Origin of the sequence: Verrucosispora sp. WMMD703 (genome assembly GCF_049178935.1) — a bacterium.
Classification (GTDB): Bacteria; Actinomycetota; Actinomycetes; order Mycobacteriales; family Micromonosporaceae; genus Micromonospora; species Micromonospora sediminimaris.
In genome coordinates this window covers 965706-1019983 of sequence record NZ_JBMHMM010000004.1, presented here as the reverse complement: position 1 = coordinate 1019983, position 54278 = coordinate 965706, and the positions used below count along the sequence as shown (strand labels likewise).

At 70.2% G+C, this 54278-nt stretch carries 58 protein-coding genes (2 of these 58 cut by a window edge); 26 read left to right on the top strand and 32 right to left on the bottom strand.

Annotation, left to right across the window (positions count from 1 at the left end; all coding sequences use genetic code 11):
- On the top strand, positions 1-156 hold the final stretch of the coding sequence (locus tag ACN26Z_RS05325) for a hypothetical protein (protein ID WP_093408326.1). The gene continues 285 nt to the left of window position 1, outside the view; 156 of the gene's 441 nt are visible here — the last part of the coding sequence; its start codon lies beyond the left edge, outside the window; it ends in the stop codon at positions 154-156.
- Positions 153-1058 carry an MFS transporter permease gene (locus ACN26Z_RS05320; protein ID WP_282240118.1) on the top strand — a complete coding sequence of 302 codons (906 nt, stop codon included), beginning with the start codon at positions 153-155 and terminating at the stop codon, positions 1056-1058. The genes ACN26Z_RS05325 and ACN26Z_RS05320 overlap by 4 nt, the downstream gene beginning before the upstream one ends.
- A 58-nt stretch (positions 1059-1116) precedes the next feature.
- On the opposite strand, the gene ACN26Z_RS05315 is transcribed toward ACN26Z_RS05320, so the two are convergent.
- Positions 1117-1515, bottom strand: coding sequence for a thiol-disulfide oxidoreductase DCC family protein (locus tag ACN26Z_RS05315; protein WP_093408328.1), 399 nt, complete (start codon positions 1513-1515; stop codon positions 1117-1119).
- Positions 1516-1606: 91 nt separating this feature from the next.
- Between ACN26Z_RS05315 and ACN26Z_RS05310 the strand changes: the two genes are divergently transcribed.
- Entirely contained in the window at positions 1607-2665 is a 1059-nt protein-coding gene (locus tag ACN26Z_RS05310) for an Rv2578c family radical SAM protein (RefSeq protein WP_421460108.1), read from the top strand.
- A gap of 85 nt (positions 2666-2750) precedes the next feature.
- Positions 2751-3158, top strand: coding sequence for a CoA-binding protein (locus ACN26Z_RS05305; RefSeq protein ID WP_282240121.1), 408 nt, complete (start codon positions 2751-2753; stop codon positions 3156-3158).
- Between the two features lie 4 nt (positions 3159-3162).
- Here the strand turns inward: ACN26Z_RS05305 and ACN26Z_RS05300 are convergent, their stop codons facing one another.
- Positions 3163-4359 carry an acyl-CoA dehydrogenase family protein gene (locus tag ACN26Z_RS05300; RefSeq protein ID WP_282240122.1) on the bottom strand — a complete coding sequence of 399 codons (1197 nt, stop codon included), beginning with the start codon at positions 4357-4359 and terminating at the stop codon, positions 3163-3165.
- Between the two features lie 207 nt (positions 4360-4566).
- On the opposite strand from ACN26Z_RS05300, the gene ACN26Z_RS05295 reads away from it, so the two are divergent.
- Positions 4567-5040, top strand: coding sequence for a DUF4190 domain-containing protein (locus tag ACN26Z_RS05295; protein ID WP_282240123.1), 474 nt, complete (start codon positions 4567-4569; stop codon positions 5038-5040).
- Positions 5041-5046: 6 nt separating this feature from the next.
- On the opposite strand, the gene ACN26Z_RS05290 is transcribed toward ACN26Z_RS05295, so the two are convergent.
- Positions 5047-5952, bottom strand: coding sequence for an SDR family NAD(P)-dependent oxidoreductase (locus ACN26Z_RS05290; protein WP_374224645.1), 906 nt, complete (start codon positions 5950-5952; stop codon positions 5047-5049).
- A gap of 121 nt (positions 5953-6073) precedes the next feature.
- Between ACN26Z_RS05290 and ACN26Z_RS05285 the strand changes: the two genes are divergently transcribed.
- Entirely contained in the window at positions 6074-6619 is a 546-nt protein-coding gene (locus tag ACN26Z_RS05285) for a DUF4190 domain-containing protein (RefSeq protein WP_421460107.1), read from the top strand.
- 54 nt (positions 6620-6673) lie between these two features.
- On the opposite strand, the gene ACN26Z_RS05280 is transcribed toward ACN26Z_RS05285, so the two are convergent.
- Positions 6674-7630, bottom strand: coding sequence for an HpcH/HpaI aldolase/citrate lyase family protein (locus tag ACN26Z_RS05280; protein WP_421460106.1), 957 nt, complete (start codon positions 7628-7630; stop codon positions 6674-6676).
- A gap of 109 nt (positions 7631-7739) precedes the next feature.
- On the opposite strand from ACN26Z_RS05280, the gene ACN26Z_RS05275 reads away from it, so the two are divergent.
- From ACN26Z_RS05275 to ACN26Z_RS05260, 4 genes are all read left to right on the top strand, one after another.
- A complete protein-coding gene (locus ACN26Z_RS05275; RefSeq protein ID WP_282240616.1) occupies positions 7740-8591 on the top strand; it encodes an SDR family NAD(P)-dependent oxidoreductase in 852 nt (283 codons plus the stop codon).
- Positions 8592-8651: 60 nt separating this feature from the next.
- Entirely contained in the window at positions 8652-9371 is a 720-nt protein-coding gene (locus tag ACN26Z_RS05270; protein ID WP_282240125.1) for a GNAT family N-acetyltransferase, read from the top strand.
- 88 nt (positions 9372-9459) lie between these two features.
- Positions 9460-10053 (top strand): TetR/AcrR family transcriptional regulator, encoded by a 594-nt coding sequence (locus ACN26Z_RS05265; protein WP_421460104.1) that lies wholly within the window; start codon positions 9460-9462, stop codon positions 10051-10053.
- Positions 10054-10126: 73 nt separating this feature from the next.
- Positions 10127-10942, top strand: coding sequence for a TlpA family protein disulfide reductase (locus ACN26Z_RS05260; RefSeq protein ID WP_421460103.1), 816 nt, complete (start codon positions 10127-10129; stop codon positions 10940-10942).
- 66 nt (positions 10943-11008) lie between these two features.
- On the opposite strand, the gene ACN26Z_RS05255 is transcribed toward ACN26Z_RS05260, so the two are convergent.
- Entirely contained in the window at positions 11009-11971 is a 963-nt protein-coding gene (locus ACN26Z_RS05255) for a DMT family transporter (protein ID WP_093408587.1), read from the bottom strand.
- A gap of 107 nt (positions 11972-12078) precedes the next feature.
- On the opposite strand from ACN26Z_RS05255, the gene ACN26Z_RS05250 reads away from it, so the two are divergent.
- Positions 12079-12789: an HAD family hydrolase gene (locus ACN26Z_RS05250; RefSeq protein ID WP_093408353.1), complete on the top strand. Its 711-nt coding sequence runs from the start codon at positions 12079-12081 to the stop codon at positions 12787-12789.
- A gap of 44 nt (positions 12790-12833) precedes the next feature.
- On the opposite strand, the gene ACN26Z_RS05245 is transcribed toward ACN26Z_RS05250, so the two are convergent.
- Positions 12834-13358 carry a hypothetical protein gene (locus ACN26Z_RS05245; protein ID WP_421460102.1) on the bottom strand — a complete coding sequence of 175 codons (525 nt, stop codon included), beginning with the start codon at positions 13356-13358 and terminating at the stop codon, positions 12834-12836.
- A 22-nt stretch (positions 13359-13380) separates the two neighbouring features.
- Positions 13381-14250, bottom strand: a complete 870-nt coding sequence (locus tag ACN26Z_RS05240; RefSeq protein WP_421460100.1) for a PhzF family phenazine biosynthesis protein — start codon at positions 14248-14250, stop codon at positions 13381-13383.
- Between the two features lie 108 nt (positions 14251-14358).
- On the opposite strand from ACN26Z_RS05240, the gene ACN26Z_RS05235 reads away from it, so the two are divergent.
- From ACN26Z_RS05235 to ACN26Z_RS05225, 3 genes are all read left to right on the top strand, one after another.
- A complete protein-coding gene (locus tag ACN26Z_RS05235) occupies positions 14359-15669 on the top strand; it encodes a magnesium transporter MgtE N-terminal domain-containing protein (RefSeq protein ID WP_282240131.1) in 1311 nt (436 codons plus the stop codon).
- A complete protein-coding gene (locus ACN26Z_RS05230) occupies positions 15662-16291 on the top strand; it encodes a DUF1003 domain-containing protein (RefSeq protein WP_093408590.1) in 630 nt (209 codons plus the stop codon). Before ACN26Z_RS05235 ends, ACN26Z_RS05230 begins: the two co-directional genes overlap by 8 nt.
- A 65-nt stretch (positions 16292-16356) precedes the next feature.
- Positions 16357-17505, top strand: coding sequence for an Mrp/NBP35 family ATP-binding protein (locus ACN26Z_RS05225; RefSeq protein WP_093408361.1), 1149 nt, complete (start codon positions 16357-16359; stop codon positions 17503-17505).
- A 125-nt stretch (positions 17506-17630) separates the two neighbouring features.
- Here ACN26Z_RS05225 and ACN26Z_RS05220 read toward each other — a convergent pair whose 3' ends face one another.
- Positions 17631-18050, bottom strand: coding sequence for a preprotein translocase subunit TatB (locus ACN26Z_RS05220; RefSeq protein WP_282240132.1), 420 nt, complete (start codon positions 18048-18050; stop codon positions 17631-17633).
- Between the two features lie 74 nt (positions 18051-18124).
- A complete protein-coding gene (locus ACN26Z_RS05215; RefSeq protein ID WP_282240133.1) occupies positions 18125-19444 on the bottom strand; it encodes a S1C family serine protease in 1320 nt (439 codons plus the stop codon).
- Between the two features lie 185 nt (positions 19445-19629).
- On the opposite strand from ACN26Z_RS05215, the gene ACN26Z_RS05210 reads away from it, so the two are divergent.
- Positions 19630-20304 (top strand): O-methyltransferase, encoded by a 675-nt coding sequence (locus ACN26Z_RS05210; RefSeq protein WP_232511370.1) that lies wholly within the window; start codon positions 19630-19632, stop codon positions 20302-20304.
- A gap of 82 nt (positions 20305-20386) precedes the next feature.
- Here ACN26Z_RS05210 and ACN26Z_RS05205 read toward each other — a convergent pair whose 3' ends face one another.
- Together ACN26Z_RS05205 and ACN26Z_RS05200 are read right to left on the bottom strand one after the other, a co-directional pair.
- Positions 20387-21853 (bottom strand): leucyl aminopeptidase family protein, encoded by a 1467-nt coding sequence (locus ACN26Z_RS05205; protein WP_282240134.1) that lies wholly within the window; start codon positions 21851-21853, stop codon positions 20387-20389.
- 151 nt (positions 21854-22004) lie between these two features.
- On the bottom strand, positions 22005-22172 hold the full coding sequence (locus tag ACN26Z_RS05200) for a DUF3117 domain-containing protein (protein ID WP_013283866.1): 168 nt from the start codon (positions 22170-22172) through the stop codon (positions 22005-22007).
- A gap of 190 nt (positions 22173-22362) precedes the next feature.
- On the opposite strand from ACN26Z_RS05200, the gene ACN26Z_RS05195 reads away from it, so the two are divergent.
- Both ACN26Z_RS05195 and ACN26Z_RS05190 read left to right on the top strand, forming a co-directional pair.
- Positions 22363-23187, top strand: a complete 825-nt coding sequence (locus ACN26Z_RS05195; RefSeq protein ID WP_093408370.1) for a PaaX family transcriptional regulator C-terminal domain-containing protein — start codon at positions 22363-22365, stop codon at positions 23185-23187.
- A complete protein-coding gene (locus tag ACN26Z_RS05190; protein WP_093408372.1) occupies positions 23184-23975 on the top strand; it encodes an enoyl-CoA hydratase-related protein in 792 nt (263 codons plus the stop codon). Before ACN26Z_RS05195 ends, ACN26Z_RS05190 begins: the two co-directional genes overlap by 4 nt.
- Before the next feature lie 15 nt (positions 23976-23990).
- On the opposite strand, the gene ACN26Z_RS05185 is transcribed toward ACN26Z_RS05190, so the two are convergent.
- Genes ACN26Z_RS05185 through ACN26Z_RS05170 form a run of 4 tightly spaced genes read right to left on the bottom strand, consistent with a single transcriptional unit; the run spans position 23991 to position 26435 of the window.
- Positions 23991-24614, bottom strand: a complete 624-nt coding sequence (locus ACN26Z_RS05185) for a hypothetical protein (RefSeq protein WP_282240135.1) — start codon at positions 24612-24614, stop codon at positions 23991-23993.
- A gap of 4 nt (positions 24615-24618) precedes the next feature.
- Positions 24619-25209, bottom strand: coding sequence for a DNA-3-methyladenine glycosylase I (locus tag ACN26Z_RS05180; protein ID WP_093408377.1), 591 nt, complete (start codon positions 25207-25209; stop codon positions 24619-24621).
- A gap of 45 nt (positions 25210-25254) precedes the next feature.
- Positions 25255-25752 carry an SRPBCC family protein gene (locus ACN26Z_RS05175; RefSeq protein WP_282240137.1) on the bottom strand — a complete coding sequence of 166 codons (498 nt, stop codon included), beginning with the start codon at positions 25750-25752 and terminating at the stop codon, positions 25255-25257.
- The gene (locus ACN26Z_RS05170) at positions 25749-26435 is read right to left on the bottom strand and encodes a DivIVA domain-containing protein (protein ID WP_421460097.1); all 687 of its coding nucleotides are present in this window, start codon (positions 26433-26435) and stop codon (positions 25749-25751) included. The genes ACN26Z_RS05175 and ACN26Z_RS05170 overlap by 4 nt, the downstream gene beginning before the upstream one ends.
- A 131-nt stretch (positions 26436-26566) precedes the next feature.
- On the opposite strand from ACN26Z_RS05170, the gene folP reads away from it, so the two are divergent.
- A complete protein-coding gene (folP, locus tag ACN26Z_RS05165; protein WP_421460096.1) occupies positions 26567-27436 on the top strand; it encodes a dihydropteroate synthase in 870 nt (289 codons plus the stop codon).
- 16 nt (positions 27437-27452) lie between these two features.
- Here folP and ACN26Z_RS05160 read toward each other — a convergent pair whose 3' ends face one another.
- The gene (locus tag ACN26Z_RS05160; protein WP_093408387.1) at positions 27453-27830 is read right to left on the bottom strand and encodes an NADH-quinone oxidoreductase subunit A; all 378 of its coding nucleotides are present in this window, start codon (positions 27828-27830) and stop codon (positions 27453-27455) included.
- A 122-nt stretch (positions 27831-27952) separates the two neighbouring features.
- Between ACN26Z_RS05160 and ACN26Z_RS05155 the strand changes: the two genes are divergently transcribed.
- From ACN26Z_RS05155 to ACN26Z_RS05145, 3 genes are all read left to right on the top strand, one after another.
- Positions 27953-29428: a hypothetical protein gene (locus ACN26Z_RS05155; RefSeq protein ID WP_421460094.1), complete on the top strand. Its 1476-nt coding sequence runs from the start codon at positions 27953-27955 to the stop codon at positions 29426-29428.
- Positions 29429-29685: 257 nt separating this feature from the next.
- Entirely contained in the window at positions 29686-31533 is a 1848-nt protein-coding gene (locus ACN26Z_RS05150) for a 2-oxoacid:acceptor oxidoreductase subunit alpha (RefSeq protein ID WP_093408391.1), read from the top strand.
- Positions 31526-32563, top strand: coding sequence for a 2-oxoacid:ferredoxin oxidoreductase subunit beta (locus ACN26Z_RS05145; RefSeq protein ID WP_093408394.1), 1038 nt, complete (start codon positions 31526-31528; stop codon positions 32561-32563). Before ACN26Z_RS05150 ends, ACN26Z_RS05145 begins: the two co-directional genes overlap by 8 nt.
- An 84-nt stretch (positions 32564-32647) precedes the next feature.
- On the opposite strand, the gene ACN26Z_RS05140 is transcribed toward ACN26Z_RS05145, so the two are convergent.
- Positions 32648-33661 (bottom strand): potassium channel family protein, encoded by a 1014-nt coding sequence (locus tag ACN26Z_RS05140; RefSeq protein ID WP_210937760.1) that lies wholly within the window; start codon positions 33659-33661, stop codon positions 32648-32650.
- 159 nt (positions 33662-33820) lie between these two features.
- On the opposite strand from ACN26Z_RS05140, the gene ACN26Z_RS05135 reads away from it, so the two are divergent.
- Positions 33821-34525 (top strand): helix-turn-helix domain-containing protein, encoded by a 705-nt coding sequence (locus ACN26Z_RS05135; RefSeq protein WP_282240142.1) that lies wholly within the window; start codon positions 33821-33823, stop codon positions 34523-34525.
- Between the two features lie 181 nt (positions 34526-34706).
- Positions 34707-35294: a ClpP family protease gene (locus tag ACN26Z_RS05130; protein WP_282240143.1), complete on the top strand. Its 588-nt coding sequence runs from the start codon at positions 34707-34709 to the stop codon at positions 35292-35294.
- Between the two features lie 46 nt (positions 35295-35340).
- Here the strand turns inward: ACN26Z_RS05130 and ACN26Z_RS05125 are convergent, their stop codons facing one another.
- From ACN26Z_RS05125 to ACN26Z_RS05105, 5 genes are all read right to left on the bottom strand, one after another.
- Entirely contained in the window at positions 35341-35910 is a 570-nt protein-coding gene (locus tag ACN26Z_RS05125) for a hypothetical protein (RefSeq protein WP_282240144.1), read from the bottom strand.
- Positions 35911-35915: 5 nt separating this feature from the next.
- Positions 35916-37250, bottom strand: a complete 1335-nt coding sequence (locus tag ACN26Z_RS05120; RefSeq protein ID WP_093408406.1) for a hypothetical protein — start codon at positions 37248-37250, stop codon at positions 35916-35918.
- Entirely contained in the window at positions 37247-38050 is an 804-nt protein-coding gene (locus ACN26Z_RS05115; protein ID WP_396886428.1) for an ABC transporter ATP-binding protein, read from the bottom strand. The genes ACN26Z_RS05120 and ACN26Z_RS05115 overlap by 4 nt, the downstream gene beginning before the upstream one ends.
- A 104-nt stretch (positions 38051-38154) precedes the next feature.
- A complete protein-coding gene (locus ACN26Z_RS05110; RefSeq protein ID WP_421460092.1) occupies positions 38155-38961 on the bottom strand; it encodes a hypothetical protein in 807 nt (268 codons plus the stop codon).
- Entirely contained in the window at positions 38958-39506 is a 549-nt protein-coding gene (locus ACN26Z_RS05105) for an RNA polymerase sigma factor (protein WP_282240146.1), read from the bottom strand. Before ACN26Z_RS05105 ends, ACN26Z_RS05110 begins: the two co-directional genes overlap by 4 nt.
- A 235-nt stretch (positions 39507-39741) precedes the next feature.
- Here ACN26Z_RS05105 and ACN26Z_RS05100 point away from each other — a divergent pair, with 235 nt between their 5' ends.
- Positions 39742-40248 carry a hypothetical protein gene (locus ACN26Z_RS05100; RefSeq protein WP_421460091.1) on the top strand — a complete coding sequence of 169 codons (507 nt, stop codon included), beginning with the start codon at positions 39742-39744 and terminating at the stop codon, positions 40246-40248.
- Positions 40249-40728: 480 nt separating this feature from the next.
- Here the strand turns inward: ACN26Z_RS05100 and ACN26Z_RS05095 are convergent, their stop codons facing one another.
- From ACN26Z_RS05095 to ACN26Z_RS05055, 9 genes are all read right to left on the bottom strand, one after another.
- The gene (locus ACN26Z_RS05095; RefSeq protein ID WP_421460090.1) at positions 40729-42630 is read right to left on the bottom strand and encodes a recombinase family protein; all 1902 of its coding nucleotides are present in this window, start codon (positions 42628-42630) and stop codon (positions 40729-40731) included.
- The gene (locus tag ACN26Z_RS05090) at positions 42627-43124 is read right to left on the bottom strand and encodes a hypothetical protein (RefSeq protein ID WP_421460089.1); all 498 of its coding nucleotides are present in this window, start codon (positions 43122-43124) and stop codon (positions 42627-42629) included. Before ACN26Z_RS05090 ends, ACN26Z_RS05095 begins: the two co-directional genes overlap by 4 nt.
- On the bottom strand, positions 43121-43270 hold the full coding sequence (locus tag ACN26Z_RS05085; protein ID WP_421460087.1) for a hypothetical protein: 150 nt from the start codon (positions 43268-43270) through the stop codon (positions 43121-43123). Before ACN26Z_RS05085 ends, ACN26Z_RS05090 begins: the two co-directional genes overlap by 4 nt.
- A 1493-nt stretch (positions 43271-44763) precedes the next feature.
- The gene (locus ACN26Z_RS05080) at positions 44764-45690 is read right to left on the bottom strand and encodes an LLM class flavin-dependent oxidoreductase (RefSeq protein WP_421460086.1); all 927 of its coding nucleotides are present in this window, start codon (positions 45688-45690) and stop codon (positions 44764-44766) included.
- The gene (locus ACN26Z_RS05075; RefSeq protein WP_421460085.1) at positions 45690-46748 is read right to left on the bottom strand and encodes a phosphotransferase family protein; all 1059 of its coding nucleotides are present in this window, start codon (positions 46746-46748) and stop codon (positions 45690-45692) included. Before ACN26Z_RS05075 ends, ACN26Z_RS05080 begins: the two co-directional genes overlap by 1 nt.
- 12 nt (positions 46749-46760) lie before the next feature.
- Complete coding sequence (trpS, locus tag ACN26Z_RS05070; RefSeq protein ID WP_421460084.1) at positions 46761-47819, bottom strand: tryptophan--tRNA ligase; 1059 nt, start codon at positions 47817-47819, stop codon at positions 46761-46763.
- 30 nt (positions 47820-47849) lie between these two features.
- A complete protein-coding gene (locus ACN26Z_RS05065) occupies positions 47850-49211 on the bottom strand; it encodes an aminotransferase class I/II-fold pyridoxal phosphate-dependent enzyme (RefSeq protein ID WP_421464531.1) in 1362 nt (453 codons plus the stop codon).
- Positions 49212-49828: 617 nt separating this feature from the next.
- Positions 49829-50668 (bottom strand): hypothetical protein, encoded by an 840-nt coding sequence (locus ACN26Z_RS05060; protein WP_421460081.1) that lies wholly within the window; start codon positions 50666-50668, stop codon positions 49829-49831.
- Complete coding sequence (locus ACN26Z_RS05055; protein ID WP_421460080.1) at positions 50665-51258, bottom strand: HAD family hydrolase; 594 nt, start codon at positions 51256-51258, stop codon at positions 50665-50667. Before ACN26Z_RS05055 ends, ACN26Z_RS05060 begins: the two co-directional genes overlap by 4 nt.
- 293 nt (positions 51259-51551) lie before the next feature.
- Between ACN26Z_RS05055 and ACN26Z_RS05050 the strand changes: the two genes are divergently transcribed.
- Complete coding sequence (locus ACN26Z_RS05050; protein WP_421460078.1) at positions 51552-52769, top strand: helix-turn-helix domain-containing protein; 1218 nt, start codon at positions 51552-51554, stop codon at positions 52767-52769.
- Positions 52766-53443 (top strand): HAD family hydrolase, encoded by a 678-nt coding sequence (locus ACN26Z_RS05045; protein WP_028569082.1) that lies wholly within the window; start codon positions 52766-52768, stop codon positions 53441-53443. Before ACN26Z_RS05050 ends, ACN26Z_RS05045 begins: the two co-directional genes overlap by 4 nt.
- A 196-nt stretch (positions 53444-53639) precedes the next feature.
- Here the strand turns inward: ACN26Z_RS05045 and ACN26Z_RS05040 are convergent, their stop codons facing one another.
- Positions 53640-54278 carry the final stretch of a pPIWI_RE module domain-containing protein gene (locus ACN26Z_RS05040; RefSeq protein ID WP_421460077.1) on the bottom strand. Its footprint extends 1962 nt past the window's final position, so 639 of the gene's 2601 nt are visible here — the last part of the coding sequence; its start codon lies beyond the right edge, outside the window — the gene reads right to left on this strand; the stop codon is at positions 53640-53642.

Genomic DNA, 54278 nt, shown 5'->3' with positions numbered 1-54278 from the left:
TTGCGCGAGGTCGCCGAGGCGTACGACCGGCGCCATCCCGACGCACCGGAACTGACCGAGGTCCGGATCGTCATCCGGTGGCACGACATCACCGACCGTCGGCCCACCGGTCGATGGGTCGACGAGACCGTCGTCAGCTGGCAGGTCACCCGATGAGTCGCTGGCTCACCGAAGCGGTGCCGCGCGGTCGGGTTGCCGCGTTCCGCACGCTTGTCTACCTATTCGTCGCCGCCGACCTGGTCGTCTTCACCCCCTGGGTACGCGACCGCGTCGACGTGCCCGGCAACCTCTACCAACCGCTCTTCGTCGGGCGGGTACTGCCGCTGCCCACCCCCACCGCGACGCTGGTGAGCGTGATCTTCTGGGCCCTGCTGCTGCTGGCCCTGCTCGCCGCGACCGGACGGGCCCCCCGACTGCTCGGCTGGACGGTCTTCGCGCTCTACCTGGAGTGGATGATCATCGCGATGAGCTACGGCAAGGTGGACCACGACCGGTTCGCCCTGCTCGTCGCGCTGGCCGTGCTACCCACTGCGGGCTGGGCCCGGCACGGCGACCCGACCAGGACGGAGGCCGGCGGCTGGGCGCTGCGGGTCACCCAGATCTCGGTGGTCTGCACCTACTTCCTGGCCGCCTGGGCGAAGTTCCGCTTCGGCGGCCTGGACTGGGCGACCGGCTCGGTGCTCGCCAAAGCGATCATCCGACGCGGCACCGACCTGGCGGACCTGATCGCGCAGGTGCCCCACCTGCTACTCGTCGCCCAGTTCGGCATCCTCGCCTTCGAACTGCTCAGCCCCCTGGTCTTCGTGCTGCCCGAACGCTGGCGGCTCGCCACGGTCGGCTTCTTCTACTCGTTCCACCTGGTGACCATCGCGACCATCACCATCTCGTTCGCACCACACCTGGTCGCCATGACCAGCTTCCTGCCGCTGGAGAAGGTCCGCCCGCTCGTCGCAGTGCGACGGCTCCTGGCCCGCAGGTTCACGCCCGACCGGCGACGGCTCGGCTCGGATCCGCTGTCGGCCGACACCCAGCCGGTACCGGATCCGGCAACGCCCTGACCGGCCCACGATCCCGTGCGCCGTACGACCCGGAGCGGGCAGGCATTCGTGCGAGGTGTCAGCCGGCGGATGGGCCGTAGAGGCGATCCCGGGTCTCCTGGGGCAGCGAGCAGGCGGCCGTACCGCCCGGCATCCGGTGCCGGTTGCGGGCCACCCAGCGGTACGCGGGCCAGGCGGCGGCGCGTACCGGCGGAATCCGTAGCCCGGCTCCGGCGATCCGCCACCCACGGCCGCTGCTGGCGAGCAGCGCGGCGATGGCGTCCGGACCCGCGGCCCGGCTGCCGTCGGCACCGACCCACTGCACCGCCTCCTCGCATTCCGCCTCGGTCAGGCCGAGCTGGTCGAGGTCGGCGAACTGCCACGGCACCACCCGGGCACCGGTCGGGATCCGGCGCTCGATGAACTCCGCGCAGCTTGTGCAGAAGGCGCAGTCCCCGTCGTAGACGAAGGTCGACATGCCCTCATCCTCCCCCCACGCCGGCCGACACACACGCGGGTGTCCGGTGAGTCACTTGCACGCTACTAGGACATGTGTTCGAATACTGGCCATGCGCTGGGACAACCTGACCGCTCCCCCGGTCGAGGGAGATCCCGGACGGGCAGCGCCAGCGACGCCACCCCTGCCGCTGGCGCTGCCCGAGGCGGTCGTCCGCACCTTCGACACCCCCGATTTCGCCGGCATGACCTTCTACGAGGTGCGCGCCAAGTCGATCCTCAACAAGGTTCCGGGCGCCTCCCGCGTCCCGTTCGAGTGGACCGTCAACCCGTACCGGGGATGCAGTCATGCATGTTTATACTGCTTTGCCCGAAATACTCACACCTACCTTGACTTCGACGCCGGGGCGGACTTCGACAGCCGGGTGGTCGTCAAGGTCAACGCGGGTGAGCTGCTGCGCCGTGAGCTGGCCGCACCGCGCTGGCGCGGCGCGCACGTGGCGATGGGCACGAACGTCGACTGCTACCAGCGGGCCGAAGGGCGCTACCGGCTCATGCCGCCGATCATCGAGGCGCTGCGCGATTTCGCCAATCCGTTCTCCATCCTGACCAAGGGCACCCTGATCCAACGTGATCTTCCGCTGCTGCGGCAGGCAGCCGAGGTCGCTCGGGTGGGCGTCTCCTTCTCGGTCGGGTTCGTCGACGAGCGACTGTGGCGCTCGGTCGAGCCCGGCACGCCGAGCCCACGCCGCCGGCTCGACGCGGTACGCCGGTTCGCCGACGCCGGCTTCGAGGTGGGCGTACTGATGGCGCCGATCCTGCCCGGCCTCTCCGACTCGGACGAGTCCATCGAGGCCACCGTGGCGGCGATCGCCGCCGCGGGCGCGGCCAGCGTGACGCCGCTTGCGCTGCACCTGCGTCCCGGCGCCCGCGAGTGGTACGCGCGGTGGCTCGGGCGGGAGCACCCCCAGCTGGTTCCGCGCTACCGGGAGCTGTTCCGGGCGGGCGCGTACGCGCCGCAGTCCTATCAGCGGGAGCTGACCGCCCGGGTCCGCATCGCCGCCCGCCGTCATGGGCTGATCCGGGCCGAGGCCGGCGAGCACCGTGCCGCGCCGCTGCCAGCACCGGCACCGGCACCGGCACCGGCACCGGAGCAGCTGAGCCTGCTCTGAACGGGGCGCGGCGGGGCGGGGGAGGCTGAGTGTTGCCGAATGGTCGATCGGGGCAGCCTGGCGGCGACGCGGCTACAGTCGTCGGATGCGTTCCGCCAAGCAGATCCTCGCCGACGCCGCTGTGATCGCCGTAGTCGGTGCATCCCGCGATCCGTTCAAGGCTGCTCACCGCGTACCGCTGGAGATGCAGCGGCACGGCTGGCGCATCATTCCGGTCAACCCGACCGCCGACGAACTCTTCGGCGAGGCGGTGTACCGGTCCCTGGCCGACATCCCGCACCCGGTCGATCTGGTCGACGTGTTCCGGCCGGCCGACGACGCCGTGGAGGTGGTGCGGCAGGCGGTGGCGATCGGCGCCCCGGCGGTGTGGTTGCAGCTCGGCATCGTCTCGCCGCAGGCCCGGCGGATCGCCGAGGAGGCCGGGATCGACTACGTGGAGGACCGCTGCCTGATCGTGGAGCGGGCCAAGGCCGGGCTGACCCGCCGGAGCTGAGCGCTCAGAGCTTGTACTCGCGGAGCAGGCCGCGGGAGATGATCGTTTTCTGGATCTCCGAGGTCCCCTCGCCGATGAGCAGGAACGGGGCTTCCCGCATCAGCCGCTCGATCTCGTACTCCTTGGAGTAGCCGTAGCCGCCGTGGATGCGGAACGCCTCCTGGACGACCTCGGCGCAGTACTCCGAGGCGAGCAGCTTCGCCATCCCGGCCTCGACGTCGTTGCGCTGGCCGGCGTCCTTGAGCCTGGCCGCGTTGACCATCAGGGCGTGCGCGGCCTCGATCTTCGTACCCATCTCGGCCAGCTTGAAGGCGATGGCCTGGTGCTTCGCGAGCGGCTCACCGAAGGTCCGGCGCTGCTGGGCGTACCCGACGGCCAGTTCGAAGGCCCGGATGGAGATGCCGCAGGCCCGGGCGGCGACGTTGACCCGGCCGACCTCGATGCCGTCCATCATCTGGTAGAAACCCCGGCCCACCTGGTCGGCACCGCCGAGGACGGCGCTGTCGGGGACGGTGACCCCGTCGAGCACCATCTCGGTGGTCTCGACGCCCTTGTAACCCATCTTCTCGATCTTGCCGGGGATGGTCAGGCCCGGGGCTGTCTCGCCGAAGCCGGGCTCCTTCTCCAACAGGAAGGTGCTCATGTTGCCGTAGACCGAATCGGCGCCGGTCTCGGTCCGGACCAGGGTGGCCACCACCGACGAGTACGCGCCGTTGGTCAGCCACATCTTCTGGCCGTCGATGACGAAGCGGTCGCCGTCGCGGACCGCCTTCGACTTGATCGCCGAGACGTCGGAGCCGCACTCCGGTTCCGACATGGAAAAGGCGCCGCGCACCTCGCCGGTGGCCATCCTCGGCAGCAGCCGGGCCCGCTGTTCGGCGGAGCCGTGCTGAGAGATCAGGTACGCCACGATGAAGTGTGTGTTGACGATGCCGGAGATCGACATCCAGCCCCGGGAGAGTTCCTCCACCACCAGGGCGTAGGTCAGCAGGGACTCGCCGAGACCGCCGTACTCCTCGGCGATGGTGAGCCCGAACAGGCCCATCTCCTTCATGCCGTCGAGAATGTCGGTCGGGTACTCGTCGGCGTGCTCCAGGCGTTGCGCGTGCGGAATGATCTCCTTGTTCGCGAACTCCCGGACGGTCTCCAGGATCGACTGCTGCTCGTCGGTCAGGCCGGGCGTCTGCGCGAGTCGAGCCATCTCAGCCTCCGGAAAGTCAGCGCGCCTACTCACTGGTAACTAAACGCTCGATCAGTATCGTCGCCCGAGCCGGGACGGCCAAGGTGAGCAGTCCACACAACCGCTGTGAAAAGCTTCACCGCTGCGGGTAGCGTCCCGCACAGAGGGCCTTCCCACCAGGGCGGACGGGCCGCGCGGGACCCGTAGGGCGGAACGGAGGAGGAGAGCGTGGGCCAACCACCGGAGCCGGACCAGCCACCGTCGCCCTACGAGCCACCGCCCGGCGGGCAGCAGCCGCAGTACGGCCAACCGTACGGGCAGCAGGGCGAACAACCGGCGTACGGACAGCCGGCGTACGAGCATCCGGGGCAGCCGCCGCACGGCCAACAATGGGGTCAGCAACCCCCGTACGCACCACAGGTGCCCTACGGGCAGTACGGACCGCCGACCGGCCAGGGCGGCGGACGCGGCACCAACGTGCTGGCCGTCCTGTCGCTGGTCTTCGCCTTCGTCTTCGCCCCCGCCGGCATCGCCCTCGGTCACCTGGCCAGGCGGCAACTGCGTACCAGTGGCGAGGACGGCGCGCAGCTGGCCACCTGGGGCCTGATCCTCAGCTACATCTTCACCGGCCTCTTCCTGCTGGCCTGCTGCGGCTGGCTGGCACTGGCGATCTGGGCCGGCTCCGACGGCACCAGCACCTGAGCCCGTTCAGCGGAACTGGGCCTCCCGGACGCTGTTGCCGCCGTCGACCACAAGCATCTGCCCGGTGATGTACGACGCGGCCGGCGAGCAGAGGAACGTGATCGCCGCAGCCACCTCGTCGGGGGTGCCGGGGCGTCCGACCGGCGTACCCAGGCCCTGTTTGATCTCGGCCATGGTCGAGGCCGCGGTGTAGATGGTGCCCGGGGCCACCGCGTTGACCGTCACCCCGTCGGCGATCATCTCCATGGCCAGCGCCCGGGTCAGGCCCACCACGCCCGCCTTGGCCGCCGCGTACGCAGCCTCGGTGGGCAACGCGTTTACCGGACCGGCGGTGGCGGCCAGGTTCACGATCCGACCCCAACCGCGCTCGGCCATACCGACGATGAAGGCCCGGCTGCACAGGAAGGCGGTGGTCAGGTTCCGGTCGATCTCGCCCTGCCACTCGTCGTAGCTGAGCTGCGCGACCGGGCGCAGCACCTCCGGGCTGGCCCGGCTCGCCAGGCCGGCGTTGTTCACCAGCACCTCGACATCACCGAGCTGCTCGGCCACCGCATCGGCCAGCGCGCCCACCTCCGACTCGTCGGTGAGGTCGGCGACGAAACCGGTGACCCCGAGTTCGCCGGCCCGCTCATGGATGCGCCGGGTGGTCGACACGATCGCCACCCGGGCACCGAGGTCGGACAGTCGGCGAGCGGTGGCGTACCCGATGCCGTCCGGGCTGCCCGCTCCCGTCACCAGCGCGACCTTGCCGTCAAGCCGCATGGTCACCGGTTCCGGCAGCGGCGCCGGAGCATCCTGGTCGCCGGGCTCCGGTGCCGCGGCCGGGCGTGGTCGCCGGCTCATGCCCGGTCGGCTGACGTCCCGTCTCGGTCTGTTGCCGGAACGGTCCGCCGCACGCGCGTCAATCCCCATGCCGAGATCCTGCCCTTCCCGCCGCTGTCGGGCAACGCGCCCCCGGTGCCGGGCGCGTCGCGGGGTGCGCGGCGGTGACTACCCTGACTGCGCCACATCATCGCGACGGAAGAGAAGCCCGATGACGCAACCCCCGCCGGCCGGCGGCTGGCCCGACCCCGCATCGACCGGCCAGCCGTCCGGCCCACCCGCCGACCCGACCCTGCCGGTCAGCCCGCAGCCACCGATTCCACCCCAGCCGTCCGGATACGAGCCGTATCAGCCGCCGGCCGACCCGTACGCCGGGATGAAGTCGGACCCGGCCGCGGCGCCGTACCCGCCAGCCGGCTACCCGCCGGCTCAGCCCGCCGGTTACCCGCCGGCCCCGCCCGGCTACGGCTATCCCCCGCCCGGGTACGGCTATCCGCAGCAGAAGACGAACACCATGGCGATCGTCGCCCTGGTCCTCTCCCTGATCGGGATCGGCTCATGCATCACCGCCCCGGTCGGCGCCATCATGGGGCATGTGGCCATGCGCCAGATCCGGGAGACCGGTGAGAGCGGCGAGGGGATGGCCAAGGCCGCCATCATCGTCGGCTGGATCCTCACCGGCCTGCTCGCGCTGGTGATCATCGGCTACGCCATCGCGATCGCCTTCGCCATCGCGAACTCGTCCTCCACCACCTGACCAGCGACGCCCGCCCCGACCGAGGTCGGGGCGGGCGCGGGGTGGATGGTACGGCTACTCGGCCGGCGGCTCGAACGTCGTGGTGCGGGTCATGCCGGCGGCCCGGCCCTTGGCAGCGATCACCAGCGCCATCTTGCGGGAAGCCTCGTCGATCATCTCGTCGCCGAGCATCACCGCGCCCAGTCGGCCACCCGCCTCCGAGGTGTAGTGCTGGTACGCGTCGAGGATCAGTTCGGCGTGGTCGTAGTCGGCCTGAGCCGGCGAGTAGACCTCGTTCGCGGCGTCGATCTGCCCGGGGTGCAGCACCCACTTGCCGTCGAAGCCGAGCGCCGCCGACCGCTTCGCCACCTCGCGGAACGCGTCGGTGTCCCGGATCTGCAGGAACGGGCCGTCGATGGCCTGCTTGTCGTGCATCCGAGCGGCCATCAGGATGCGCATCAGGATGTAGTGGTACGGGTCGCCCGGGTAGTCGGAAATGAGGGCGCCGACCACCAGCGACTTCATGTTGATCGAGGCCATGAAGTCGGCCGGCCCGAAGATGATCGTCTCGACGCGTGGCGACGCGGCGGCGATGGCGTCGACGTTGACCAGGCCGGCCGCGTTCTCGATCTGCGCCTCGATGCCGATCCGGCCCACCTCCAGGCCGAGGGTCTTCTCCAGCTGGGTGAGGGTCATGTCCAGCCACTGCACCTGCGCCGCGTCCTGCACCTTCGGCAGCATGACGCAGTCGAGGTTGGCCCCCGCCCCCTCCACCACGTCGATGACGTCCCGGTAGGTCCACGGGGTGGTGAGGTCGTTGACCCGGACGACCCGGGTCTTGCCGGTCCAGTCGCCTTCGTTGAGCGCGGCCACGATGTTCTTGCGGGCGTCCGGCTTGGCCAGTGGCGCGACCGCGTCCTCCAGGTCGAGGAAGACCTGGTCGGCCGGGAGTCCCTGGGCCTTGCCGAGCATCTTGACGCTCGATCCGGGTACGGCCAGGCAGGATCGGCGGGGACGCCCAACAACGGCCATCGGCGGCGCTCCTTCCGGGTACGGCAGGTCCGCCGTCCCTTACTTAACGATCCCAAAGGTGCTTGTGACGCCACGGTAACCTCGTGCCGTGACCGCGGTGAATGGACCTGTGGAAGATGTCACTGACCCTCGACTGGTCGTCATCACCGGAGCGAGTTCCGGCATCGGACTGGCCGCCGCCATAGGTCTCGCCTGCCGGGGTGACCGGGTCGTCCTGGTGGGCCGGGATCCGGCCCGGCTGCGGGCTGCCGCCGACGAGGTCCGCGAGGCCTCCGGGGAACGGCCCGAGGTGTTCCGCGCCGACTTCGCCGTCCTCGACGACGTGCGGCAGCTGGCCGAGCGGCTGCGCGCCGCGTACGACCGGATCGACGTGCTCGCGAACAACGCCGGCGCGATCGTGCTTCAGCCGATCACCACTGTCGATGGTTTCGAGCTGTCCGTCCAGGCCAATCACCTGGCCCCCTTCCTGCTCACCAACCTGCTGGTCGACCGGGTACGCCGAATCGTGGTGACCGCCTCCGGCGCGCACCGCAGCGGCACGCTCGACCCGAACGACCTCAACGCGTCGCTGCGCCGCTACCGCCCGATATCCGCGTACGGCACCAGCAAGCAGGCGAACATCCTGTTCACCGCCGAGGCCGCCCGGAGATGGCCGCGGGTCGACTCGTACTGCTTCCACCCCGGAGTGGTCCGGACCCGCTTCGGCAACGAGAGCCGGGTGGTCGCCCTGGGCATGCGTCTGCTGCCGTTCCGCAGCCCGGCCAAGGGTGCGCAGACGCTGGTCTGGCTGGCCAACCAGGACCGGTCCCGGCTGCACAACGGCGGCTACTACTTCGACTGCCGGCCACGTCGCCCCTGGCCCAAGGCGGCCGACCCGCGACTCGCGGCGCGGCTCTGGGCGGCCAGCGCCGCCGCGGTGGGCATCCCGGACGGGCCGGGCCACCCGGGGCGCCCGGCCTGAGGTCGCATCGGGCGAGCAACCGGGTCGCCCCGCTCGGCAAACATTGCGATACTCCGCGCCATGACCGTCGCCGAGGGCGTCAACCTGCAAGTGCTGGGCAAGGACGAGGAACTGGCCGCCCGATTGGATGCGGAGCTGACCAGCTTCAACCAGCGAGCCACCGGCGCCACTGACGAGGCCGAGCTGTCCGTACGGGTCACCGCCGCGGACGGCGAGCTGGTCGCCGGGTTGACCGGCTGGAGCTGGGGCACCTGCGCGGGGATCAACATGGTCTGGGTCCGCGCTGATCGCCGTGGCGAAGGCTGGGGCGGCCGGTTGCTGGCGGCGGCCGAGCAGGAGGCCCGACGGCGCGGCTGCGCCGAGATCTCGGTCGCCTCGTTCTCGTTCCAGGCTCCGGGCTTCTACCGCCGGCACGGCTACCTCGACACCGGTCGTCGGGAGGGCATTCCGGGTGGTCACGTCGACCACCAGTTCTGGAAGTCGCTGGTCACCGACCCGGCCGCCGCGGTGCGCCTGGTCGCGCTGGTGGAACTGCCCGACGGCGCGGTCGAGGTCGGGCAGCGGTACGAGGACACCGTGCTCGCCCTGCTGCCACGGCACGGTGGTCGGCTGGAGCGGCGGCTGCGTACCGGGGACGGGCGTACCGAGGTGCACGTCATCCGGTTCGACACCCGGGCCGGCTACGAGGCGTTCCTCGCCGACCCGGAGCGGACCGCGCTGCGGGTGACGCTCGGCGAGGCCGCCCCGCGCACCCGGGTGCTTGAGGTGCACGAGGTGTGACCGGCGGCCGGGACGGCGCCGCCAGACTTGACCGATCAGTCAATGACTGTTTGAATTAGACTGAGCAGTCAAGTCTGGGGAGTGAGTCGTGGCTCGGGACACTCGGGAGCGCATCGTCGCGGTGGCGCGCGACCTCGTTCACGGCGCCTCGCTGGCCGAGGTGAGCACCGAGGAGATCTGCAAGGCGGCAGGTGTCCACAAGGGGAGTCTCTACCACTTCTTTCCCTCCAAGGAGGCGCTCGGCGGGGCCGTGCTGGACCGCAACTGGGAGATGTTGCACGCCGTGCTGGAGGAGGCCTTCGTCGCGGACGTACCGCCGCTGGAGCGCATCGACCGGTTCGTCGACAGCTTCGTGCGGATGCTCTCGCTCATGCGGGAGAGGTTCGGCGCGACTCCCGGGTGCCCACTCGGCGGCCTGGCCGCCGAGGTGGCCGGTCACGGTGACGACGGCCGAGCCCGGGCGGGGCGGGTGCTGTCAGGCTGGACGGGCTATTTCGCCACGGCCATCAGCGAGGCGAAGGGGCGCGGGGACGTGCCGACCGACGTCGACGCCGACAGTGCCGCGACCCGTGCGCTGGCGCTGATGCAGGGGCTGTCGCTGCTGGCCAAGGCGCACGACGACCCGGCCCTGGTGCTGCTCGCCAAGGCCGACATCCGGCTGCTACTGCGGGCGTCTGGCTGACCCTCGCCAGCGACGAGCGCCCGTTCGTCATGCACGTTGACTTGACCGATCGGTCAATTACGGAGGAGATCCCATGTCGCAGTCGACCACCAACGCGGGCGAGGAGTACCGGTTCACCCGCTTCCGCACCGCCCTGCTGCTCGACGATCTGACGTTCGACCGGAATGCTCCCGCACCCGGTGACCGGATGCCGGCTTTCGACCTGCCGACCCTGGGCGGCGGCCGGTTCACCGACGCCGACCTCGGTCGCCTGCCGGTGCTGATGGTCTTCGGTTCACGGACCTGCCCGGTCACCGAGAGCGCCGGGCCGGTGTTGCGCGCCCTGCACCGCGACTTCGGTGACCGGGTGCGGTTCGTTCTGGTGAACACCCGCGAGGCACACCCAGGTGAGCGGTTCGGTCAGCCCCGGACCGCCGAGGACAAGTGGCGGCATGCCGAGGAGTTGCGCAAGCATCACGGGGTCGCGTTCGAAGTGGCCGTCGATGACCTGGATGGCGGGTTGCACCGGGCGATGAGCCCGAAGCCCAACTCGGCGTACCTTCTCGACACCACCGGCGTGATCAGGTACCGGGCCCACTGGGCCAACGATGAGCAGGGCCTGCGAACAGCGCTGGCCGCGATCGCGGCCGGGGTTACTCCGGCGCGCGGACGCAGCCGTGCCATGGTCGGGCCGCTGCTGCGCGCCGTCGGTCACCTGCCCGAGGTGGTGAGCTTCGCCGGCGGTCGGGTCGAACGTGACATCTGGCTGGCGGCCACGCCGCTGGCCGTGCTCGGACGGGTCTCCCGCCTGTTCCGGCGGCTGCCGAAGGACCGCCGAGGTATCGCGGCGGCAGCGTTCACCGGTGCGGTTGTCGTCCTGGCCGCCGCCGTGGTCGCGGTGGCGTCGTGACCGCCGAGACGGGCCGCGGCGATCCGTCCACCGGCAGCGGGGCCGGGTCGGAGGTTGGCCGACAGCTCAGTCGCGGACCGGTGCCGCGTCCGCCGGCACCGCCGTGCTGACCCGTGTCGTACGCCGGGCCGTGCGGGCGCTGGACAACACCACCACGGCCACACCGACCAGCAGCAGCGACAGACCTGGCAGGGTCACCGGGTCGGGCAGCTGCCCCAGCCACGCCCAGCCGATCAGCGCGGCACCGGGCGCCTCCAGCAGGATCAGCACGCTGACCGTGGTGGCCGAGACCCGCCGCAGCGCGTAGCTGAACATCGAGTGGCCGAGCAGTTGCGCCCCGCCGACCAGGGCGAGCACGGCCAGCCAGGTGCCGGTGTCGAAGCCGCTCAGCGGCACCCCGCCGACCAGGCAGACCACCAGCAGGATCAGTCCACACACGCTGTAGCAGATGGTGGTGTAGGTGGCGTTGCTGACGGTGACCCGGGCCCGCTCCCCCAGCGCGGTGTAGACAGCCGCGAACAGCCCACCGGTCAGCGCCAGCAGATCGCCCGCGAAAGCCTGGCCGGAGACCGTGAAGTCGGCACCGGTCGCCAGCACCGCCCCGGCCACCGCCACCCCGATGCCGGCCCAGACACCCACCGGCAGCCGGCGGCCCTGGGCCCGGGCGATCAGCCCCTGCCAGACCGGCTGGGTGGCCACCAGCGCCGTTGCCGCGGCCACCGAGGTGAGCTTCGCGCTCGGCATCCAGGTGGCGAAGTGCGCCGCCAGCGCCACCCCGGACAGGACACAGAACATGCCCTCGCGACGGCCGACGCCGGTGGCCACGAAGCGGAACTCGGACCGTCGCCGGGTCAGCGCGAACGGACTCAGCACGGCGACCGCCAGCACGTTGCGCCAGAACGCGACCGCCAGGGCGGGCGCGGCGGCAAAGGCGATCAACGGCGCGGATGACGAGACGGCGAAGACGGCCACGGCAAGTGCCGCGCCGGTGACCAGGTCGAGCGGCGGACGGTGAGGTTCGGGTGCCACGAGGTGCAATCTTCACACGTCACAGGGGCGCCACTTTCCGTCAACGTTCGGTTACGATCGTGCCCGTCCTCACCAGGGCCCCTCCCCGTCCGCCCGGAGGCGTTCCCATGCCCAGGTTCCGGGCGGTGCTGTTCGACTTCTTCGGCACGTTGACCCGTCCGGTCCAGCGTGGCAAGGGTCACCTCAGCACCGCCGAACTGCTCGGCTGCCCGCCGGCCGCCTTCCTTGAGGTGCTCGACCGCACGTTCTACGACCGCGCCAGCGGGCGCTTCGACACCGTCGAGGCGACCCTGCGCTGGGTGTGCGAGCAGGCCGGCGTACACCCTCCGGCGGAGGCGTTGCGGGCTGCCGCCGCCGCCCGGCACCAGGCCGTACGCGCGGACACCCGGCTACGGGACGAGGCCGTGCCGACCCTACGGGCGCTGCGGCGACGGGGCTTACGGACCGGCGTGATCAGTGACTGCACCCACGAGCTACCGGCTTTCCTGCCTGAGCTGGCGATCGCCCCGCTGCTCGACGTCCGGGTGTTCTCCGTGCAGGTGGGGCGATGCAAGCCGGACGCGAGCCTCTATCTGGCCGCCTGCGCGCGGCTGGGCCTGTCTCCGGCAGACTGCCTCTACGTGGGTGACGGTGGCAGCCAGGAGTTGACCGGCGCGCAGCGCGCCGGTCTGAGCGCGGCCCGGCTCGCCTCGCCCGACCTCGCCGACCATCTGGTGTTCAATCTCGACGCCGCCTGGGCCGGCCGGACACTGGGGTCCCTCCGCGAGGTGGTCGACCTGGTCGACGAGGCTCCCAGCCCGGTCGGCGCACCGTGGTAGCCACGCACGTGCCCCAGGCCGGCGTCGCCTCGGCCGACGGCGGGTCAGCGACGCCGGACACGGTGCAGCCGGAACGGACGGCGAGTGGCCCGGACGGCCGGCGTCGGTCGGGGCGGCTCGGCCAGCGACCCGGCCGGTAGCTCGCCACCGTGCGTCGGCTGGCCGACCGGCGCGAGCCGCACCAGGGCGCAGCCGTCGGCGGCCCAGCGGGCGACGAGTTCGGAGGTCGGTCCAGGCGCGTTCAGCCGTTTGGCCCCCACCAGCGGGGCGAGCGTGTCCCACTGCTCGGTGCCGGGTGTCAGCCGGCTTACCCGCGCCGGCCAGGTCACGATCCGACCCCCGTGGTCACCGCGCATGGTCACCTGGGCCTCGTCGGCCTCGGCCAGCCCGGGCGCGGCCTGCTCGCCAGGGCCGCTCACCACGAACAGCGCCGCTTCCAGGGGTACGCACCACAGGGCGACTGGCGGGCGACCCGCCACCGCGACCCAGGCCACCGAGGCCTTCTTCATCGCCTCGTCGACCAGGGGATGGTTCTCGCGCTCGTCGGTCACCGCGGCATCCTCTCGCATCCGGGCCGGTCCGCGTCGGCCGTCAGCCGACGAACGGCGGGACGAGGATCTCCCCCCGGGCCACCGGCATCACCTGACCTGCGACGCTCGTGCCGACCGCCACACCGCCGGCTGCGGTCACGGCGCAGGCCAGCGAGGACGGTCGGCCCATCTCCACGCCCTGCCGGACGGTGTACGACGATCGTCCCTCGCCGGGCAACAGGCCGCTGGCGACCAGCCACACCCCGAGACCGAGCGCGGCCGACCCGGTAGCCGGATCCTCGGGTACGCCGAGACCTGGGACGAAGACCCGGGCATGCGCGGTTTGGGTCGCCGGGTTCCAGGAGAAGACGCTGACATGCTCGATGCCGTACCGCCCGGCCGCCACCGGGTTCACCTGCGCCCGGGCGAGGGCGTCGGGGTGTACCGGCAGGAACGGGAACTCCAGGCCGCAGCCGGCGACCCGCGGCGCTGGACCGGGATGGTCCTCCGCGCCGAGCCCGACCATCTCCAGCAGCGGCTCCGGCTCCAGCTCGGGCCCGAGGGTGGGGCTGCCGCCGGTCAGGATGGCGGCACCCTCGCTCACCTCGATCGGCAGCACGCCGGCACCGCATTCCTGGTTGACCTGCCCGGTCGGGAACATCCCCCGGCGAGCGGCGGTGACCGCGGCGCCGACGCTGGGGTGGCCGGCAAACGGCAACTCGTCGACCGGCGTGAAGATCCGGGCCCGGTAGGTGGCGCCGACCTGGGTGGCGGGCAGCACGAAGACCGTCTCCGACAGGTTGAACTCGCGGGCCAGAGCCTGCATCTGGTCGGTCGCCAGCCCGTCAGCGCCGAAGACCACCGCGAGCGGGTTCCCGGCGTACGGACGGTCGGTGAAGACGTCCACGATCTCGTAAGCCAAGGTCGACATGTTGATAGACACTAGGCCCTTCGGGCGTACGTCGGGGTCAGTGCCGGGCCGTGCCGGCCCTGGAGCATCGCCGACCGGGTCATCGGCCCACCCCCTAGGCTGGTGCCCGTGAGCACGCCGACCCGGGTGTACATCGCCCGACTTGCCGGAGTCGCCGTCTTCGACCCCAACGGCGACCAGGTCGGCCGGGTACGCGACGCGGTGGCCCGGCTGCGCGCGAGCCAACGGCCGCCCGAGGTCGTGGGTCTGGTCGCCGAGATGCCGATGCGGCGACGGATCTTCCTCTCCATCAACCGGATCACCTCGATCGACGCCGACGCCATCGTGCTGGGCAGCGGCACGTTGAACCTGCGCCGGTTCGAGAAGCGGCCCAACGAGTTGCTCGTCCTCCAGGAACTGCTGGACCGCCGGGTACAGGTCGCCCCGGAGGGCCGGGCGGCGTCGGTGGTCGACGTGGCGATGGAGTGCAGTCGTAGTGGCGAGTGGTCACTGACCCGGGTGGCGGTCCGCGAGCAGACCGGTCGGTTGGCTCGCCGGGGCCACCTGCATCAGGTCGAGTGGAATCAGGTACGCGGGCTCAGCGGGGTGGCGGAGACCCGGGGTACGGCCAACCTGCTCGCCGTACTGGAGGACATGCGTCCGGCGGACCTGGCCAACGCGCTACAGGATCTGCCCGACGCGCGACGCAACGAGGTCGCGGCGGCCCTGGACGACGAGCGGCTCGCCGACGTGCTCAGCGAACTGCCCGAGCACGACCAGGTGGAGATCCTCGCCGCGCTGGACCGCGAGCGGGCCGCCGACATCCTGGAGGAGATGGATCCGGACGACGCCGCCGATCTCCTCGGTGAGCTGCCGCCGCCGGAACAGGACGTGCTGCTCGACCTGATGGAGCCGGACGAGGCCGATTCGGTGCGTCAGTTGCTGAAGTACACGCCGGGCACGGCGGGCAGCGTGATGACGTCCGAACCGGTCATCCTGCCCCCGGACGCGACGGTGGCGGAGGCCCTCGCGCGGATCCGGGAGCCGCAGCTCTCCCCGGCGGTGGCCGCGCAGGTGTTCGTGACCCGGGCGCCGATGGCCACCCCCACCGGCCGCTATCTGGGCATGGTGCACTTCCAGCGGTTGCTCCGGGAGCCCCCGGCGGATCTGCTCGGCGGGGTGGTGGTCAACGACATCGATCCGCTGCGCCCGACCACCCCGCTGCCGGAGATCACCCGCCGCATGGCCACCTACGATCTGGTGGCCATGCCGGTGATCGACCGGAACAACCGGCTGGTGGGCGCCGTCACCGTCGACGACGTGTTGGATCACTCGCTGCCGCGGGACTGGCGGGACCGGGACGCGGCACCGGGCGGCCTACCGAACGGGGCGACGACCTCGACCGTTCCGGAACCGGCGACGGACGGTGGCCATGACTGAGCAACGGCGCGCGGAACGGCTGGACCTGCCACGGGAGCCCCGGGGATTCAAGCTGCCCCGGGTGGACCAGGAGACGTTCGGACGCTGGGCCGAGGGCATCGCCCGTGGGATGGGTACGGCGAACTTCATCGTCTACATGACGCTGGTGATCAGCGCGTGGTTCCTCTGGAACACCCTCGCCCCGGCTGGGATGCGTTTCGACCCGTACACCTTCACCTTCCTCACCCTGGTCCTCTCCATCCAGGCGTCGTACGCGGCGCCGCTGATCCTGCTGGCACAGAACCGCCAGGCCGACCGCGACCGGGTGGCGATGGAGGAGGACCGGCGTCGGGCGACCATGCAGAAGGCCGACACGGAGTACCTGGCCCGGGAGATCGCCGCGCTGCGGATCGCGCTGGGCGAGGTGGCCACCCGGGACTTTGTCCGCTCCGAGCTGACCCGGCTCGCCGAGGAGTTGGACGAGGCGGCGCAGCGGCGTCAGCGGCTGGAACGCCGGCACCGGGACGAGCCGGCCGCCCGGACCGGCGGTGACGGGTTGGACGAACCCCGCGACGAGGTGGACGGCGACCAACCGGGTGACGGTCGTCACGACCGGGCGACCTCCCACCGCCCGGAAAGCTGATCGACTCGCTCACACCACTGTGACCGGCACCGGTGGCGGCCCACTGCCGACGTAGCATTACGGGCATGTCAGCTCCCGTCAGCACCGTCAACGACGCCGTCATGGCCGCCCTGGCCACCGTCAACGACCCGGAGATCCGCCGGCCGATCACCGAACTCGGCATGGTGCGTTCCGCCGAGGTCGGCGAGGACGGCGTGGTCCTGGTCGAGTTGCTGCTGACCGTGGCCGGTTGCCCGCTGAAGGACAAGCTGCGTTCGGACATCACCGCAGCCGTGGGCGCGGTGAGCGGGGTCAGCCGCGTCGAGATCGAGTTCGGTGTGATGAGCACCGAGCAGCGCCAGGGCCTACAGGCGAAGCTGCGCGGCGGCGGCGCGACCGCAGAGCCGGTGATCCCGTTCGCCCAGCCCGGTTCCCGCACCCGGGTGTACGCGGTGGCCAGCGGCAAGGGCGGCGTCGGCAAGTCCAGCGTGACGGTAAACCTGGCCGCCGCGCTGGCCGCCCGGGGCCTGTCCGTCGGCGTGGTGGACGCGGACATCTACGGCCACTCCGTGCCGCGGATGCTCGGTGCGGACGGCCTGCCCACCCGGGTCGAAGACATGATCATGCCGCCGCAGGCGCACGGGGTGAAGGTCATCTCGATCGGCATGTTCACCGCCGGCAACGCCGCCGTGGTCTGGCGTGGCCCGATGCTGCACCGCGCGTTGCAGCAGTTCCTCGCCGACGTCTACTGGGGCGACCTCGACGTGCTCCTGCTCGACCTGCCCCCGGGCACCGGCGACGTGGCGATCTCCCTGGCCCAGCTGCTGCCGAACGCCGAGATCCTGGTGGTCACCACCCCCCAGGCCGCCGCCGCGGAGGTCGCCGAGCGGGCCGGCGCGATCGCCCTGCAGACCCACCAGCGGGTGGTCGGTGTGATCGAGAACATGTCCTGGCTGGAACTGCCGGACGGCTCCCGGATGGAGATCTTCGGGGCCGGTGGTGGTCAGACGGTGGCGGATTCGCTTACCCAGACCATCGGCGCGCAGGTGCCACTGCTGGGCCAGGTGCCGCTGGACACCCGGGTCCGGGAAGCGGGCGACGAGGGTAACCCGATCGTGCTCGCCGAGCCGGATTCCCCGGCGTCGAAGGCGCTGGGTCAGGTGGCCGACCGACTCGCCCTGCGCCGCGAGTCCCTGCTCGGCAAGCCGCTGGGCCTCAAGCCGGCCGGGCGCTGATACCGACGGCCCGCACCGGCCCTTCGTCGAGGATGGCGTTCGCGTCGGCCCCGGCCGACGCCGCCGTTCGCTGAGTCGGCTCGCGACCCGACCGGGTCGTTCGACCCGGGCCCGACCGGTGATTGTCAGGTGACGTCGTCGTAGCTGACCGCGCGGGGGGCCGGGGCGGGGCTGGCGGTGCTCACCGGCGCCGGGCCGGGCCGGCGCGGGTCGGCCGAGTTCGCGACATCCTTGAGCTCGTCATGCACGCCGGTGACGTCCGCTCGCAGGCCGTCGTAGACGCCCTGAAGCGGTTTCCGGATCGCCTGCTCGTCCTCCTCGCTGAGCAGATGCTTACGGATGAACGCCTTGGGGTGCAGGTCCTCCAACTGGATGTCGGTGCCCAGCTCCTTGCTCAGGTCGGTGGTGGCGCTGCGGGCCATGTTGCGGAGGTTGCGCACCATCCGCAGTCCGTCACTGATCACCACCGGCAGCCGGTCGCCGAAGATCAACAGCGCCAGCAGCAGCAGCGCTCCGACCTCCCACACGTTCAGGTTCTCGAACATCCTCGGTCCCCCTTCCCCCGGCTACCGCAGCCAGAGTACGCACGTCGGTGCCGCTGCCAGAAGGGGGTGAGAGGTCACTTCGCGTCCGCGGCGAGGGTGACCGAGGCGTTCTGCCGGGTCGAGCCCCGGCGGTACTCGACCGTCACCACCGATCCGGGCGCGTACTTACGGACCAGGGCGATGAGATCGGTCGGCTCGGTCATCGGGCGACCGTTGAGCTTCAGGATCACGTCACCGGCGCGCAGTCCGGCACCAGCGGCCGGTCCGGACGGCTCGACCGTCGCGAGGCGTACGCCGGTGCCATTGGCGCCCGAGCCCGGCCCGCCGACCTGGGCGCCGATCACCGTACGCCGGGCCTTTCCGGTGCCGATGATGTCCTGGGTGATCCGTTTCGCCTGATTGATCGGGATGGCGAAGGCAAGGCCGATGTTGCCGGCCTCCTGCCCCTCGGCGACCAGGGACTTGATCGTGGAGTTGACGCCGATGACCCGCCCCGCCGCGTCGACAAGCGGGCCGCCCGAGTTTCCGTGGTTGACCGCGGCGTCGGTCTGGATCGCGGCGTAGTAGCGCGTCGGGCCGCCCGGCTCACCGGCGTGCATCGTCCGGTCCAGGGCGCTGACGATGCCTGCGGTGACCGTGTTGGCAAGCGACAGCGGCGAACCCATCGCCAGCACCGGGTCACCGACGGCCAGGGCGTCGGAGTCGCCGAACTCGACCGGACGCAGCCCGGTGCGGGAGACCTTGATCACGGCGATGTCGGACTCCGCGTCCTGGCCCACCACCGTCGCGGAGGCCGAGCTGCCGTCGTTGAAGATGACCGACGCCTTGCCGGTGCCGCCGGCCACCACGTGATCGTTCGTGATCACATGCCCGTCGGCGCTGGCGATGAAGCCCGAGCCCTCGCTGGTCCCACCCAGACCGGCGACCCGGACGGTGACCACGCTGGGCAGTACCCGCTCAGCGACGCCGGCCAGCGACTCCGGCGGACGTTGGGCGAGCGTGGGCGCCGCACCGGGGACCGCCCCCAGGACCGCCCCACCGGCGCCGTTACGGATCGCGAACGCGTAGCCGAGCGCACCACCGAGCGCGCCGGCCAACAGGGCGGTCACCAGCGGAATGAGCAGGAGCTGCTGAAGTCTCGGCCGGCCAACCGCGTCCGGGTCCACGACCGGCTCCGGCTCGCTGCCGGCCTCCGGGGCAGCGGGCAGCACCACCGCCGCCGGAGCGTGCGGATCCCGCCACGGATCGGTGAGCGCGTCGGACCACCACGGCGACGCGGTGTTGCCGCCGTCCTGCGGTGTCGCCGGCCCACCGGCCGGCGGATGTCCGGCCGCCGGCTGCCCGGCCGGTGCTCCGCCCACGCCGGGCTGGCGCCAGTCCCAGCCGTCGGTCACTCGGTGCCTCCCACTCCCGTCCCCGGCATCCACGCGTCCGCGATCCGGCGCGGGCCACGGGATACCGCTTCCAGGATTGCACGGATGCGCCGCGTGGGGTCAGCGGTTGTCACCGCGGGTGGATGCCCCGCTGCGCTCAGGACGGGCCGCCTTTAGAGTCACAGTGCCCATCCGCCCTGCGCATCATGCTCGTCGCCCGGAGGTGCCCCATCGCCACGGTCGCCGGTTCCGGCAGTTCGACGAACCCGGCCCTGCAGTTCGCCGAGTCGTACGTCACCGAGGACCTCGTCCTACGGACCGCACGCAGCCTCGCCCGCGAGGTCGGCCTGAACGCGGTCACCGCGGGCGCGGGTGCCGCGTTGCGCCTGCTCGCCGCCGCCGGCAACGCCCGCGCGGTGGTCGAGATCGGCACCGGCACCGGCGTCAGCGGCGTCTGGCTGCTGCGCGGCATGCGGGCCGACGGGGTGCTCACCACCATCGACGTCGAGGTGGAGCATCAGCGGATCGCCCGACGCATCTTCGCCGAAGCCGGCTTCGTCGCCGGCCGGACCCGGATCATCACCGGCCGGGCGCTGGACGTCCTGCCTCGGCTCGCCGACGGCGCGTACGACCTGGTCTTCGTCGACGCCGAGGTGACCGCCTTCCCCGCCTGCGTGGACGCCGCGCTCCGGCTGCTGCGGCCGGGTGGAGTTCTGGTGCTCAACGGTGCGCTGGCCGACGGTCGGATCGGCGATCCCGCCGCCCGCGACCAGGAGACGGTCACCGTTCGCGAGACGGTGAAGGCCATCCGCGAGTCGGAGCACTGGATTCCGGCGCTGCTGCCGGTCGGCCATGGGCTGTTGGCTGCGGTGCGCTGCTGAACCGACGCGGCCGGCCGCCTGGCGGGCCGGCAGCCGCACCGAGCGACCGACAGCGAGGCGGCCGACCCCGCCATGCCCACAGTCAGTCCAGCGCCGCCAACCAGCGCAGCAGCCCGCGTACGCCCCAGCCGGTCGCGCCCCTGGTCAACTCCGCGTCGGCGCGTTCGCACCAGGAGGGTGCGGACATGTCGATGTGCAGCCAACGGTCGCGCAGGTCGCCGGTGAACTCCCGCAGGTAGAGGGCGGCCAGCACGGAACTGGCGCCCTGGGTCGGCGCGCTGTGCAGGTCGGCCAGGTCGCTGCCGAGGTGCTCGACGTAGTCGTTTGGCAGCGGCATCCGCCAGGCTGACTCGCCGGCCGAGCTGATCGCCGCCAGCAGTTCCTCGGCGAGCTGATCGTTGTCGCTGTAGAGGGCGCCGGTACGGGTGCCCAACGCCACGGAGTTGGCACCGGTCAGGGTGGCCAGATCGACAAGCAGGTCGGGCTGGAGTTCCTGCACGGCGTACGCCAGCGCGTCGGCGAGGACCAGCCGGCCCTCGGCGTCGGAGTTCGTCGTCTCGCTGGTCAACCCGCCGTAGTGCCGGATGACGTCGCCGGGCCGGAACGCGGCCCCGCTGACCATGTTCTCGGCCAATGGAGCGAGTGTGGTCACCCGGACCGGCAGGCCCAGCGCAGCGACGCCGAGGGTGGCCGCAACGACGGCGGCGGCACCGGCCATGTCCTTGCGCATCAGCTTCATCGCCGGCACGGGCTTGATCGAGATACCGCCGGTGTCGAAGGTGATGCCCTTGCCCACCAGGACCACGTGGGTGCGGGCTTCGGAGGGGTGCCAGTCCAGCTCGACCAGGCGTGGGCCGCTGGCCGATCCGCCGCCGACGGCGAGGATGCCGCCGAAGCCCTCCGCGGCCAGCTGCTCCGGCTCGCGGACCCGCAGCGTGAGCCCGGGCAGGTCGGTCACGGCCTCGGCGACCTGTTCGGCGAACCACTGCGGGTTCTTCACCGAGGAGGGCATGTTGGTGAGGTCCCGGGCCAGTCGGGTCATTCGGGCGGTGGTCCGCGCCACGGTGACGGCCTGCTCGTACGCCTCGGGGTCGGGGACCGCCAGGTCGACGTCGGTCAGCGAGGGGGCGTCGGGGTCCGCACCAAGCCGGAACCGGTACGACCCCAGCAGCAGCCCCTCGACCAGCCCGCGCACCGCCTCGGGTGCCACCCCGGCCGGGAGGGCGAGTGTGACATGAGTCTCATCTTTGGCCGTGCGTGCCAGCGCCGCACCGCCGGCCCGCCAGGCCGCCTCGTCCGCCGCACCGATCCCGAGCAGCAGCAGTCGGCGGGGAGCACCTCCGGGTCGCAGCTGCGTGTGCACCTCACCAGCGCGGCCGTGGAAGCGCGCCACCGGGATCAGCGCGGCCACCTCGTCGGCGACGCCGTCGGGTGGGGCCACTCCGGTCGGCATCGGCTCGGCCTGTGCGTCGTCGGTGGCTCCGGGTCGTACGGGCAGGACCAGGGTGTCGAGCCGGTCCGGCTCGGCGGTCAGACGGATGGCGAGCACGCGGAGCCGTACCTCCTGGAGACGGACGCGCGGTGGACTTGGCCCGCGCGAGGGTGTGACGGCTCTGAGCCACCGGTGGGACCGGTGGCTCAGAGCCAGGAACCAGACGAACTGTCCGCGGCGGCGAGCGTCGCCGACGCACCGGCCTCAATCAGCCGGCGGCCGCCTTCAGCGCGTCACCGAGAGCAGTCGCCTCGTCGGGAGTCATCTCGACGACGAGCCGGCCACCGCCCTCCAGCGGGACCCGCATGACGATGCCCCGGCCCTCCTTGGTGACTTCCAGCGGACCGTCGCCCGTCCGCGGCTTCATCGCCGCCATGTTGTCTCCCCTCAGACCTACACCAGGGTCGGTGGGTTGCCCCACAGCCACTTCGCCATGACCACCCGCAACTTGCACGTGGGTGTCGACCGACGATTTTCCCTGATGAACACCGCCGGACCCAAACCGAAGCAGCATTGATGTAACAGCATCTAGCTTATCCCTAGATGGCCTGTCACAATGTGCGGTCATGCAGGCACGGTCGGCACTCTTCGACCTGTACGGCGACCACCTCCGGCCACGGGGTGGTCGCGCACCCGTTGCCGCGCTGGTCAAGCTACTGGCGCCGCTCGGGATCGCGCCCCCCGCCGTACGGACGGCGGTCTCCCGAATGGTGCGCCAGGGCTGGCTCGAACCGATCAGACTGGCGTCCGGTCCCGGATATTCGATCACACCGAAGGCGGCCCGCCGACTGGACGAGGCCGCCTCCCGGATCTACCGCACCGGTCGGGTCAGCTGGGACGGGCGTTTCGACCTACTGGTGCTGGACGCGCCGAGCGCACGCCGGGACCGCCAGCGACTCGCCGCCAACCTCCGGTACCTCGGCTACGGCACCCTGGACGAACAGACCTGGGTGGCCACCCGTCCGGCAGAAGACGTCGACCTGTTGCTCAGCGAGGCGGGCGTACGCTTCGAGCGGTTCAGCGCCGCGCACGCCGCCGGCACGCCGGGCGCGATGGGCCTGGTCCGCCGGGCCTGGGACCTGGCCGAGATCGGCCGGGCGTACGAGGAGTTCGTCGCCGAGCAGCGGACGTTGCTGACCGGCGTCACGGCCCGCAGTGGCGACGAGGAGGCGTACGCGGCCCGGTTCCGGCTGGTGCACGCATGGCGTACGTTCCTGTTCCGGGATCCGCAGCTGCCCCCGGCGCTGCTGCCCGAACGCTGGCCCGGTATCGCCGCAGCCAGCTTCTTCGACCGCCACGCGGCCCGGCTCCGGCCGGCCGCCGACCGGTACGTCGAGCTCTGTCTCGACGGTGGACACCGGATCGCCCGACAGAAGGGTCGCCAGACGTGACCGAGCCGCTGCTCGTCGACCGCACCGACGCCGTCGTCACCCTCACCCTGAACCGCCCGACGGCGATGAACTCGCTCGACGTGGCGCTCAAGGAGGCGCTGCGGGACACCCTGGCCGAACTGGAGTCCGACCGTGGCTGCCGGGCGGTGGTGCTGGCCGGGGCGGGTGGGTCGTTCTGCGCCGGCCAGGATCTGCGCGAGCACGTCGAGACCCTCCAGGCGGGTGACGGCAACCCGCTGGACACCGTCCAGGCGCACTACAACCCGATCGCCGCCCGGCTGGCGAGCCTGCCGAAGCCGGTGGTGGCCGCCGTCCGGGGCATGGCCGCCGGGGCGGGTGCCTCGCTGGCCTTCCTGGCCGACATCCGCATCGGGGGCCCGTCCACCAGCTTCCTGATGGCGTTCGCCAAGGTCGGGCTGGCCGCCGACACCGGCGCCTCGTGGACGCTGCCCCGGCTCGTCGGCCACGCCAAGGCCGTCGAGCTGCTGATGCTGGCCGAGCCGGTACGCGCCGAGGAGGCCTGCCGGTTGGGGCTGCTCAACCGGATGACGGACGACGACGAGCAGGTGCTGCCCACCGCGCAGGAACTGGCCGCTCGGCTCGCCGCCGGACCGACGGTGGCCTACGGGGCGATCAAGCGTCAGCTCTCCGTCGCCGACGCTGGCACCCTGGCCGACGCGCTGGCCGCCGAGGCGCAGGCGCAGGCCATCTGCGGCGCGACCACGGACCACCGGACCGCCACCATGGCCTTCGTCGGCAAGCAGAAGCCGGTCTTCGAGGGCCGTTGACCCGCCGCCGGTCGGTCAGTCGTCCTCTTCCGGATCCTGGTTCGCCTCCGCGCCGAGCACGAAGGCCTGCATGGCCAGTTCGTCGCCGGAGGGTGAGACGAAGGCAGGCAGCTCCCGGGGGCCGAGCTCCTGCACGTACGCCCAGAACAGCCGGACCGCCTCGGCCGGCGAGTCGGCCTCGATCGGCAGATCCAGGCTGACCAGCCAGGTGCGGCGCTGCGGCGCCGGGCCGAGCCGGTCGACCAGTTCGCGGAACGTCGCCGCGTCGAGGGCCGTGACCGGCCCGCCGAGGGCCAGCGCGTCGGCCGCCACCGGCTCGTCGAAGGCCCGCCGGGTGTACGCGACCACAAGCGTGTCGGGTGCCCGGTCGGACTGCGGGTCGTCCGGGTCCTCCGGACGTCGGGCGGCCGGGCCGGCGACCCGGCCCACCGCCACCAGCCGCGGTGGCTCGTCGGCCAGCACCGCGACCTGGTCACCGGGGCGGGGCAGGCTGGTGCCGTCCAGCCCGGTCAACTCAAGCGTGTCGTGGTGGACGAGCCGTTCGGCGTCGTACCGTCCGGCGGGCAGGAGCACGGCCCAGGTGCCTGTGCCGTCCGCCTGGCTCGCCCCGTTCACCCGGTGTGCGGTGTCGGTCGTCATGTCCTCATCCCATCACGCCCGTCGCGGATGTCACGACGTGGCAGCCCGTCAGATGGTCGTCGACCATCCCGGTGGCCTGCATCAGCGCGTACGCCGTCGTCGGGCCGACGAACCGGAAGCCGCGCTTCTTGAGCGCCTTGGCCATGGCCGTGGAGGCGTCGGTCAGCGCGGGCACGGCGGCCGCGGAGCCCGGTCGGGCCCGACCGGGTGGCGGGGCGAAGGACCAGAGCAGCGCGGACAGCCCGTCCGGAAGGTCCTGTGCGGCGCGCGCGTTCGCGATCGCAGCTTCGATCTTGGCCCGGTTACGGACGATGCCGGCGTCGGCGAGCAGTCTGGCCACGTCGGCCTCGCCGTAACCGGCCACCGTGTCGATCCGGAACCCGGCGAAGGCCGCCCGGAAGGCCGGCCGCTTGCGCAGGATGGTCAGCCAGGACAGACCCGACTGGAACGCCTCAAGCGTCATCCGCTCGTAGAGGGCGTCGTCACCGTGCAGCGGGCGGCCCCACTCGGTGTCGTGGTAGACCGCGTAGTCGGGAGTGCTGGCACCCCACCCGCACCGGGCCAGTCCGTCGGCACCGATCACCAGTTCAGTCACGGCATCAAGGCTAGGCCCGGTGTCCGACAGCCGGCCGCGCACCGGTCAGGGCAGGCGGCCCTGCTCGACCTGACGGGCGAAGCGTCGCAGCGCCTGGGTGAGGCTGAACTTGGAGCCGGGCCAGAGCACCGGCCAGGCCACCCGCCCGGCCGGCCCGCCCGGCAGGTGGAACCATTCGTGCCAGACCACCTGACTGCGCCCGCTCTCCAGCGGGGTGCACCGCAGCACCCCGGGGCCGCGCAGCAGCGTGCCGCAGTGCACCACGCCGATCTCGTACGGCGCGTCCACCCGGACCACCCGCATCTTGTCCCGCAGCACCGCCGGGCCGAGCGAGGTGACCGCCTCGACCAGGCTCCCCTCACCACCGTCGCCCTCCACCACCTGGACGGTGGTGAACGGGATCCACTCGGACTGCCGTTCCCAGGCCAGCAGGGCGGCGAAGACCTTCTCGGCCGGCGCGTTGACGATCACCGTGGCGGTGACCTCACCGGCACCAGGTTGGGCCGCCTCGCGAAGATCGTCAGCGCCGTCCGATCTGCTCACGCCGACTCCGACCGGACCACCGAACTGTGCGGCCCGGATCCCGGCGCCCCACTGGCGGCCGGCTCGTCACCGGAGTCGGCGGAGGCGGGTGCCGCAGCGTCGTCGGCCGGCACCGGCTGCTCATCGGCTGCCCGGACATCGCCGTCGACCGGCGCCGTCGGGTCGGTCGGCGCTCCCGCCGCCGCCTGCGGTGCCGCCGTTGACTCCGTGGTGGTCTTCGGACCCGGGCCCGACCGGTCGCCGGTCTCGACCACCGCCGGCGTCACCGAAAGCTCGATCGTCGATCCTTCGACCGTCTGAGGGTCCTGCGCCTCGATCGGCTTGGCCGCCGACTGCTCGCGGGCCTGGCGGAGTGCGTCGGCGTCGTCGATCCGTCCGTCCCGCAACGCCGTCACCTCCGCCTCCAGCACTCCGATCAGCTCGGCCTTGTAGCCGATGTCGTACGCCGCCCGGCGCATCGCCTGATCAACCTGGGTCATCCGGTACCCACGCAGCGCGGTGTCGAAGCGCACCTCGCCGACATCCGACTCGCGTAGCGGACGGTCGCCGGGCAGCGGCACGGCCCGCCCGTCCGCCTCGACCGGGGCCAGGCCGGGATCCCGACCGGTGACCAGCACCGTCACGCCGAACACGACCGCCGCGACGGTGACCGCCACGACCAGCAGGAGCAGAAGCTGACCCATGCACTGATCGTGGCACGCCGAAAGGATCGGGGCGACCCCACCCGGCGCGGCGTACCGCGAACCGGCAACCGGATAGCGTCAGTGCAGCGGCGGCGTGATCGTCGGTGGCGGGTGGCGATGTGGGAGGTGGCGTGGCCGGGGTGCTGCGGCTCGGGGCTCGGCGGTTCGGCCCCGAAGACCTGGTGGTGATGGCGATCGTCAACCGCACCCCGGACTCGTTCTTCGACCGGGGCTCGACCTTCCAGGCCGACAGCGCGCTGCGGGCGGTGGAAAAGGCGGTGGACGAGGGCGCAGACATCGTCGACATTGGCGGGGTGAAGGCCGGGCCGGGTACCGAGGTGGATGTCGCCGAGGAGATCCGTCGGACGGTGGGCACCATCGCCGCCGTACGGGCCGCCTTCCCGGAGGTCGTCATCTCGATCGACACCTGGCGGGCCGAGGTCGCGGTGGAGGCCGTGGCGGCCGGCGCGGACCTGCTCAACGACACCTGGTCGGGGGCGGATCCGGCGCTGGCCCGGGTGGCTGCGCGGACCGGGGTCGGGCTGGTCTGCTCACATGCGGGCGGACTCAGCCCACGCACCCGGCCGCACCGCGCGGCCTTCGACGACGTGGTGGCGGATGTGGTCGCCACGGTGACCGGCCTCGCCGAGCGTGCGGTCTCCCTGGGCGTACGCCCCGACGGGATCCTCATCGACCCGGCGCACGACTTCGGCAAGAACACCCGCCACTCCCTGGAGATCACCCGGCGGTTGGGTGAGCTGACCGCGACCGGTTGGCCGGTGCTCGTGGCCCTGTCGAACAAGGACTTCATCGGCGAGACGCTGGACCTGCCGGTAACGGAGCGGCTGGAGGGAACGCTCGCCGCGACGGCGGTCTCCGCATGGTTGGGCGCCCGGGTCTTCCGCGCCCATCAGGTCCGGCCGACCCGCCGGGTGCTGGACATGGTCGCGGCCGTTCGAGGCGATCGGCCACCCACGCTCAGCCGCCGCGGCCTCGCCTGAGCGGCCCACCCAGGGGTCAGGTCCAGCGGAGGATGTTGCGCCGCCAGGCGTAGAGCAGGCCGAGCGCGAGGACGCCCACGAAAATCGCCATCTCCACCACCGTGACCATGCCGAACCCGGGCCGGTCGAAGACCACCGCCCAGGGGAAGAGGAACACCGCCTCGACAGCGAACAGCACGTAGAGGTACGCGTAGACGTAGTAGCGGATCTGCATCTGCGCCCAGTCGCCGCCCACCGGGTCGAGCCCGCACTCGTAGCTGGCCCGCTTGCCGGGCGGATCTGCCGGGCGGGCGGGGCGCAGCACCCGGTTGGCGGTGAACGCGACGACGAGGAAGAGCACGCCAGCGAGCAGCAACAGCCCGAGCGTCGCGTACGAGCCCAGGTAACCGGTCACGGTCGGTCAGCCTACCGCCCGTCGGGAGACCACGGCCGCGTCGCGAACTTCTTTTCATCTGGGACTAGTGTCCCAGGGCAACTTCCGACCACCATGGGACCACCACCAGCACCGGAGGATCAATGGGACGGCTGCCCGGACGACGCGTGTGGCGTCGTAGGCTCGCGTCCGCCTGTGCCCTCGGCCTGCTGCTGGGCGTCGGAGCCGGCGCGGCGCCGGGTGCGCTGGCGGCCATGGCGTTGCCGAGTCGGGCAACCGAGCCGGGGCCGTACAGTCCACCGGCCGAGCCGACCGGCGAGCCCGAGCCGACGTCGCCGCCACCGACGGTCGAGCCGCCGGTCGAGACGAGTACGCCCGCCGCGCCGTCGACGACACCCACACCCGGTGCCACCACCGGCGGACCGGCCCCGAGCAGCGGTCCGCCGGCCGCGACCGTGGCACCGCCCCAGCCCACCTACTCCCCGCCGTCCCGGCCGCCCGCGCCCACCGTCGCACCGCCCGTGTCGGCCGGCGTGAAGGTCACCACCGGCGACGTCACCCTGCCGGCCGGCTACTGGAATGCGGCCAGCACGGTGGCCACCCTGAACGTGACAGTCACCAACACCGGCAGCGCGAACGCCGGCGTCCGCCTCGCCTACACCCTGCCGGCCGGACTCACCGACGCCGGCACGGACGGCTGCGCCGCCGACGGGAACCGGGAGTACCGCTGCGGGCAGTGGACCACCGCACCCGGCGCGCAGTTCAGCACCCGCCTGCGGATCCGGGTCGACGGCGACGCCTGGCGCAACATGCCGCTGGCCGGCTCGGTACGGGTGACGGCCACCGGCGCGGCCGGCACCGCGAGTGACGACGAGGGCTTCGCCGTGCTGTTTCCGCCCGGCCCACCGGCGCCTGGGATCACCATGTCGGCCGGCGAGGTCACCTTCGACGTCGACGGTGCCAGCGAAGGATTCCTCGTCCGGCTCGGCAACACCGGTCGGGCCGACGCCAGCGGCTGGGTCGACGTGCTGCTGCCCGCCGGGGTCACGGTGACGACGCCACCTGCCGGCTGCGTCGCCGCGGCGGCAACGCGTACCCGTTGCGAGCTCGGCACCGTCCGGTCGGGGCGTACGGAGGAGGTCAGGTTGCCGGTGACGGCGACGCCGCAGGCGCTGCGCAGCGCACCGCTGTCCGGAGCGGTGATCGGCCGGCTCGACCCGCGCAACGGTGCCGACCGGCGGATGCAGCTCAGCTTCCGGATCACCGCGGCGTCACCTGAGCAGCTCGCGGTGGTGCCGCCGCCAGCGACGTCGCCGAGCCTGCCCCCGGCCGGGGTGGCACCGGGTGGCACCGGGGGGTCATTGTCGAGACAACGCACGGCGATGCTGCTGGTCACGGTGTCGGCGCTGCTGGCGGTCCTCGCCGTCGGGCTGGCCACGGCGAGGTTGCGGCGCCGGGCCAGCGCGTCGCGGACTGGCGGCGCGGAGACCACCGCTGCGACGCTCGGGATCGAGGCGAACCAGCCCCTGGGGGGCGCGCCGGAATCGGACAGCGGAATTTGGTTCCGGGCCCGACGGCCGGCCCGGACGCAGGACCGACCCGGCTGGGACGTGCGGTGATATGGATTACGGCGGCCACGGCGAAACACCGCAAGTTATCACATAAACCCTCAGTTTTCGATCCCAGTCGGCGGACCTCCGGGCAGGGCGCGCCCTCGATCCGACGTAGGCTCTCGGTGAGGGAAGGACAGGCGGGCCGGACGGTGACGGACGGCCGGTACAGCGGCGCGTCAAGGAGGTCTCGTGGCCGGGCAAGGCGAGGTCACCATCCAGTTCAGCCGGCCGCGCCACGGCGCGCTACGAAGCGAGGTGCGGCCGTGAGCAAGCAGATCCGCCAGCTCGAACGGGTGGTCATCCGGTTCGCCGGCGACTCCGGCGACGGCATGCAGCTGACCGGCGACCGGTTCACCTCGGAAACGGCGCAGCTGGGCAACGACATCTCCACGCTGCCCAACTTCCCCGCCGAGATCCGGGCTCCCGCCGGGACCCTGCCGGGGGTGTCGAGCTTCCAGGTGCACTTCGCCGACTACGACATCCTCACCCCGGGTGACGCGCCGAACGTCCTGGTCGCGATGAACCCGGCGGCGCTCAAGGCGAATCTCGCCGACCTGCCCCGGGGCGCCGACATCATCGTCAACACCGACGAGTTCACCCGGCGCAACCTGGCCAAGGTCGGCTACGCGAGCAGCCCGCTCGACGACGACACTCTCGCCGGGTACGCGGTGCATCCGGTCGCGCTGACCTCGATGACGATCGGCGCGCTGACCGAGCTGGACGTGTCCAAGAAGGACGCCGAGCGGGCCAAGAACATGTTCGCCCTCGGCCTGCTCAGCTGGATGTACTCCCGGCCGTACGAGTCGACCCTGCGGTTCCTGGAGCGCAAGTTCGCCAAGCGGCCCGAGCTGGTCGCGGCGAACGTGGCCGCCTTCAAGGCCGGCTGGAACTTCGGCGAGACCACGGAGGACTTCGCCGTCCGTTACGAGGTCAAGCCGGCCAAGATGCCGCCGGGGACCTACCGCAACATCACCGGCAACGCCGCGCTGTCGCTCGGCATCGTCGCCGCGGGTGTCCGCTCCGGCCTGCCGGTCTTCCTCGGCGCGTACCCGATCACGCCGGCCTCGGACATCCTGCACGAGCTGAGCAAGCACAAGCGGTTCGGCGTCACCACCATGCAGGCCGAGGACGAGATCGCCGCGATCGGCGCGGCGCTCGGTGCCTCGTACGGCGGCGCGCTCGGCGTGACCACCACCAGTGGCCCCGGCGTGGCGCTCAAGGGCGAGACCATCTCCCTCGCGGTGGCGTTGGAGCTGCCGCTGGTGATCGTGGATGTGCAGCGGGCCGGCCCGTCGACGGGCATGCCGACCAAGACCGAGCAGGCCGACCTGAACATGGCGCTGTTCGGCCGGCACGGCGAGGCACCGGTGGCGGTGATCGCGCCGAAGTCCCCGTCCGACTGCTTCCACGCCGCGCTGGAGGCGGCGCGGATCGCGCTGACCTACCGCACCCCGGTCATCCTGCTGTCGGACAACTACGTCGCCAACGGTTCCGAGCCGTGGCTGCTGCCCGAGGTCGACTCCCTGCCGGACCTGCGGGTCGAGTTCGCCACCGCGCCCAACAGCGAGGACGGCACGACCTTCCTGCCGTACCTTCGCGACCCGCAGACGCTGGCCCGGCCGTGGGCCGTACCGGGCACCCCCGGTCTCGAACACCGCATCGGCGGGCTGGAGAAGGCCGACAAGACCGGCGACATCTCGTACGACCCGGCGAACCACGACTACATGGTGCGGACCCGGGCGGCCCGGATCGAGACCATCCCGGTGCCGGACGTCGAGGTCGAGGACCCGGACGGCGACGCCCGGGTGCTGGTGCTCGGCTGGGGCTCGACGTACGGCCCGATCGGCGCCGCCTGCCGCGCCCTGCGCCAGCGCGGTTTGCCGGTCGCGCAGGCGCACCTGCGGCACCTGGCCCCGATGCCGGCCAACCTGGGTGCGGTGCTGCGCTCCTACGACCGGGTGGTCATCCCCGAGATGAACCTCGGCCAGCTCGCGCACGTGATCCGGGGTCGCTACCTGGTCGACGCCATCGGCTACAACCAGGTCCGCGGCCTGCCGTTCACCGCCGCCGAGCTGGAGACGATGCTGGAAGAGGTCCTGAAGAATGTCTGAGCCCGTCGCTCTCAAGCTCACCGCCAAGGACTTCAAGTCCGACCAGGAGGTGCGCTGGTGCCCCGGCTGCGGCGACTACGCGATCCTCGCCGCCGTCCAGCAGTTCATGCCGGAGTTGAACATCCCCCGGGAGAACACCGTCTTCGTCTCCGGGATCGGCTGCTCGTCGCGCTTCCCGTACTACATGAACACCTACGGGATGCACTCGATCCACGGGCGGGCGCCGGCGATCGCCACCGGCCTGTCGGTCTCCCGGCCGGACCTGTCGGTATGGGTGGTGACCGGTGACGGCGACGCCCTCTCCATCGGCGGCAACCACCTGATCCACGCGCTGCGCCGCAACGTCAACCTCAAGATCCTGCTGTTCAACAACCGGATCTACGGGCTGACCAAGGGCCAGTACTCACCCACCTCTGAGGTCGGCAAGATCACGAAGTCGACGCCGGTTGGTTCGGCCGATGCGCCGTTCAACCCGCTGTCGTTGGCGCTCGGCGCGGAGGCGACCTTCGTCGGCCGGACCATCGACTCCGACCGTAAGCACCTGCAGTCGGTGCTACGCGCCGCCGCCGAGCACTCCGGCTCCGCCTTCGTGGAGATCTACCAGAACTGCAACATCTTCAACGACGGGGCCTTCGAGCAGCTCAAGGAGCCGGGCACCCGCGACGACTACCTGATCCGACTGGAGCACGGCCAGCCGATCACGTTCGGCAAGGACGGGCAGTTCTGCGTCGTACACCCGCCCGGCGGGTTCGGCCTGGAGGTACGCGAGACCGCGTCGACCCCGGCGGAGGAGATCGTCGTACACGACGCCACGGTCGACGACCCGGCGTACGCGTTCGCGCTGTCCCGGCTGCCCGGCTTCGACCTGCGGAACACCCCGATCGGCGTGTTCCGCTCGGTGCGCCGGCCGTCGTACGACAGCGTGGTGCAGGGGCAGTTGGCCGACGCCCGGGCGACCGTCACCGAGAGCCCGGAGCAGCAGTTGGCCGGGCTGTTGGGCAGCGGCGACACCTGGACCATCGTCGGCTGACCCGTGCCGTGACCAGCGCGACCGGGCCGTTCCCTCGGGACGGCCCGGTCGACGTTTTCGGGCCCGGTGGTGGCTGACCGTCGCTCAGGGCAGGGTGTTCGCGGTGGGGCGGTCGTCGCGTACGTGCACGAGCATGTCCCCGGTCTCGATGACCGCGCCTGCCCGGTCCGCCAGAGTGACCACCTTGCCCCGCCGGACCAGCGCGATGACCAGGGTGTCGAGTTCCCGGGGCGACCTGCCGACCTCGCTGCGTTCCGCGGAGCGCATGGCCAGCGCCATGCCCTGACCCGGGGTGAGCAGATCCTCAACCACGTCGATCAGCGGTGGCGCCGACGTCGACAGACCCAGCAGCCGGCCGGCGGTCGCCGAGGAGACGATCACGTGGTGCGCCCCGCTCTGCTTGAGCAGTGGGGCGTTCTCCGCCTCCCGGGCCGCGGCGATGATCCGGACCTGGCCGGCGGTGAGCTGACGTACGGTCAGCGCCACCAGCACCGACGCGTCGTCGCTGTCGGTTGCGATGATCACTGCCTTGGCGGTCCGTACGTGGGCCTGGTTGAGCACGGACGATCGGGTCGCCGAACCTTCGATGGCGACCAGCCCGTTCGAGGTAGCCTGCCGCAAGGCCGGACCGGCACGTTCCACCACCACGATCCGGGACTTGTCCAGCCCGTTCTCCAGCAGTGCCGAGATCGCGCTACGGCCCTTGGTGCCGTAGCCGCAGATGATGACGTGGTCCTTCACTTTTCTCTCCCACCGGTGCAGGCGACGGCCGGTCCGGTACTGCTCGGTCAGGACCTCGAGGGTGGTACCGACCAGGATGATCAGGAACAGCACCCGGGCCGGGGTGACGAACACGATGTTGACCAGCCGGGCCTGCTGGGTCATCGGCACGATGTCGCCGTATCCGGTGGTCGACAGCGAGACCACCGCATAGTAGAAGCAGTCCAGCAGCGTCAGGCCGTCCCCGTTGTTGTCGCGGTACTGCTCCCGTTCGAGGTAGACCACAGCCACCACGGCGAGGACCAGCCCGATGGCGGCGGCCAGCCGGATGCTCAGCGCGCTGAGCGGGCCTCGCCGCTGCGCGGGGAAGTGGATCACCTGGGGTCCTGCCCCGCGTCGGTCGCCTGCACGTCCACAACATAGCGGCTGACCCGGGAACCGCACGGCGGGGTGGCGTCAATGGACCGGTACGGCGAACGCGGCGGCGGACGGGCATGATGGGACGGTCAGCGCAGGAGCGGCGAGAGTGAGGCCCGTATGTCGTTGCTGAGACGGGTGATCGGCGCGGTACTGCGCCGCGAGCGCCAGCACCAGGGCCGCACGCTGCGGGAGGTCGCCCAAGCCGCCGGGGTCTCCGTGCCGTACCTGTCCGAGGTAGAGCGCGGGCGCAAGGAGGCGTCCTCCGAGGTTCTCGCGGCGATCTGCCGGGCGCTCGGCCTGCACCTCTCGGATCTGCTGGAGGAGGTTCGCGACGAGCTTCGGCGGGTCGAACGCCGACTGCCGGCCACCGGCCCGGCCGGCCATGTCCGGGCCGGTAACGTCCCGGCCACCCGGCGCGGCGACCCGGCGACCGCGCCCGCTGGCCGCGGTACGGACGGATCCGCCCAGCCGGTCGCCCGACTCAACGCCGTCGGCTTCGGCGCGGACCTCACCGCAGGGCTGGGCGGCAACGGTCCCTATCCGGGCTGGACCGGCCCGGTCGGGCGGATCGGTGCCGCCGGCCCGACCGGCGGCGAACTCAAGGGCGGTGGGCTGACCGGCGGCGGGTCGGCCGGCGGAATCAGGGTCATCGCCTTCGCCGACCCGGTCGGTCCGATCCACCTCGTCGCCCGGGGTCCGCTGCTCCGTCGCAGGTCGACCACCCGGTCGTCCCTCGGCCCGCTGCACCGGCCCAGAGCACGTACGCGAGCCGCCCGGCGGACGACCGCCGCTCGGACCACCGTCGGCAGTCACCGAGGGTGAGGCCACCAGACATTGTCGTCTCCTCCGAGGAATGACCTGAACTGGCGGCTGGTCGCCGTCGTTCTGCCGTGGGCGGATCTGCCCCGAGCAGAACGGCTGGTTGAAGTCCGGCGGCATCCCGCAGGCTGAAGGGGCCGGTCCCCGAGCGCTCGACGTCGCCGCCGGCGGGTGGAGGTTGACCATGATCACAATGCTCGACGACGGCCAGCGGACCTTCGGCGACCAGGTGTTCGAACGGCTGCTACGAGAGCGGATCGTCTTCCTCGGCAGCGAGGTGAACGACGAGATCGCCAACCGGATCTGCGCCCAGATCCTGCTGCTCGCCGCCGAGGACCCGGAGCGGGACATCACCCTCTACATCAACTCGCCCGGCGGCTCGGTGAGCGCCGGAATGGCGGTCTACGACACCATGCGCTTCGTCCGCAACGATGTGGCGACCCTGGCCATGGGGCTCGCCGGCTCGATGGGCCAGTTCCTCCTCTGCGCCGGCACGGCCGGCAAGCGGTACGCGCTGCCGCACACCCGGATCCTGATGCACCAGCCCTCCGGCGGCATGGGTGGTACCGCCTCCGACATCACCATCCAGGCGGAGAACATGCTGCACGTCAAGCGGACGATGCAGGAGTTGATCGCCCAGCACAGCGGCCGCACCCTGGCCGAGATCCAGCAGGACTGGGACCGGGACCGTTGGTTCACCGCCGAGGAGGCCCGGAACTACGGCCTGATCGACCAGGTGGTGAACACCGCCACCCAACTGTCCACGAGCTGATGCCGCTCGTAGATCGCCCGGGCGACACCTTCAGCTACCCGGACGCCTAGCGCCGAGCCGGACCGACGATCGAGTAGGCGATCAACCCGCCGAGGGCGAGTACCGCGGCAATCAGCATGGCGGCATCGCTCTCGGCTGGCTGTCCCGGCCACGTCGCCGTTGCGCCCCAGACACCCTGCTGGGGGTACATGACCGCGACAGTGGTCCAGCCCAACGGCAAGAACCACGATCTGGCGGCACCGACCACGGTCGCGCACAGGGCGGTCAGCCCCAGCAGGCCCGCGGCGTCACGGGCCACCAGCGCGGCCGGCCCGAACCGGGCCCCGGTGTACCACGTGACGAGCAGGACCACGAGGACGACCACCAGGCCGGCGAGCAGGTGCACCGCGCGCCGCCAGGGCCAACGCATCGACGCGGTGCGGTCCAGGTTCTCGTCGGGACCGGCGAGGGTGGACGACAGCACCGCGACCATCAGCAGGACGGTCATCACCACCACCATCGCAGTCACGTCCCGCTCCTTGGCGAAGGCCAGGCACAGGCCCCACACCACTGCCGCGCCGCCGACGGCCGCAATCAGGGCCAGTGGTACGCGCCGCGAGCGCAGGTAGAGCAGCATCCAGGTCACCGGGCAGCCCCGGACAGAATGCCGGTGACGTCGGCGCAGGTCCGGAGGGCATCACGGACCGCCGTGACCCGGGCCAGCGCCTCGTCCTCGGGCAGTGCGCGCAATCCCTGCCACAGCGCGACCGCCGCGGGGTTGATCTCGGGGTCCTCTTCGATCATCCCGGGAACCACTCCGACGTCTGACCGCGGTTCACGCTCCAGAAGCCAGTAGGCCGCCGCCCGTTCGACCACCTCGTTACGGTTCTCGCACCGTCCGTCGTACTGGACACCCAGCCCACGGACAATCTCGGGAACCACGGCGGCCGGGTGCGCGAGCCCGCCACGCTTGTCGATTCGTACCTGGATCCTGACGACGCCGTCCTCAGGCGAACTGACCTCGTCAGTCATGAACGTGCGGGTGTCCTCGTACACAGCGGTGGGCGCGTCCGGCAGTTTGGCCAACGCCGTCAAACCCTCCCGGGCCAGCGGAGTCAGGGCGTCGAGCACATTGGCGTTGACCCGGCTGACGCAGACCGTCGGAGTGTCGTCGGTGCAGAGCAGTTCCCGCGCAACCGGGTCGACCGGCCAGTTGAGCACGCCTTCGTCCCTGGGTACGACCGCTGTCGCCACAAGGAGCCCGAGCACCACCGGCACCAGCGCTGCCGTACGGGTGCGCCAGCCATCGGCCACGAACAACAGCATCCCAGCGGTGGCGAGTGCGGCCATCGAGATCGCGAGCGCAGCGCTGACCCGATTGTCGATCGTCTGGTAGGCGTGGAACGGAAGCGTGCCGTGGACCGGGGAGACCGCCGCGGCCAACCAGTCCGGAAGCCGGATGACGCTGAGGAAGATCAGCAGGACGCCGGCCACCGCCAGCGCCGGGGCGGTCACCAGGGCGGGAAGCATACGCCCGATGCCCAGTCCGAGCCACGCCGCACCGATCAGTGACATCGCACCGACACCGGTGACGACCGCGAAGTTCAGCAGGGGCACGTGCCGGGCGGTGGAGGCGATCCAGCCGATGCCCGCCACGGTCACCAGCAGGTAGGCGACCGTGAGGGTGAGTGCCATCGCACCGAGGACCGGCAGCATCCGCTGTGCGCGTGGCCGGGCGGTGGTGGTGAACAGCTCGCCCACCTTCGCCCGGTGCTCACGGCGGCCCTGCCAGGCCCCGGCGGCCAGCGCCAGCGGCCACAACAGGAGCAGGTATTCGCGGACGGTCATGGCCAACGCCATCCAGCCACTCGACCAGCGTCCGGTCGCCAGATAGAGCGCACCGACCCCGACCACCACCGTGATCAGCCCGGCACCGAGCGCCGCGGACCGACGTAGTTCGATTCCCAGAACGGTCATCGGGCGGCCTCCGCGCGGTGCCGGCGGAGGACGGCGGAGTAGCCGCGCTCGGCCGGGCTGTCACCGGCGTCACCCTGGTCGCCCTGCATGGTCAGCCCCTCGGGGGTACCCTGCCACACCAGGCGGCCCTCGTTGAGAACGAGCACGTCGGTGCAGGCGGCCACCACATCCTCCACCAGATGGGTGGAGACCAGCACGCAACTGTCGGTGCCGAGATCACGCAGCAGCTCGCGGAAGTCGAGCCGCTGTTCCGGGTCGAGGCCGACGGTCGGCTCATCGAGCAGCAGGAGCTGCGGATCGTTGACGATGGCCTGCGCGATCCCGGCCCGGCGCAGCATGCCACCGGAGAGAGTCTTGAGTCGGGCATCGGCCTTGCTGGTCAGCCCGACCCGGTCGATCGACCGTTGCACGGCCGCCGCGACTTCGGCCTTCGGCATCTCCTTGAGCCACGCCATGTACCCGACGAACTCGCGGACCGTGAACCGCGGATAGAAGCCGAAGTGCTGCGGCAGGTAACCGAGGTTACGACGGAGCGATCGCAGATCGGATCGGCTGTCGACCGAGTGTCCGAGCAGGGTCAGCCGCCCCCCGGCGGGGTTCAGGACAGTCGCCAGAGCCCGGATCAGAGTGGTCTTCCCCGCACCGTTCGGGCCGAGCAGCCCATGCACCCCGGAGGGCAGGGCCAGGTCAAGACCGTCCACGGCAAGGTGACGCCCCGCCCGGACCCGTAGACCCTCGGCGTGCACCTCCCACGGATGGGTGGTGACGGCCGTTTCGGCCGCACTCACGGCACGCATCATCATCGTCTCCTTCATTGATCGGCAGCGCGGCAGCGACGCCGCCTCTTTCGCAGGTCGGAGCTGCCCAGGCAAGGCAGGAGTCGTCTGGGCACGGTGGGAGCTGTCTAGTCGTGGTGGGTGAGTCGACGGAGTCCGTTGACCCGGAGGAGGGCCATGACGGTCAGCAGCAGCGTGGCCAGTGCCCAGATGCCGGCACTGTCGGCGGCCAGGACCACCGGGAGCCGAGCTGCGGCCAAACTCGGAGCGATCACGACGAGCGTCCAGATCGCGATCAGTCCGATCGCGGCCCGGCGTACGCCGACAAGCGTCCCCAGCAGCAGCGTGGCGGCGGTGAAGGCCAGGCACGGCAGCAGCATCAGAGCAAGTGACACCCCGGTGCGCACACCAGCCACGGCGAGAGCGGGAATGACGAAGACCAGCACCGCCGCAGTACGCCGCAGCAACATCGTCAGACCGATGGCGGGAGTGGCGGCAATCAGTTCCCAGGCCGGATCGGCACGCCGATGCCAGGCGACCGCCACGCCGGGCAGCGGAGCCAGCGGTGCGATCAGCAGCACCAGCGAGGGCCGCCCCGCCCACAGTTCACCGAGCAGCGCGGCGGAGGCGAGCACCGTGGCGGTCATCGCCAGCCACGGCAACAGCGTGCCGACGAACCAGCGGTGGCGCAGCACGGACCAGGGCCGGCTGCGGCCGGCGGGAGCGGATGTGGCGGCGATCTCCCGGTCCAGGTTCATCGCGACGCGATCGATCAACGTCCGGGTGTCGACAGTGGTGGCACCGGCCAGCCGGGCGCGGCAGTCACCGCAGTCCTCAAGGTGCACCTCGACCGCCCAGACGCTGGGCTCGTCGAGGCCGGGATCCCCGGCGGCGTACCGCTCTATCTGGGACATCGTGGGATGGGTGGTCGTCATGACAGAGCCTCCCGCAGGGCGATCCGGGCGCGGCGGACCCGGGACTTGACGGTGTTCTCCGGTACGCCCAGCAACACCGACGCCTCCCGCATGGAAAGCCCGTCGAGGACCGTCGCCCGCAGCGCGGCCCGCACCTCGGGCGGAAGGACCAGCAGGGCCTGCTCCAACTCCTGGCCGACCCGGGCGGCCATCACCTCGTCCTCGGCCGCCGGGGCCGTGTCCGGCATCAGCTGCACCTGCGGCACCCGGGCCCGGCGCGCCCGGCGCCGGAACGCATCGACCAGACGGTGGGCGGCGATGGTCCACAACCAACCCACCGCGCTCCCCCCGCCGCGCGCCGCCGGCACTCCGGCGAAACTGCCCGCAGCCCGCCAGACCGTCAGGTACGTGTCCTGCAGGACTTCGGCGACCATGTCCGGATCGGCGCACCGCCGGCGCAGGCGCACCTCCAGCCAGGGCACCGTACGCCGGTAGAGCTCGTCGAACGCGCGCCGATCTCCACGGGCCACTCGGCGTACGAGTTCACCCTCGTCAGCTGCGTCCATGCCTCGTCTCACACCCGGTAAGACGACGCGCCCCACCGGATCGGGTCCCAACCCCGTGTGATCGCCGTCACTTCTGACTGCCCAATCGCTGAAGGAGGATCAGTGATCGGTGCCCGCTCGTGACCGCTGGGCCTCGCGGCTACTGGCCCGTGGGCGGCCCAGGATGGTCCGGTCCGTCCAGCGCTCTTGACCTTGCGCCCACCCATGCGTGGCTCGGTTGGCCTACTGTTTCGTCGTGCCTGGATCCGACGATGCCGCTGACGGGCGCATCGCGGTACGTTCGCGACGCCGACGTATCTGGCTGCTGTCGTTTGCCGCGGTTGCCGCCGGCTGTTTCGGCGTGCTCAAGTTGCAGGATCCCGTTGGGACCCCGGCTCAACGCTATGTGTCTCAGGTCAGCGTGCGCGGTTACGAACGAGTGCACGACTACATTGATCCTGGTACGGCGCCTGCCGAGGTTCGCGCCGCAGTCGCGATCTTCGTCGGACCTCCGGATGATGACGCCCTTGCTCGCGTCTCGGGACCTGGACTTGTCGTCAGCGCTCCGACAAAGGATCCAGACTTCCGCGGCTTCCAGTTGATCGGTCACGGCGAGTGGCACGGCTGTTTCGTGCACGTCAAGCGCTGGATGACGAGTCAGCCGCGATTTTCGTACTACGAGCTGACGGCGGATGAGAGGGCCGCGTTCGAGACCGGACGACTGTCGGTGTTGTCTATCGCTGTCGGATGTGGTGATGGGTAGTTGCCCGCGCCATGCGGCCTTCGCGTGGCTACGATCGCGTAATCCATGATCGCCGACGCGCTTCCTTGGGTCTTTGGCCGTTGAGGCGAACCTCTGAGGAGGGTCGGGGTTCGGGGCGGAGCCACCATCGCCCAGGTCGGCAAGCTCGCCGCCGCCTGCGACCTTCCCGACCGCGTCCTGGTCCTGCTGCTGGCCTACGGTGGCATGCGAATCGGGGGAGCGCTGGCGCTGCGTCGACACCTGGCGACGCTGCCCGACGGGCCGGATGTGTTCGTCTTCCCGGTCGACAGTCGCACACCAGCACGGCAGCAGCGCCATCACGGATTCCGCCGTCGCTTCAACATCGCCCTACGGTCGGCTGGATTGAACGACGTGACGCCCCATGATCGGCGGCCCACCCATCTGAGCACCTGGACGCGAGCCGGTCGAAGGTTGCAAGGCGATCGGGCACGCAGCGGGCACGTAAGCCCGGAAGGCGGATCAGTGATCGATGATCAAGGCTGTTACCTGGTGCCCCCGGCGGGGCATGTCACAGAACTGCAAATGGTCGGTGCCCCCGCCGTCGTCGTCGGCGGGGGCAGCGTCGTTTGCGCTGGTGTGGCGGTGGGTGGCGGTGCGGGGGCCATCTGCCGTGGCGCGGGCTAGCTGGGCCAGGTGTGGGGCGGCGTGTTGGCTGACGGTGGCTCGGAACGAGACTTGGTTGGTGCGGATGTCGTGGTGGATTTGCACGGCGAAGGCGTCCAGGAGGCGACGGAGACGGTCCGTGGGTAGCAGGCTGAGTTTGATGTCCATCTCGGGAAGGTCGGCGAGGATGTCGGCGCTGCCGGGGTCGGCCGGCATGGTTTCTTCGAGGTGGGCGAGTTCGGCGGCCTTGATCTCTCGGTCGCGGTCGAGTTCGGCCCGCCGCTCGGCGATCTCCGCGAACACGCTGCCGTCCGGGTCGTCGTTCTCTTCGATGACCCGTAGGAGGCGACGGCGGCGAGCGGCGATGTCGTCCAGGGTCCGGCGCAGTACCGCGATTTGTCGCCGCTGTTCCTCGGCGGCTTGTTGGGCGGCGATGTCCAGGCTGCGGGTGGCGAGTTGCACCCGGTCCGGACCGAGGACGTAGGTGTTGAAGAACCGATCGGCGAAGTCGAGCAACACCTCTTCGGTCACGGAGATCATGCTCGGGTGCCCCTCGGGGATGGCCCTCTCTCTCGGTTGGCAAGAGTAGTAGGTGTACTGGGTGACGGTCCGGCCGAACATGCGCCGCTGGCACGGCGCGCACCAGACGTAGGAACGAAGCGCGTAAACCCGCTTGGTCTGCCGGTGCCGGTTGGGAGAACCCTGGCGGGCGTCGGCGCGGGAGCGTTCTCGGGATCGGCCCACGTTCTGGGCGGCGAGGAACGTCTCGATCGGCACGATGCCCGGGTGGGTTGGCTGTGCGGAGACGACCCACTGCTCACGGGGGTTGACCTTGCCGGGGTGCAGTTTGTCTTTGGTCGAGCGCCGGTTCCAGACCATGTGACCGGTGTACTTGGGGTTGACGAGGATCTCGCGGACCGCCGAGCCGGTCCATCGTCCGACCGCGCGGGCGGGGTCGACGGGTTGTGGAGGCGGGTAGCGGTCGAGGTTGGTGTTGAGCCGTTCGGCGATGGCCCGGTAGGACAGCTTCTCGTCGATGCGCCAGGCGTAGATCTGCTCGACTACCGGCCCTCGGTCGGGGTCGATCTTCAGCTTGGTCTTGTGTTTGCCCTCTGCCCGCTTGGCGGGGACCGGGTGTTTGTGCTTCTCGGCGAGGTATCCGTATGGAGGCTTGCCGACGTTCCAGCCCTGGCTGGTGTGTTCCTCGAAGCCGTCCCACGACTTCTCCAGCATCTCGATCATGTACCACTCGGCCACGCCCTGCTTGGTGCGGCGCAGGAGGATCTGGGCGGCCCGTTTACGGCTGTTCGACTGCATGACCGGCTCGTCGGCGGCCAGCAGCGGCACCCCGGCGAGTTCAAGATCGTGCTCGATCTTGGTGCCCTGGTGGGTCCAACGGGCGATGCGGTCGATCGACTCGCAGATCACGACATCGAAACGGCGATCGGGTGAGGTGGCCTCGTCGAGCATGTCGGCGAGGCCGCCGTCTCGTTGCACGGCGATGTCGAACTTCTGCCACGCGGTGCCCCGGCCGCGCTGGCTGAGTTCCTTGCGGGAGGATTCCACGTCCCAGAACCACGCCACGATGACCATGTTGGGCAGCAGAGCCCGTTCGGAATTGGTCAACTGCCGAGGGATCGACAGCGTGGGGTCCTGCTGCTCCTCGGTCGAGGTACGCCCGAGGAACGCGACCCGTATTGTCCGCTTCGGGGCGGCGGTCGCGGGTGGGCGTAGCCAGTCGGGCAGGGTGCTCGTCACGGGTGGCCTCCGTCTCGGATGAGTTGAGTCAGCACCTTGATGTAGGCGACGCTGCGCAGTCGCCATGGCATGACCGGCAGTCGGTCACCGTCGCGGACCTCGGGGGCGTGGAGGTACTCGATGCCGGCGACCACGAACGCACGCAGCAGCGCGGTCCTCGTCGCCGTGTCGCAGGACAGGCGGTGGACATCGGTGCTGATCACGAAGTCGAACCGGCGATCTGGCCGGCTCGCCTCGGTGAGCAGGTCATCCAGACCACCGTCACGGCTGATCTCCCGCTCAAGGCAGAGGGTGAGGGTGGCGGGTGCCCGCCGATAGTCGGGCCGAGTGCCGAGGTCGGAGAACACCGCCGTGATCGCGCCGTCAGGCAGCACCGAGACGCACTGCTGGTACTGACCGCCGACCACGAGGGCCGCCGTGGCGAGATCGCCGGCCTCGACGGTCCGGCCGTAGAACGCCACACGCGGGCGCACTGTCGTGCGGCGGATGTTCATGCCTCGGCCAGGGTGCCGGTAGTGCGGTCAGCGGCCCCCGGTGGGCAGATGGTGACTGCCCCATCGTTCGGTGCGATGGCCGGTGTGTCGTGGGGGCCGTAGACGACGCTGCTGCCGGTGTCGTCGCGGGTAACGGTGGCGTACATGACGCGCGTACCTCCTGCGGTTGGTTGGTGCCTGGTCAGGCCACGGGCCGACCGCCGGTGCTGCCGGTCGACCCGTGGACGTCGATCACCGCTCAACTCGGTGAAGGGATCAAGACCGCCCGAAGGGCAACACCGGCCACGGCACGCCGAGTGGCCCGGAGGGCGACCGGTCAGGCGGGTGGAGCGTGGTGCGGCTAGTCGTGAAGCCAGGTCAGCACGTCGAGGATCACCTCGGCTTGCAGCACGGCCAGCCGCCGACCGGCGTCACCGTCGAGCACGGTGACGTCGAATCGCACCTCCAATGCATTACTGCGGGCGACCGTGAACTCTGCCGACTGCCCGTCACCGCGAGCCGGAGACTCCCGATCGGGCGGGGTCGACGCCCTGCGTTGTCTGCCGTGGCCGGGCTCAGGGGCGGACGGTCCGCGCCCGTCCGGTACGCCCGGATCGGGGTTGCGGGGACGTGAGTAGGGGGAAGGAGAAACCCGGCGGGTGCCGGTTGGGGTCGGTCGCCGGGGGTGGTGGAGCTGGGCTTCGGCATGGGCGTGTGGGCCACGTCCGCCGACGAGCGCTGACACTAAGGGATTACAAATCCGGGCCTCGGATTGGAAACCGCGCCCCGCGCCGAACAACTCGCGTCCCCCGAGTTGCTTGGTTGTACAAGATCCTCAACGGGTTGAACACGCAGTTCAGGCCCCTGAGGTGCCGACATCCGGCGGCACGGGAGCGGCGTGGAACGCCGATGCGATCAGTGACAGGTTGCACAGAATCTCCACCCACTTGAACAAGATCATCTTCTGCTCGAACGCGCGGCCTGGCTGACCGCCTCGGGCCGAGGACGAGATCGCCACGAAGTGCGGTACGCCGGCCCGACCCGTACGCGCCCCCGTCCGCCGTCCCGGACGGTCGGCGACCCCGTCCGCGCCCGTCCTGCGAGGCCGTCCGCACCAACCAGCACGACCCTCGCCATCCCGGTCCGCCGTCCGCGCCGGACGGCCTCCGTCCCCGCCGCCGGCTCGCCCTGTCTGACCGTCCCCACCAGCGGCGCTCGTCCCACGGAGAGGCGATCAGCAGTACGCCCCCCGTGAGGAGGTCCCGATCAGGGCTCGAAGGTTGCGCGGCGAGACCGCACCGCTGCTCCAAAGCCCGAATCCTCGGCCACCCGCCGAGCCCGCATCGGTCGAGCTGATTGGCCGCAAAACGTTCGCTGTTCAGGGTGAGGGTTCTAACGAGAGGTCTAACGAGCGATCAAACGAGGAACGCAACGACCACGAACAGCCGGGTGAACACGCCCCCTTGAACACGACGTACCCGCACGTCGACCGGGGTGAGGAGGACCCGTGGACCGGAACCGACTGATAAGAGATATCCCTCCTACCCGCACATCAGCCACAGGCAGTCTCCGCCTCACGGCGTCCGTCGTGGCCGCCGAACTCGGCCGACTCACCCCCGAGACCGACTCCTGACCTTCGGCGCTGGCAACACCGTTCCGACTACGGCCCCTTCGAGCCGGATAAGATCGTCAGCGCGTCTACAGCAAGCTCAAGCTGCTGGTCGTCATGAACGGCGAATGGCGCTCCAAATGAGCAGATGACCTGCTCGACCCCGGCTTCGCCCCATCGACGGAGCTGTTGGGCCACTTCCCCTGGTGTACCGACCAGGCGGGACCGTGCCCAGCTCCGCAACGAGATATCAGCCAGTGCGCCGCCGGGAGCCCAGCGCCGCAAACTGTGCCACCGTCTCTCAAGATCGTCGTTGTCTCGGCCGATGAGCGTCGTCAGGCCAAGAGACCGGTGAACTGTCGCAGGGTCACGCCCACGACGGTGGCAGGCTTGCCGCACCATCGCATCCCGGTGCCGGTACTCAGCCATTGTGCTGTCCCACGCGGTGTTCCAACCGTCCGCGAACGCGGCGACCTCAAGTAGCTTCGGGCGCTTCCCGGCAACCCAGACGGGCACGCCCGGCACCCGCCACCGAAGAAGCCCGACTGTGTCCTCAAGCGATACCAACCGTTGTCTTGCCGGCGGGAAGTCAAGGCCGTTCGCCCGGTGTTCCGACTCGTTCCACCCGGCTCCAACGGCGACGTCGAGTCGCCCGGCGGCGAGTTCGTTCACGGTCGCCGCCATGCGTGCGAGGAGGTTGGGGTTCCGGAACCCGATAGGCGTGGCCAAAGAGCCGACGCGGATGCGGTTGGTGCTGGCCGCGATAGCGGCCAGCAGGGTCCAACACTCAGCCGGCTCCTGCCGTTGCTCCGGTTGCCCTGCAGTGGCGACGTCGACCCAGAAGTGGTCGGAGACCCACACTTGGTGGAATCCCGCGTCCTCGGCCAAGGTGGCGTACTCGATCGCTCGTCGGGCGGTGGAGGGCTGCGGTGTCGGGAAGGAGAACGGGTAGTGAGGCAGTGCCAGTCCGAGTCGCATCACATCGCCGCCCCGACCGGCGCCCTGAGTAGCCGGATGGCGGGATGATTCGAGTGCTCGCCAGTGGTGAGCCGGATGCACTCGCCGAGCAGTGGTGCGATGAGGTGACGTCGCCCAGCCAACACCGCTCGGGGGATCTCCCGGAGCAGAAGAAGCGCCACGTACCGAGCAACATCACTGAGATCCTGCTCTGTTCGGGCCGGCGTCGTCATCCGCTGGAATGCTTCGGCCGCCGGGATCCCGAACTGGCGTAGTCGGGGGGTTTCACCGATGGCATAGTCCAGCACGAGCCGGTCGGGTGTCGCTGAAGCCGCGCCGGAGGCGTGGTCTAGGAGGTCCCGTACGTACCAGCTACCGAGCAGGTGGCTGACCATCATGCGCCAGTCGTGATGGTCACCGGACCATTCCCAGTCGATGAGGTGCCAGGTCCCGTCGGAGGCAACCAGTACGTTGCCGGCGTGCGGATCGCCGTGACAGGTGATATGGAAGTCGGGCCTGCCGACGACGATGAGCTGCTCGAAGGCTCGAAACCAGGAGCCCAGGTCGCTTCCGTTAATCATGATGCTCAACCAATGCGAGGGCGGTCCGAGGTCTGTGGTGAGCACGTCCTCCAGCCCCTGTTGGCCACGACGACACCGAAGATCATGATTGCGAGTGGCCCGAGTGGGATCGAATCCGGGCTCGGCGGTTGACCGCCATACCGTGACGAGAGTGTTCACCACGTCTTGCCAGATCAGGTAAAGCTCCGGTGTCGGTCCGACACGAGCGATGGCTTCGTCGAGGCTCCACACGGCAGGTGCCGCCGTGACGATGACGTCAAGCGCGGCCTCGGTTGCGGTCCCGAGCACCGCCGGGGTGTGCGAGGCGAAGTGCTTCGCCATGACGGCGTGCCGTTGGGCCTGCACGGACGAGCTGACCCTTGGGTTGCGGGTGACCTTCGTGGCGACAGTCGCGCCGCCGGGTTGCCGCAGGAGAAACACCTCAGCGCCCGAGGTTCCCGACCTGATCGTGCGCAGCAGGAGGCTGCCGGCCTGCCGGCCGGCTTCGTGGCGACTCATGAGGGTCCTCTTCTACGCGGTGTTGGCTGCGGGTTTACGGGACCGTTCGGCCTTGCGGCGGAGCTGCGTGTAGACGCCGGTGAGGCCCATCGCCTTGCGTGCCTCGAACACGGTCTGCTGGACCTCGCGCCGGGTGCGTTCCGTACCCTTGACGATCAGTTCGTCGACCAGGCCCTTGTCGGCCTCGTAGCGGGCACGCCGCTCTCGCATGGGATCGAGGAACGCGTTCAGTGCGGTGGCGAGTTTCTCCTTGACCTCGACGTCGCCAACCTTGCCCTCGCGGTAGCGGCTCTTGAGGTCGTTGACCTCCGTCCGGTTCGGGTTAAAGACGTCGTGGTACTGGAACACGGGGTTGCCCTCGACCGTGCCGGGCACGTCCGCGCGGATCCGGTTCGGGTCGGTGTACATGCCCATGACCTTGCGGCGGACCTCGGCCGGCTCGTCCGAGAGGGCGATGGCGTTGCCCAGGCTCTTGCTCATCTTGGCCCGGCCGTCGGTGCCGACCAGGGTGGGTGTCTCGGCGCTGACCAACTCGGGGACGGGGAAGACCTCGCCGTAGAGGTAATTGAAGCGGCGGGCGATCTCCCTGGTGACCTCGACGTGCGCGGCGTTGTCCTTGCCGACGGGCACCACGTGGGCCTTGACGCAGAGAATGTCGGCGGCCTGCAACACCGGGTACCCGAGCAGACCGTACGGCATCTCCTCCTTGCCGGCGTCGCGAGCCATGTCCTTGAGCGAAGGCACTCGTTCCAGGCGCGGCACGGTTACCAGGTTCTGGAAGAGGGTGTTGAGGTCTCCGACCTCCTGGATCGCAGACTGGAGGTAGAAGGTCGCGGTGTCGGGGTCGATCCCAGCGGCGAGGGAGTCGACCACCATGTCCCGAGCGTTCTGGGTGGCCTTGGCGATGTCGTCGCGGGTGTTCTTGGTGGTCAGCATGTGCAGGTCGGCGATGATGAAGAAGCTCTCGTACTTCCGGTGCAGCTTCACGCGGTTGGCGATGCTGCCGACGTAGTGGCCGAGGTGCAGCTTTCCGGTAGGACGGTCACCGGTGAGCATCCGCTGAGCGGTCATGACGAAGAGGGCCTTTCGCGGCGTGACGGGTCAACGAAGGTCGCGCAGGGCGCGCACCAACGGGGCGACGGTAGCCTCGTCGATGAGATGGACCTGGATCATCGTCGGAAGTTGCCATCGTGCGCCGTCACGGAACCGCAGGCCACGAGCCCGTAGCAGAGCAAGGACCTGGTCACGGCGGTCCCCGAGATCGATCAGGAGGAAGTTTGCGTCCGACCGGGCGTATCCGATGTGCAGCCGGTCGAGTTCGGCGGTCAGCGTCGCGTACGCCCGCCGGTTCAAACCGATGGTGCGCCGGAGGCTTCTGTCGTCGCCCAGGGAGGCGTGTGCCGCCGTGGCAGCCAGCGCGCTGACAGCGTACGGAAGCCGGTGTCGACGCAGCCGGTCGGCGTAGCCAGCGCTGGTGACGGCGTATCCGACTCTGGCACCGAGTAGGCAGTGTGCCTTGGACAGCGAACGGCTCACCACCAGCTCGTCGCGCTCCTCAAGGAGTCGCGGTGTCAGCGCGAGGGGATGTGCCATGAACTCACCGTAGACGTTGTCGATGATCAGCTTCGCCCCGCTGGGCAGTCGAGGCGCGACTACAGCCAGCAAGTCGGACAACGGTACCGAGATGCCGGAGATCGTGTGCGGGATATCCACCACTAACGCGGCATGATCATTCTTCAGCGCGGCTCGCAGCGCCGCCAGGTCGTGTCGCAGTGGTCCGCCGTCCCACGCAACCTCGTCGTAGCGCAGTTCGTTCCTGGCGGCGAGCTGCCCGTACAGCTCGAAGGTGGGGACGGTCGCGAGCACCGCCGCACCGGCTGAAGCCTGCTCACGCATGATCCAGTCGAGGATCTCGGTTGTGCCGTGACCGACCACGACCTGTTCCGGCACCACCCCGACGTACCGGGCGATCGCGGCCTCCAGGTCGACCGGCTCCCGGCTCGGTGGTCGGTGCAAGCTGGGAGCAACCCCGGCAACCGCCTTCGGTACGGCGGGACTCGTGCCGACGCGAGCGAGCGCGACCTGTCGACCGTCACCGCGAACGCCGGCAATCACATCGTCGAGGTGTTCGATCTTGCACTGCCCGCACAGCACCTCGCCGGCTCGGCATCGACGCGCCACGGCGGTCGCACGCTCAGGTGCGGACAGTAGTTCGATTACCTCGAAGGTCGGGCAGTCGTTGGGGTTGCCCCCATATTGGCGCTGCTCCTCGGCGCGAGCCCGGCCGCCAGTCACCGCGCCGATGAACTTTTCCCGGACGGTGTCGGGACGATCGGTCAGAAGGATCGTGGAGGCCGGATCGTGGATGCTGGCCCGGCCACCACGACGCCGCAGGTTCGGAACCAACCGTCGATAGGCAACGTACGGCGGCGGTGCCGCGAGGCGATCCGACACGGTCCTCATCAGCGCCGCATGCGTCACCTGACCGGCGTCGACCAGCGCAATCGACCCTCTCGGGCTCTGCTCGTACAGGAAGAAGCTCATCATCATCACCGCGTCCCGCAGCAGGTTCAGTCTGGTGTCATCGGACCAGCCATAGACCTGCCGCATCCGGCGCAACGTGAGTCCGGACAGTACATCGTCCTCGAAGGCCCGGACCTCGGCCGCGTCGAGGTCGATGAGGCGATCGGGGGCGCATCCGCCGAACTGCTTCACCCGTTCTGCCAAGAGCTCGACAACCGTTGCGGAGGCCGTGGTGGGGTTTTGGCGGCTGATGAAGGTCACGGAGTGGCCCTTTTCCTGCAGCCAGGCGATGTCCCGCGCGAGACTGAGGTGGCCGAGGTGTAGCCGACTTCCGGCAACACCGACGCGCACGTCCGCACGGTCGTCACCCGTCGCGGCCGGTGCTGGGCTCGCAGGCTGCCAGGCCCAGATGGTCCGGCCCGCCAGGTTGTCGATCACCGGCGGTAGGCCCTCGGAGTCGGGAGCGAGCAGTCGGAGCCCGAAACGGCGTGCCCTGTCGGCGTGCTCGTCCGCTACCAGGTTATTGCGGGCCGCGTGCCACTCGGCGAGCAAGGCGCTCATCGGCCGGCCCGCCCACGCGAGATCCGTTGCAGTGACTCGTGGACTCGCTGCCGCTGCCCGACGGTCGTGCGCTGGCGGGCCTTGTTGCGGTAGAGGTCGGGGAAACGGACGTCGCTGTCGTGGCAGACCGCGCCGAACGCCCAGAACCGGGCCGCCGTGATGGCTCGCTCGTGTCGAAGGTCCCCGATCGCCGCCTGCCGGGAGTAGGCGTAACGGCCGTCCGCTGTGCGATCGATCATCTGCGCCTGTTGATAGGCGTCCACGATCACCTGTGCCTGCCGTCGCCACAACGGCGATGCCAGCACGGGTGCCTCCAGGACTCGGGCCACGTAGCTGTCGAAGTCTGGATAGATGTCGAGGAACGCCAGGTAGGAGTCGGCGAGGATCTGGTGGCGAGTTCTGGTGATCACGTTCAGTCGGCCGGCCACCTCAGCGGCCAGCGGAGCCAAGAACCGCGCCACGCTCGTCAACAGCTCCGCGGCCTCGTCGGCCGGTGTGCAGATGAACGGGCTGAACAGCTTTAGCGCGAAGTAGCCGCCGTACGCGCGGTCCTGCCCGTCGCGGTACAGGGCCGACCAAGGTAGCGAGTAGATGGTCACCGGAGCGTCGCGATAGGTGGTGCCAACGCGGGTCGGTGGAACCTCGTTCTCGCGATGGAGCGTCATGACGTCGAAGTCACTGGCTGCGGTTGCCGTGCCGGTGATTCGGCTGCCGTAGAAGACCCAGACCAGGTCCTCAGTCGGGATGCTCTCCGTCGCCGCGCTCAGGGTGTCGATGAGTCGAGGGATCTCGTCGAGGAAGCTCTGGGCGGCGAGGTCACGGTAAGGGCCGCTCACCAGGTCCTCCGCGTTGATGCGGCAAGCCAACCATCGACGGCGGCGGTCCAGGAGCCGGACGTGTCGGCCTGGACGCCGTCGACCCCCAGCCTCCTGAACGCTTCGACGTTGACCTCCTTGTCATCGACGTACAGGAGGCTGTCACCGGGTGACGCCTGCTCAAGAACCTGGACGTAGGCGGAGGGATTCGGCTTGACCGCGCCGGTCTGGCTGGAGATAAAGATCCGATGGGTTTGCCGGTGCAGGCCGGCCGCCTGCAGCGCGGGTACCAACCATTCGTGGCGATGGTTGGACAACAGCCAGATCTGCGCCCCCCTCGACCAGTTGCGTAGCCGGGAAACGGCCGGTAGCGGCGTCATCGTCGACCGCAGCACCGACCGCCAGGCAGGCGACGGCTGCCCGAGACCGCAAGCCGCTGCGAACGCTGGCCAGAACGCGGACTCGTCGAGCAGCCCAGACCACAACGCGTCCCGGAAGTAGTGGCGGAAGATCGCTTCGACCCGGTCGGAGGAGGTTCCGGCCTCCTCGGAGACAACTCGAAAGAGAGGTGCCATCGGTTCCGCCAACAGAACCCCGCAGACGTCCAGCACCAGGACGGGCCGTGGCCGGAAGTCCTCGTGAACCATCATCGGCCCGTACCTCTGGGTGTTCGCGCCGTGCATGTGCCCTCCCGTGGGATGAGAGGCACCGAGGCGGCGGGTTCAGCTCGCGGACCGGGGGAAGCGCGCGTGCTCTCCGACACCGCCTCGGTGCCGGCTTGGGTATCGCCGCCGTCGATGCGGTTGCTGTGCACATCGAGCTTGGTCGGTACGGTGTGTGCGTAGGAAGCCACAGGGTGTAGGCCCACGGTGGCCTACACCTGGGCACTGGTCAGGGGGACCGGGTGGACGGTGAGACTTTCGGGCAGGTGCTACGCCGGCTTCGTCAGGAGCGACGGTTGTCGCTCCGGAAGTTGCAGGTGCTGACCAGCTATGACTTCACGTACCTGGGGCAGGTCGAGCGAGGTGAGAAGCCAGGTTCGATGGAGCTCGCCGAGGTGTGCGACCGGGCACTCGGCGTGGACGGCCTGCTCGTGAAGACATACGGTCGGGTGTCAGCGGCCCTGACCCGACCTGGGAGCCAGGAGGATGAAATGCGCCGGCGGACTGCGATCAAGGCTATGGCGGCTTCCCCGCTCGCTTTCGTCGATCAGGCTGGAGTGGTTCCAGAGCTTCAGGTGAGCCGACTCGAACGCAATGCGGAGGTGTACCGGCACCTCTACCACGGGTCTGGGAAACCTGGCGATCTGCTCAGCCTGGCACGCGATCACCTCGAGACCGCGGTCGACGTCATGCGGCAACTGCCCGACGGAGGACTCAAGCGCCGAGTCCTGCGCACCCGCAGCGAAGTCGCCACGCTTGCCGGCCGGCTGACGTTCTTCGACCTGCAGCGACCGGCCGACGCGCGGGGCTACTTCGGACTCGCCCACGAAGCGGCCATCCAGGTGGGGGACGACCTCCTCGCCGCAGCCGCGCTCGGCCATCTCGCCTTCGTGCCGGCGGCCGAGCACAACACCTCGGCCGCCATCAGCTATCTCGCTGGCGCAGCTGATCATGCCCAACGAAGTGGTGTGCCGGTAGTCCAGTCATGGATCGCAGCAGTGGAGTCCGAGGTGCTGGGCACAGCGAACGCGGCCGGAACGCTGCGAGCTCTCGACCAAGCAGCCGCACGCCTTTCCCGACCCGCAGATGCGGCACCACCCGCATGGTTCGACTACTACTCGGCGGACCGGCTCGACGGATTCCGTGGTCGGGCATTCCTCCAGCTCGGTCGGCCCGAGGAGGCCCGATCCGCCCTGACAGCGGCACTACATGGCCTCGGTCCCGTGGCGGTCAAGCAGAAGGCGGTGTTCCTCATCGACATAGCCAGCTCGTATCTCGGCGACCACCCGCAGCTCGACCAGGCATGCGACCTCGCCGGAGACGCCGCCGCGATGCTGGCGATGGCTGGCTACGCAACCGCGAGCACCCGCCTTCAGGAGTTCCGTACCCGGCTGAGGCCGTGGGACGATGCCACCGTCGTTGCCGACCTTGACGAGCGATTGGGTGCGTTGACCGCATGACCGTCCAGACCTCTTCCCCACGGCGAGTTCGCGCTGTCTACTTCGACGTGGGTGAGACGCTGATCAACGAGTCCACCGAGTACGGCACCTGGGCGGACTGGCTCGGCGTTCCCCGGCACACGTTCTCTGCGGTGTTCGGGCAGGTCATCGCGCAGGGGCGGGACTACCGCGAGGTCTTCCAGCACTTCCAGCCTGGATTCGACCTCGCACTGGAACGGCAGCGCCGGGCAGAAGCCGGCTTGGCCGAGCACTTCAACGGCCGCGACCTCTACCCTGACGTCCGGGACTGCCTCGCCGCGCTCAAGGCCGACGGCTACTTTGTCGGTGTGGCGGGCAACCAGACCGCTCGCGCCGGCCGGCTGCTACACGAGCTGAACCTGGGTGTGGACCTGATCGCGACGTCGGACGACTGGGGCGCGGAGAAGCCGACCCCTGAGTTCTTCGTCAAGCTGGTCGAGTCGGCGGGGTGCGCGCCGGAGGAGATCGCATACGTGGGCGACCGCCTCGACAACGACATTCTTCCCGCGCTGGCCGCCGGCCTGACGACCGTGTTCATCCGACGTGGACCATGGGGATACTTTTACGCGATTCGCCCCGAGGTAGAACAAGCGCACATTCGCATCGACAGTCTTCGGGATCTTCCGGGGCGACTGCGAGACATCCAGCTTGGGTGATCGACGGTGGCTCCAACGAGCCCCTTGCATGGTTGACCGACGGAGGCGCGACCCTTCGTCGGGTAATCAGGCCCATCAACCTGATGCGAGGCCCGGACGCGGTCCGGGCCTCGCATCGTTGGTCAAACTTCAGATCGGGAGGCTCCGCGCTCATATCATGGTGCGAACTTTGCCATTCTGACGTCTGCTGGTCGCATCACCCGTGCGACTGGTCGCTCTGCTCCGCGACCGGAGTGTCTTGCCAGGCCGCGTCGGCGATCTTGGTGGGTAGAAGGTACTCCTCAAGCTGTTCGGCGAGATGAAGCGGCCAAGGCAGGACCGTCATGTCTCGCACGTATGGTGCGGCGTCGCGTAGGTCGTGTGTCAGCATCGCCCAGCGCTCCGGCGTATCGCCATCCTGCACACCGGCGACCAGCAGTTCGATGAGCTGCGGGTTCCACACCTGTGCCTTCGGGTTTGGCGCGGTGTGCTTGCCCTTGTACTCCACCGGCACGATCTTCGACACGCCCTTGAGCGCGCCGGTATGCGTACTGGGCTTTCCACTGGTACTCGCGTAGACCCGGGAGCGCAGGAAGCGCCATAGCCCCTTGGGCTGCCCGGTCTCCTCGTCGGCGATCCCGTAGCACTCGGGCGTCTCTCCGCCGTCCGAGCCTCGCATGCGTACGTGGCGCAGGCCGGGGTACCTCGCGATCGGTACCGCCGTACCGGCTCCGAGTTCGATGCTGTCGAGCTGCAGGTGCGCGTTGGTCAGACTGGTCCACACGCCGCGCAGGTTCTGGGCGTGGGTGAGCAGCAGGGTGTCCGGATAGGCGCGGGCCGTTTCGTCGAGGACGTC

What these genes read in the sequence shown, in the direction of transcription:
- ACN26Z_RS05195 (WP_093408370.1), top strand. Translation starts at nt 22,363, where the DNA reads ATGCAGGCACGGTCGGCACTCTTCGACCTGTACGGCGACCACCTCCGG.
- ACN26Z_RS05310 (WP_421460108.1), top strand. Translation starts at nt 1,607, where the DNA reads ATGCGCTGGGACAACCTGACCGCTCCCCCGGTCGAGGGAGATCCCGGA.
- ACN26Z_RS05080 (WP_421460086.1), bottom strand. Translation starts at nt 45,690, where the DNA reads ATGCGACTCGGACTGGCACTGCCTCACTACCCGTTCTCCTTCCCGACA.
- ACN26Z_RS05130 (WP_282240143.1), top strand. Translation starts at nt 34,707, where the DNA reads ATGATCACAATGCTCGACGACGGCCAGCGGACCTTCGGCGACCAGGTG.
- ACN26Z_RS05225 (WP_093408361.1), top strand. Translation starts at nt 16,357, where the DNA reads ATGTCAGCTCCCGTCAGCACCGTCAACGACGCCGTCATGGCCGCCCTG.
- ACN26Z_RS05090 (WP_421460089.1), bottom strand. Translation starts at nt 43,124, where the DNA reads ATGAACATCCGCCGCACGACAGTGCGCCCGCGTGTGGCGTTCTACGGC.
- ACN26Z_RS05250 (WP_093408353.1), top strand. Translation starts at nt 12,079, where the DNA reads ATGCCCAGGTTCCGGGCGGTGCTGTTCGACTTCTTCGGCACGTTGACC.
- ACN26Z_RS05145 (WP_093408394.1), top strand. Translation starts at nt 31,526, where the DNA reads ATGTCTGAGCCCGTCGCTCTCAAGCTCACCGCCAAGGACTTCAAGTCC.
- ACN26Z_RS05245 (WP_421460102.1), bottom strand. Translation starts at nt 13,358, where the DNA reads ATGCGAGAGGATGCCGCGGTGACCGACGAGCGCGAGAACCATCCCCTG.
- ACN26Z_RS05045 (WP_028569082.1), top strand. Translation starts at nt 52,766, where the DNA reads ATGACCGTCCAGACCTCTTCCCCACGGCGAGTTCGCGCTGTCTACTTC.
- ACN26Z_RS05220 (WP_282240132.1), bottom strand. Translation starts at nt 18,050, where the DNA reads ATGTTCGAGAACCTGAACGTGTGGGAGGTCGGAGCGCTGCTGCTGCTG.
- ACN26Z_RS05300 (WP_282240122.1), bottom strand. Translation starts at nt 4,359, where the DNA reads ATGGCTCGACTCGCGCAGACGCCCGGCCTGACCGACGAGCAGCAGTCG.
- trpS (WP_421460084.1), bottom strand. Translation starts at nt 47,819, where the DNA reads ATGACCGCTCAGCGGATGCTCACCGGTGACCGTCCTACCGGAAAGCTG.
- ACN26Z_RS05240 (WP_421460100.1), bottom strand. Translation starts at nt 14,250, where the DNA reads ATGTCGACCTTGGCTTACGAGATCGTGGACGTCTTCACCGACCGTCCG.
- ACN26Z_RS05085 (WP_421460087.1), bottom strand. Translation starts at nt 43,270, where the DNA reads ATGTACGCCACCGTTACCCGCGACGACACCGGCAGCAGCGTCGTCTAC.
- ACN26Z_RS05210 (WP_232511370.1), top strand. Translation starts at nt 19,630, where the DNA reads ATGCTCGTCGCCCGGAGGTGCCCCATCGCCACGGTCGCCGGTTCCGGC.
- ACN26Z_RS05170 (WP_421460097.1), bottom strand. Translation starts at nt 26,435, where the DNA reads ATGGGTCAGCTTCTGCTCCTGCTGGTCGTGGCGGTCACCGTCGCGGCG.
- ACN26Z_RS05260 (WP_421460103.1), top strand. Translation starts at nt 10,127, where the DNA reads ATGTCGCAGTCGACCACCAACGCGGGCGAGGAGTACCGGTTCACCCGC.
- ACN26Z_RS05135 (WP_282240142.1), top strand. Translation starts at nt 33,821, where the DNA reads ATGTCGTTGCTGAGACGGGTGATCGGCGCGGTACTGCGCCGCGAGCGC.
- ACN26Z_RS05115 (WP_396886428.1), bottom strand. Translation starts at nt 38,050, where the DNA reads ATGATGCGTGCCGTGAGTGCGGCCGAAACGGCCGTCACCACCCATCCG.
- ACN26Z_RS05230 (WP_093408590.1), top strand. Translation starts at nt 15,662, where the DNA reads ATGACTGAGCAACGGCGCGCGGAACGGCTGGACCTGCCACGGGAGCCC.
- ACN26Z_RS05280 (WP_421460106.1), bottom strand. Translation starts at nt 7,630, where the DNA reads ATGGCCGTTGTTGGGCGTCCCCGCCGATCCTGCCTGGCCGTACCCGGA.
- ACN26Z_RS05120 (WP_093408406.1), bottom strand. Translation starts at nt 37,250, where the DNA reads ATGACCGTTCTGGGAATCGAACTACGTCGGTCCGCGGCGCTCGGTGCC.
- ACN26Z_RS05075 (WP_421460085.1), bottom strand. Translation starts at nt 46,748, where the DNA reads ATGAGTCGCCACGAAGCCGGCCGGCAGGCCGGCAGCCTCCTGCTGCGC.
- ACN26Z_RS05185 (WP_282240135.1), bottom strand. Translation starts at nt 24,614, where the DNA reads ATGACGACCGACACCGCACACCGGGTGAACGGGGCGAGCCAGGCGGAC.
- ACN26Z_RS05200 (WP_013283866.1), bottom strand. Translation starts at nt 22,172, where the DNA reads ATGGCGGCGATGAAGCCGCGGACGGGCGACGGTCCGCTGGAAGTCACC.
- ACN26Z_RS05125 (WP_282240144.1), bottom strand. Translation starts at nt 35,910, where the DNA reads ATGCTGCTCTACCTGCGCTCGCGGCGCGTACCACTGGCCCTGATTGCG.
- ACN26Z_RS05305 (WP_282240121.1), top strand. Translation starts at nt 2,751, where the DNA reads ATGCGTTCCGCCAAGCAGATCCTCGCCGACGCCGCTGTGATCGCCGTA.
- ACN26Z_RS05320 (WP_282240118.1), top strand. Translation starts at nt 153, where the DNA reads ATGAGTCGCTGGCTCACCGAAGCGGTGCCGCGCGGTCGGGTTGCCGCG.
- ACN26Z_RS05270 (WP_282240125.1), top strand. Translation starts at nt 8,652, where the DNA reads ATGACCGTCGCCGAGGGCGTCAACCTGCAAGTGCTGGGCAAGGACGAG.
- ACN26Z_RS05290 (WP_374224645.1), bottom strand. Translation starts at nt 5,952, where the DNA reads ATGGGGATTGACGCGCGTGCGGCGGACCGTTCCGGCAACAGACCGAGA.
- ACN26Z_RS05155 (WP_421460094.1), top strand. Translation starts at nt 27,953, where the DNA reads ATGGGACGGCTGCCCGGACGACGCGTGTGGCGTCGTAGGCTCGCGTCC.
- ACN26Z_RS05110 (WP_421460092.1), bottom strand. Translation starts at nt 38,961, where the DNA reads ATGACGACCACCCATCCCACGATGTCCCAGATAGAGCGGTACGCCGCC.
- ACN26Z_RS05065 (WP_421464531.1), bottom strand. Translation starts at nt 49,211, where the DNA reads ATGAGGACCGTGTCGGATCGCCTCGCGGCACCGCCGCCGTACGTTGCC.
- ACN26Z_RS05285 (WP_421460107.1), top strand. Translation starts at nt 6,074, where the DNA reads ATGACGCAACCCCCGCCGGCCGGCGGCTGGCCCGACCCCGCATCGACC.
- ACN26Z_RS05105 (WP_282240146.1), bottom strand. Translation starts at nt 39,506, where the DNA reads ATGGACGCAGCTGACGAGGGTGAACTCGTACGCCGAGTGGCCCGTGGA.
- ACN26Z_RS05315 (WP_093408328.1), bottom strand. Translation starts at nt 1,515, where the DNA reads ATGTCGACCTTCGTCTACGACGGGGACTGCGCCTTCTGCACAAGCTGC.